This is a genomic window from Alteromonas sp. 76-1, assembly GCF_900654235.1.
In the GTDB taxonomy this organism is placed as follows: Bacteria; Pseudomonadota; Gammaproteobacteria; order Enterobacterales; family Alteromonadaceae; genus Alteromonas; species Alteromonas naphthalenivorans.
Window position 1 is genome coordinate 3,229,024 of sequence record NZ_LR136958.1, and the last position, 57,671, is coordinate 3,286,694.

At 41.6% G+C, this 57,671-nt stretch carries 52 protein-coding genes and 1 pseudogene (2 of these 53 only partly in view); 28 read left to right on the plus strand and 25 right to left on the minus strand.

Annotated features, from left to right (window positions below):
- Both cysE and trmJ read right to left on the minus strand, forming a co-directional pair.
- On the minus strand, nucleotides 1–748 hold the 5' portion of the coding sequence (cysE, locus tag ALT761_RS13965) for a serine O-acetyltransferase (protein ID WP_129739542.1). The gene continues 77 nt to the left of window position 1, outside the view; only the first 748 of its 825 coding nucleotides appear in the window; the start codon lies at nucleotides 746–748; its stop codon lies off the left edge, out of view.
- Nucleotides 749–778: 30 nt separating this feature from the next.
- Nucleotides 779–1,546: a tRNA (cytosine(32)/uridine(32)-2'-O)-methyltransferase TrmJ gene (gene trmJ, locus ALT761_RS13970; protein WP_129739544.1), complete on the minus strand. Its 768-nt coding sequence runs from the start codon at nucleotides 1,544–1,546 to the stop codon at nucleotides 779–781.
- Between the two features lie 275 nt (nucleotides 1,547–1,821).
- On the opposite strand from trmJ, the gene suhB reads away from it, so the two are divergent.
- Nucleotides 1,822–2,598, plus strand: a complete 777-nt coding sequence (suhB, locus tag ALT761_RS13975) for an inositol-1-monophosphatase (RefSeq protein WP_129739546.1) — start codon at nucleotides 1,822–1,824, stop codon at nucleotides 2,596–2,598.
- Between the two features lie 175 nt (nucleotides 2,599–2,773).
- On the opposite strand, the gene ALT761_RS13980 is transcribed toward suhB, so the two are convergent.
- A complete protein-coding gene (locus tag ALT761_RS13980) occupies nucleotides 2,774–4,060 on the minus strand; it encodes an acyltransferase family protein (RefSeq protein WP_129739548.1) in 1,287 nt (428 codons plus the stop codon).
- Between the two features lie 107 nt (nucleotides 4,061–4,167).
- Between ALT761_RS13980 and ALT761_RS13985 the strand changes: the two genes are divergently transcribed.
- A complete protein-coding gene (locus ALT761_RS13985) occupies nucleotides 4,168–5,076 on the plus strand; it encodes a LytR/AlgR family response regulator transcription factor (protein ID WP_129739550.1) in 909 nt (302 codons plus the stop codon).
- 43 nt (nucleotides 5,077–5,119) lie between these two features.
- Here ALT761_RS13985 and ALT761_RS13990 read toward each other — a convergent pair whose 3' ends face one another.
- From ALT761_RS13990 to ALT761_RS14035, 10 genes and pseudogenes are all read right to left on the minus strand, one after another.
- Nucleotides 5,120–6,034, minus strand: coding sequence for a putative bifunctional diguanylate cyclase/phosphodiesterase (locus tag ALT761_RS13990; RefSeq protein WP_442858151.1), 915 nt, complete (start codon nucleotides 6,032–6,034; stop codon nucleotides 5,120–5,122).
- Nucleotides 6,035–7,194 (minus strand): annotated as a pseudogene (locus ALT761_RS13995) (diguanylate cyclase domain-containing protein); the annotation flags it as partial.
- Nucleotides 7,188–7,727, minus strand: a complete 540-nt coding sequence (locus tag ALT761_RS14000; protein WP_129739556.1) for a YfiR family protein — start codon at nucleotides 7,725–7,727, stop codon at nucleotides 7,188–7,190. The pseudogene ALT761_RS13995 and the gene ALT761_RS14000, both read right to left, overlap by 7 nt.
- A 6-nt stretch (nucleotides 7,728–7,733) precedes the next feature.
- Nucleotides 7,734–9,686 carry a TonB-dependent receptor plug domain-containing protein gene (locus ALT761_RS14005; protein WP_129739558.1) on the minus strand — a complete coding sequence of 651 codons (1,953 nt, stop codon included), beginning with the start codon at nucleotides 9,684–9,686 and terminating at the stop codon, nucleotides 7,734–7,736.
- Nucleotides 9,687–9,993: 307 nt separating this feature from the next.
- The gene (secF, locus tag ALT761_RS14010) at nucleotides 9,994–10,935 is read right to left on the minus strand and encodes a protein translocase subunit SecF (protein ID WP_129739560.1); all 942 of its coding nucleotides are present in this window, start codon (nucleotides 10,933–10,935) and stop codon (nucleotides 9,994–9,996) included.
- A 9-nt stretch (nucleotides 10,936–10,944) separates the two neighbouring features.
- Complete coding sequence (gene secD, locus ALT761_RS14015; protein ID WP_129739562.1) at nucleotides 10,945–12,789, minus strand: protein translocase subunit SecD; 1,845 nt, start codon at nucleotides 12,787–12,789, stop codon at nucleotides 10,945–10,947.
- 55 nt (nucleotides 12,790–12,844) lie between these two features.
- Nucleotides 12,845–13,183: a preprotein translocase subunit YajC gene (gene yajC / locus ALT761_RS14020; protein ID WP_013783253.1), complete on the minus strand. Its 339-nt coding sequence runs from the start codon at nucleotides 13,181–13,183 to the stop codon at nucleotides 12,845–12,847.
- A gap of 24 nt (nucleotides 13,184–13,207) precedes the next feature.
- Nucleotides 13,208–14,320, minus strand: a complete 1,113-nt coding sequence (tgt, locus tag ALT761_RS14025) for a tRNA guanosine(34) transglycosylase Tgt (RefSeq protein WP_013783252.1) — start codon at nucleotides 14,318–14,320, stop codon at nucleotides 13,208–13,210.
- A 178-nt stretch (nucleotides 14,321–14,498) separates the two neighbouring features.
- A complete protein-coding gene (queA, locus tag ALT761_RS14030; RefSeq protein WP_129739564.1) occupies nucleotides 14,499–15,563 on the minus strand; it encodes a tRNA preQ1(34) S-adenosylmethionine ribosyltransferase-isomerase QueA in 1,065 nt (354 codons plus the stop codon).
- Nucleotides 15,564–15,941: 378 nt separating this feature from the next.
- The gene (locus ALT761_RS14035) at nucleotides 15,942–16,208 is read right to left on the minus strand and encodes a DUF6471 domain-containing protein (protein WP_013783250.1); all 267 of its coding nucleotides are present in this window, start codon (nucleotides 16,206–16,208) and stop codon (nucleotides 15,942–15,944) included.
- A 183-nt stretch (nucleotides 16,209–16,391) separates the two neighbouring features.
- On the opposite strand from ALT761_RS14035, the gene ALT761_RS14040 reads away from it, so the two are divergent.
- The 9 genes from ALT761_RS14040 to ALT761_RS14080 all read left to right on the plus strand — a co-directional run bounded on the left by ALT761_RS14040 (nucleotide 16,392) and on the right by ALT761_RS14080 (nucleotide 23,026).
- A complete protein-coding gene (locus ALT761_RS14040; protein ID WP_013783249.1) occupies nucleotides 16,392–16,781 on the plus strand; it encodes a DUF2170 family protein in 390 nt (129 codons plus the stop codon).
- 23 nt (nucleotides 16,782–16,804) lie between these two features.
- Nucleotides 16,805–17,485, plus strand: coding sequence for a PspA/IM30 family protein (locus tag ALT761_RS14045; RefSeq protein WP_129739566.1), 681 nt, complete (start codon nucleotides 16,805–16,807; stop codon nucleotides 17,483–17,485).
- 103 nt (nucleotides 17,486–17,588) lie between these two features.
- Complete coding sequence (locus tag ALT761_RS14050) at nucleotides 17,589–18,644, plus strand: potassium channel family protein (RefSeq protein ID WP_172602896.1); 1,056 nt, start codon at nucleotides 17,589–17,591, stop codon at nucleotides 18,642–18,644.
- 14 nt (nucleotides 18,645–18,658) lie between these two features.
- Entirely contained in the window at nucleotides 18,659–19,303 is a 645-nt protein-coding gene (locus tag ALT761_RS14055) for a YjfK family protein (protein WP_129739568.1), read from the plus strand.
- Nucleotides 19,304–19,329: 26 nt separating this feature from the next.
- A complete protein-coding gene (locus tag ALT761_RS14060; protein WP_057790539.1) occupies nucleotides 19,330–19,746 on the plus strand; it encodes a DUF350 domain-containing protein in 417 nt (138 codons plus the stop codon).
- A gap of 48 nt (nucleotides 19,747–19,794) precedes the next feature.
- On the plus strand, nucleotides 19,795–20,436 hold the full coding sequence (locus ALT761_RS14065; RefSeq protein WP_041452750.1) for a DUF1190 family protein: 642 nt from the start codon (nucleotides 19,795–19,797) through the stop codon (nucleotides 20,434–20,436).
- A gap of 3 nt (nucleotides 20,437–20,439) precedes the next feature.
- Nucleotides 20,440–21,621, plus strand: coding sequence for a glutathionylspermidine synthase family protein (locus ALT761_RS14070; RefSeq protein WP_129739570.1), 1,182 nt, complete (start codon nucleotides 20,440–20,442; stop codon nucleotides 21,619–21,621).
- A gap of 103 nt (nucleotides 21,622–21,724) precedes the next feature.
- Complete coding sequence (locus ALT761_RS14075) at nucleotides 21,725–22,264, plus strand: rhomboid family intramembrane serine protease (RefSeq protein WP_129739572.1); 540 nt, start codon at nucleotides 21,725–21,727, stop codon at nucleotides 22,262–22,264.
- A 63-nt stretch (nucleotides 22,265–22,327) separates the two neighbouring features.
- The gene (locus ALT761_RS14080; protein ID WP_129739574.1) at nucleotides 22,328–23,026 is read left to right on the plus strand and encodes a VC0807 family protein; all 699 of its coding nucleotides are present in this window, start codon (nucleotides 22,328–22,330) and stop codon (nucleotides 23,024–23,026) included.
- On the opposite strand, the gene glsB is transcribed toward ALT761_RS14080, so the two are convergent.
- From glsB to ALT761_RS14095, 3 genes are all read right to left on the minus strand, one after another.
- On the minus strand, nucleotides 23,020–23,928 hold the full coding sequence (glsB, locus tag ALT761_RS14085; RefSeq protein ID WP_013783240.1) for a glutaminase B: 909 nt from the start codon (nucleotides 23,926–23,928) through the stop codon (nucleotides 23,020–23,022). The genes ALT761_RS14080 and glsB overlap by 7 nt on opposite strands.
- A 21-nt stretch (nucleotides 23,929–23,949) precedes the next feature.
- Nucleotides 23,950–25,410, minus strand: coding sequence for an alkaline phosphatase (locus ALT761_RS14090; protein WP_129739577.1), 1,461 nt, complete (start codon nucleotides 25,408–25,410; stop codon nucleotides 23,950–23,952).
- Between the two features lie 244 nt (nucleotides 25,411–25,654).
- The gene (locus ALT761_RS14095; protein WP_129739579.1) at nucleotides 25,655–26,608 is read right to left on the minus strand and encodes a chemotaxis protein CheV; all 954 of its coding nucleotides are present in this window, start codon (nucleotides 26,606–26,608) and stop codon (nucleotides 25,655–25,657) included.
- Nucleotides 26,609–26,978: 370 nt separating this feature from the next.
- Between ALT761_RS14095 and ALT761_RS14100 the strand changes: the two genes are divergently transcribed.
- From ALT761_RS14100 to ALT761_RS14115, 4 genes are all read left to right on the plus strand, one after another.
- Nucleotides 26,979–28,574 (plus strand): isocitrate lyase, encoded by a 1,596-nt coding sequence (locus tag ALT761_RS14100; protein WP_013783237.1) that lies wholly within the window; start codon nucleotides 26,979–26,981, stop codon nucleotides 28,572–28,574.
- Nucleotides 28,575–28,831: 257 nt separating this feature from the next.
- Nucleotides 28,832–29,776 (plus strand): LysR family transcriptional regulator, encoded by a 945-nt coding sequence (locus ALT761_RS14105; protein ID WP_129739581.1) that lies wholly within the window; start codon nucleotides 28,832–28,834, stop codon nucleotides 29,774–29,776.
- A gap of 153 nt (nucleotides 29,777–29,929) precedes the next feature.
- A complete protein-coding gene (locus ALT761_RS14110; protein ID WP_129739583.1) occupies nucleotides 29,930–32,116 on the plus strand; it encodes a malate synthase G in 2,187 nt (728 codons plus the stop codon).
- A gap of 253 nt (nucleotides 32,117–32,369) precedes the next feature.
- Nucleotides 32,370–33,251 carry a patatin-like phospholipase family protein gene (locus ALT761_RS14115; protein ID WP_129739585.1) on the plus strand — a complete coding sequence of 294 codons (882 nt, stop codon included), beginning with the start codon at nucleotides 32,370–32,372 and terminating at the stop codon, nucleotides 33,249–33,251.
- A gap of 21 nt (nucleotides 33,252–33,272) precedes the next feature.
- On the opposite strand, the gene ALT761_RS14120 is transcribed toward ALT761_RS14115, so the two are convergent.
- Together ALT761_RS14120 and ALT761_RS14125 are read right to left on the minus strand one after the other, a co-directional pair.
- Nucleotides 33,273–34,289, minus strand: a complete 1,017-nt coding sequence (locus tag ALT761_RS14120) for an NAD-dependent epimerase (RefSeq protein WP_013783233.1) — start codon at nucleotides 34,287–34,289, stop codon at nucleotides 33,273–33,275.
- Between the two features lie 14 nt (nucleotides 34,290–34,303).
- On the minus strand, nucleotides 34,304–35,083 hold the full coding sequence (locus tag ALT761_RS14125; protein ID WP_232043458.1) for a S1 family peptidase: 780 nt from the start codon (nucleotides 35,081–35,083) through the stop codon (nucleotides 34,304–34,306).
- A gap of 215 nt (nucleotides 35,084–35,298) precedes the next feature.
- Between ALT761_RS14125 and ALT761_RS14130 the strand changes: the two genes are divergently transcribed.
- The 13 genes from ALT761_RS14130 (at nucleotide 35,299) to ALT761_RS14190 (ending at nucleotide 50,585) form a co-directional block, all read left to right on the plus strand.
- Entirely contained in the window at nucleotides 35,299–36,219 is a 921-nt protein-coding gene (locus tag ALT761_RS14130) for a PEP-CTERM/exosortase system-associated acyltransferase (RefSeq protein ID WP_129739587.1), read from the plus strand.
- Between the two features lie 64 nt (nucleotides 36,220–36,283).
- A complete protein-coding gene (locus ALT761_RS14135) occupies nucleotides 36,284–37,186 on the plus strand; it encodes a PEP-CTERM sorting domain-containing protein (RefSeq protein WP_129739589.1) in 903 nt (300 codons plus the stop codon).
- Nucleotides 37,187–37,353: 167 nt separating this feature from the next.
- Nucleotides 37,354–40,101, plus strand: coding sequence for an XrtA/PEP-CTERM system TPR-repeat protein PrsT (prsT, locus tag ALT761_RS14140; protein WP_172602897.1), 2,748 nt, complete (start codon nucleotides 37,354–37,356; stop codon nucleotides 40,099–40,101).
- Nucleotides 40,102–40,124: 23 nt separating this feature from the next.
- On the plus strand, nucleotides 40,125–41,021 hold the full coding sequence (locus ALT761_RS14145; RefSeq protein ID WP_129739593.1) for a ThiF family adenylyltransferase: 897 nt from the start codon (nucleotides 40,125–40,127) through the stop codon (nucleotides 41,019–41,021).
- Nucleotides 41,022–41,023: 2 nt separating this feature from the next.
- On the plus strand, nucleotides 41,024–41,536 hold the full coding sequence (locus ALT761_RS14150) for a serine O-acetyltransferase (RefSeq protein WP_129739595.1): 513 nt from the start codon (nucleotides 41,024–41,026) through the stop codon (nucleotides 41,534–41,536).
- Between the two features lie 6 nt (nucleotides 41,537–41,542).
- Entirely contained in the window at nucleotides 41,543–42,730 is a 1,188-nt protein-coding gene (locus ALT761_RS14155; protein WP_129739597.1) for a glycosyltransferase family 2 protein, read from the plus strand.
- On the plus strand, nucleotides 42,727–43,890 hold the full coding sequence (locus tag ALT761_RS14160; protein WP_129739599.1) for a hypothetical protein: 1,164 nt from the start codon (nucleotides 42,727–42,729) through the stop codon (nucleotides 43,888–43,890). The genes ALT761_RS14155 and ALT761_RS14160 overlap by 4 nt, the downstream gene beginning before the upstream one ends.
- A gap of 215 nt (nucleotides 43,891–44,105) precedes the next feature.
- A complete protein-coding gene (locus ALT761_RS14165; protein WP_232043459.1) occupies nucleotides 44,106–44,876 on the plus strand; it encodes a polysaccharide deacetylase family protein in 771 nt (256 codons plus the stop codon).
- Nucleotides 44,877–44,878: 2 nt separating this feature from the next.
- The gene (locus ALT761_RS14170) at nucleotides 44,879–45,922 is read left to right on the plus strand and encodes a glycosyltransferase family 4 protein (protein WP_129739603.1); all 1,044 of its coding nucleotides are present in this window, start codon (nucleotides 44,879–44,881) and stop codon (nucleotides 45,920–45,922) included.
- Nucleotides 45,919–47,052 (plus strand): glycosyltransferase, encoded by a 1,134-nt coding sequence (locus tag ALT761_RS14175; RefSeq protein ID WP_129739606.1) that lies wholly within the window; start codon nucleotides 45,919–45,921, stop codon nucleotides 47,050–47,052. Before ALT761_RS14170 ends, ALT761_RS14175 begins: the two co-directional genes overlap by 4 nt.
- Nucleotides 47,049–48,008: a GT-D fold domain-containing protein gene (locus ALT761_RS14180; RefSeq protein WP_129739608.1), complete on the plus strand. Its 960-nt coding sequence runs from the start codon at nucleotides 47,049–47,051 to the stop codon at nucleotides 48,006–48,008. Before ALT761_RS14175 ends, ALT761_RS14180 begins: the two co-directional genes overlap by 4 nt.
- A 41-nt stretch (nucleotides 48,009–48,049) precedes the next feature.
- Nucleotides 48,050–49,546 (plus strand): oligosaccharide flippase family protein, encoded by a 1,497-nt coding sequence (locus ALT761_RS14185; protein ID WP_129739610.1) that lies wholly within the window; start codon nucleotides 48,050–48,052, stop codon nucleotides 49,544–49,546.
- A gap of 163 nt (nucleotides 49,547–49,709) precedes the next feature.
- A complete protein-coding gene (locus ALT761_RS14190) occupies nucleotides 49,710–50,585 on the plus strand; it encodes a sulfotransferase (RefSeq protein ID WP_129739612.1) in 876 nt (291 codons plus the stop codon).
- Between the two features lie 58 nt (nucleotides 50,586–50,643).
- On the opposite strand, the gene ALT761_RS14195 is transcribed toward ALT761_RS14190, so the two are convergent.
- The 7 genes from ALT761_RS14195 to ALT761_RS14225 all read right to left on the minus strand — a co-directional run.
- Nucleotides 50,644–51,777: an acyltransferase family protein gene (locus ALT761_RS14195; protein WP_129739614.1), complete on the minus strand. Its 1,134-nt coding sequence runs from the start codon at nucleotides 51,775–51,777 to the stop codon at nucleotides 50,644–50,646.
- Nucleotides 51,778–51,869: 92 nt separating this feature from the next.
- Entirely contained in the window at nucleotides 51,870–52,928 is a 1,059-nt protein-coding gene (locus ALT761_RS14200) for a hypothetical protein (protein ID WP_129739616.1), read from the minus strand.
- Entirely contained in the window at nucleotides 52,921–53,907 is a 987-nt protein-coding gene (locus tag ALT761_RS14205; protein WP_129739618.1) for an endonuclease/exonuclease/phosphatase family protein, read from the minus strand. Before ALT761_RS14205 ends, ALT761_RS14200 begins: the two co-directional genes overlap by 8 nt.
- Before the next feature lie 87 nt (nucleotides 53,908–53,994).
- Nucleotides 53,995–54,936 carry a glycosyltransferase family 2 protein gene (locus ALT761_RS14210; RefSeq protein ID WP_232043460.1) on the minus strand — a complete coding sequence of 314 codons (942 nt, stop codon included), beginning with the start codon at nucleotides 54,934–54,936 and terminating at the stop codon, nucleotides 53,995–53,997.
- Entirely contained in the window at nucleotides 54,930–55,871 is a 942-nt protein-coding gene (locus tag ALT761_RS14215) for a sulfotransferase family protein (protein ID WP_129739620.1), read from the minus strand. The genes ALT761_RS14210 and ALT761_RS14215 overlap by 7 nt, the downstream gene beginning before the upstream one ends.
- Nucleotides 55,868–56,803: a glycosyltransferase family 2 protein gene (locus ALT761_RS14220; RefSeq protein WP_129739622.1), complete on the minus strand. Its 936-nt coding sequence runs from the start codon at nucleotides 56,801–56,803 to the stop codon at nucleotides 55,868–55,870. Before ALT761_RS14220 ends, ALT761_RS14215 begins: the two co-directional genes overlap by 4 nt.
- A gap of 20 nt (nucleotides 56,804–56,823) precedes the next feature.
- On the minus strand, nucleotides 56,824–57,671 hold the 3' portion of the coding sequence (locus tag ALT761_RS14225) for an O-antigen ligase family protein (RefSeq protein ID WP_232043461.1). The gene runs 481 nt beyond the window's last position; only the last 848 of its 1,329 coding nucleotides appear in the window; the start codon falls outside the window, past its right edge; its stop codon occupies nucleotides 56,824–56,826.

The window sequence follows — 57,671 nt, forward strand, 5'->3', positions numbered from 1 at the left end:
AATCTTGCGCAGATATGTTATGTAAGTTATCAGTACAAACATCCCCACCGAGTGATTGAATTACCTTGCACATCTCTTCCACCTTGGTATCCATTTGATGCATATGCTCTAGCATAATGCCCATGGCATTAGCTACTGGGTCTGGATTATCTGGTGCAACAGCGTAAGCATCGAACCCGTATTTTTCGGCAATTTTATTGCGGTTGGGGTTCAGTTGGACGGCGTCGCTTTGTTGTTTAGAGATAATAATTCGTCCAGGAATACCCACTGCAGTAGCCCCCGCAGGTATGTCTTTCACCACCACGGAGTTTGAACCTACTTTGGCATTTTCACCTATGGTAATAGGGCCAAGCACTTTAGCGCCCGCGCCCACTACCGCGCCTTTTTCTAACGTAGGATGACGTTTCCCCGGCGTCCAACTTGTACCGCCCAATGTCACCCCGTGATACAAGGTAACATCGTCGCCCACTTCTGCAGTTTCACCAATCACTACGCCCATGCCATGGTCGATAAATACACGGCGCCCTAAGGTAGCGCCTGGGTGAATTTCAATCCCAGTCAGCCAACGGTTAAATGTGGAGAGACTGCGTGCCAACCATTTCCAATTAGCTTTCCACAATTTGTGACTAACACGATGCAGCCACACCGCATGTAAACCTGGGTAGTTGGTTAAAACTTCAAAGGTATTTCGTGCCGCAGGGTCACGATGAAATACCCCTTGAATGTCATCTTTAATTCTGGAGAACACAAGTGCCTCGCCTAGTTACGTTATTAGCTATTAGTTATTTTCTTTATCTACTTTTGACTCAGGGTCAGACGCTGGAGCGTTATCTCCTTTCACCGATTTATCAATAGATGCCAAAATACCACGTAAAATATTAAGTTCTTGTGACTCAGGACGGGCACGGTTGAACAAACGTCGAAGTTTAGTCATCACTACACCAGGATGGCTTTTACGAATGAAAGAGGTGCTTTCCAAAGTCGTTTCCAGATGAGTATAGAAACGCTCTAAATCTTCGTTTAGTGGGTACTCTTCTTCAACGCTGGGGTAGGTTTCACGATTTAGATAAGCCATACGAATTTCATAACATAAGGTTTGTACCGCGGCGGCTAAGTTAAGCGAGCTGTATTCAGGATTTGCTGGAATACACATATGGAAGTGACACTGCTGCAACTCTTCGTTGCTTAATCCACTATTTTCACGGCCAAATACCAGTGCTACGGGGAAATTACTGACTTCTTGCACTAATTTTTCGCCGCATTCACGTGGCCCAAGCATAGGCCATGAATGGGTTCGAGAACGAGCCGAAGTACCGACCACCAAGCCACAATCAGACACGGCTTCTTCTAACGTATTCACTATTTTAGCATTGGCGAGAACGTCTCCAGCACCTGCAGCCAAGGCACTTGCTTGGCCATCAGGCTCATGAACAGGATTAACTAAATAAAGGCTACTCAAGCCCATGGTTTTCATGGCTCTGGCCGTGGAGCCAATGTTACCAGTGTGTGATGTACTCACCAAAATAATACGGATGTTCTCGAGCATGCTTTTTATTACCTGTAGCCTCGTCAATATTGAGCGAATTGTAGCACAATGGCGGTATAGATGGCTATCTGAAGACCTACTTCGATACCTCAAACCACTCGCCATCATCCGTAGTTGTGCAACCTACCCACATTTCATTTGCATCACACGGCCATTCTGGTTAAGATGCGCGCGTTTTGAACACCTTACCTTGTAGGTCACTTGCGGAAAGCGCTCGTTGGGCTAACCTATGGTCAAGGTCTGTTCTTTGGTCTTTTACAATTGGTGGTTTATCTATGCATCCTATGCTGAATATTGCGGTGCGCGCAGCGCGTGCGGCTGGCACAATTATTGTTCGTGGTTTCGAAAAACACAACGAAGTAGCAACTGAATCAAAAGGCGCTAACGACTACGTTACGCAAATTGATAAAGAAGCTGAGCAAGCTATTATTGCTAAAATTCAGCAATCATTCCCAAATCACTGCTTTATGGGCGAAGAGTCTGGCGAAACTGCCGGCGCAGACACTGATTTTCAGTGGATTATTGACCCATTAGATGGCACCACCAATTTCATTAAAGGCATTCCTCACTTTGCCGTTTCTATTGCATTACTTCACAAAGGTCGTCTAGACCAAGCTGTTGTATTCGATCCTATCCGTAGCGAATTATTCACTGCTAGCCGTGGACAAGGCGCCCAGTTAAATGGTTATCGTATTCGTGCGTCTAAGCCTCGTGATTTAAATGAGACTATTCTCGCTACTGGCATGCCGTTTAAAAACAAAGCTAAGTTTGGCGAGTATGCGCTAAGCCTAAACAAAATTTTCCATGAGTGTGGCGACATTCGCCGTGCAGGTAGTGCAGCGTTAGATTTAGCCTACGTTGCTGCAGGCCGTCATGATGGCTACTGGGAACGTGGTATTAAAACGTGGGATATCGCAGCAGGCGAACTTATTGTTCGTGAAGCTGGCGGCCTAGTCACCGACTTTAAAGGCGGTAACGATCCACTTTATAGCGGTGAAATTGTTGCTGGTAGCGCCAAGGTAGTTCAAGGCTTAGTTAAGCATTTAAAATAGCCTTTGCATTTTAGAAGGCAGCTCATTGATTTAGCGTCTTGTATAAAATGAAAAAAAAGCGGTGTTCATACACCGCTTTTTTGTGCCTGTTTATAAGCTGGCTATTTTTGCTAACTTATAAACAGGCTTTGCTGCTCGCTTAGTAGCTGGTCTTATTGCTAAATTTGTAACCGCTTTAGTAGCTGGCTTTAGTAGGCGCTTTAATCGCGGTCTTTGAATAAACCGATGCAGAAGATGGCGTAATGGTTGTATCAGTATCTCGGTTAGTTTCTTGCGACTTTCCCTTCAAGCCAAATAGTAGTCGTGTAACCATGTTTCTTTTGGCAAGTTCATAAGTTAGCGCACAACCAACTAACGTAAATAGTAAAATGAGCACAAACTGAATGCCTACTGGAAAGCCTATTGAATGAAGGCTATACGCGGCCACTACAATCAGTGTTTGGTGCATCATGTAGTAAGGAAGCACACCGCCATTAAGGTATTTTACCCAGCCCATGGGTTTATTTAAGTAACGCTTACCAAAGCCTAGTATCGCCGCTAACCAAGCCCAATGATTCAGCACTACAATATAACCTACCATCACTCTGAACCACCAGAACTCAGTGAGCCAATCGCCAACAGGCCCAAACACGTCATGCCTATCGGCAATAATAAGTGAATACATGCACAACGCCACCACCGCGCTTACATAACGAGTACGCTCTAGTGCTTCCCATAATTTGGGCTGCAAGATGATAACGGCACCTACCACCATAACAAGGCAGTATTTAGCATGGCTGTACCAGTCATTAAGCAAATCGTGTGTAGTGGGGTACGTATTTCGCAGCATTAGCCATATTGCGACCATTGCTGTAGAGGATGCAAAAGAAAAGCTTATTATTCCAATCTGGAGCTTTGCTAACTGAGCCATTATCGGAAACAGCAAAATTAACAGCAACGAATACACCCACAAGTAAGGTAAAAACCAAAGGTGATTCCACGTGAGTAAGCCAATGTCAGAATGACGCTCGGCAAGCCACTGAGTATTAGGGTTAATGTATTCTAAATAGAACTGCGTAAAAGTGGTGTCTATCACCCCATTAACCGTCCATTCAATATAAACTTGTGGGGCAACTATCACAAACATGCCAAATAATAACGGAATCATTAATCGTTGAGTTCGCTGAGTTATCAACTCCCCTGCCCGTTTTAAGAATAAAAGCGGTTTAGGCTCTACGCGCGTCAACAATACCGTCAGTACCATCGAAGAAATTAGAAATAACAGCGACATTCGCCACTGATTAGTTAAAATCATCACGTCTTGCAGCCACGCTTGAGGCTGTTCACTTTTGATATGCCATCCCCATTCCAACACGTAGTACATACCAATGTGATAGAGAATTAACACACCAAACGCAATAACTCTTAATGCATCGAGTGCATAAAATCGGGTTGATTCACTGCGATTTATTGCTTGTGTCATTTCTGTCTGTCCTATTCAATAACGTAGTAATAGGGTTTGATATAACGTACATTTTCTTACTTGCACTAGCATAGAGTGACGAGGGAATGAGTAATTGGGGGTAAGCGGTGGGTAGCAGTGACGAAAAACTCAGTCAGTTTTTTCGCAATACAGAGCGATATCACAAATGGGCAGCGTTTTTACTGCTAGTGATATATTTATTTTTAAATAACTCGATTAATGCTGCATCAGATTGGACAGAGCTATCGAGGGATTCAAATAACAGTACGGCTTTGTGGGAGCCTTATCTGTGGGAATATAGCAGTGCATTGGCCACTGCATTATTAGTCGTCCCCCTTATTTATTTCATTCGTAAACTTGATACTCATTCATTTAGGGCAAGGACATGGCTACTTTGGCATTTTGCGTTTGCGAGCCTTTTTTCAATTGCACATGTCACTTTGATGGTAGCCTTTAGAGAGCTGTGCTATTTACTATCGGACAAAGAATATAATTTCGGGCCTATAGCCAGCGAATTTTTCTATGAGTACCGTAAGGATTTATGGGGTTATATCACCCTTATCACCTTTTATTACATCATAATGTTCAGTTATAGAAGACTTATAGGAGAGGCTTCCGTTATTCGGGAGCATGATGAGCCTGTGGAAGTTAATGGCGCTAGAGGGGATACCCCCACCTCGGGCATGCCTGACAATTTGTTGGTAAAAAAGCTAAACAGAGAATTTTTAGTAAAACTTAGTGACGTCTATTGGGTAGAAGCATCGGGCAATTATATCAACCTTCACACCTCAAAATCGACGTTTCCATTGCGATGTACCATGAAGCACTTTTGTGAAAGCGCAAGTGAAAAAGGCTTTATTCGCGTTCACCGTTCCTTTGCTATTCAATACACATTCATAAACAATATTGCATTTGAAGAGAGTGGAGACGGGACCGCCATTTTACTGGATGGAACAGAGGTACCTATATCACGGCGATACAAAGAAAGTTTGAAGTCGCGATTAACCCCTAGCTAAACGGGAATCATTGTAAGAGAAAATACACTTAACGATAGGTGTATTATAATAGCGCGTCCTCTTTAAGCGCATTTCTCGGTGTTATATGGGCGGGTTTAAATGAATGGAAAAACGTTTCGAATTTTTTTGCCTGCGCTGGTTTAGCAATAAAATACCCTTGACCAAAATGACAACCAAACTCTGTTAACATCTCAAGTTGAATCTCGTCCTCAATCCCTTCAGCAACCACTTTAATATTTAGGTTTTTTGCCATCTGAACGATAGTCTTGCATAGTGTGGTACCCGCTGAATCGATACCTAGCTGTTGGACGAAACTTTTATCAATCTTGATAATATCAATTTTTAACTGTTGCAAATAAGATAGCGAAGAGTAACCCACTCCAAAGTCATCAATAGCGATCTCAACGCCTTTCTCTTTCAGTAAGCGTAGGTCTTCAACCACTTTCTTCCTGTCAGTCATCAATGCCGTCTCGGTGATTTCTATCGCTATTGCATTTGCGCCTAAATTAGCGGTATCGAGACTGAGGATCAATTCAGATAACCAGTTGTCTTCTGGCTTTAATTGCGCGGCGGAAACATTAATATTTACGCAAAATTCAGGGCATAAATTCTGTCTGAACACGCGGACATTGGCAATAGCATTTTGAAGAACCCAATTTCCCAGCTCAACAATTAAGCCATTTTCTTCCGCAATAGGAATAAAGTCCTGAGGTGAAATAACGCCCTTCGCAGGATGATGCCAACGGATTAAGGCCTCAGCCTTATCAATTTTTCGTGTTTCAATGTTATAAATCGGTTGATAGAAAAGTTCTAGTTCGTCATTTTTTAACGCCTGGCGTAAATCGCTTATCACCAGTTTTTTGGCTTCTAGTTTTTCTAACATTGAAGCGTGAAAGAAACGATAGCAATTCCTTCCTGACGACTTTGCATCGTACATTGCTAAGTCAGCTTTTTTCATTATCTCTTCTGCAGACTTACCACACTCTGGATACGAACTCGCGCCAATGCTAGCGGTAATATGAACACTTTCATCTCGAATCAGGAAGGGTTTGTTAAACTCATATCTAATTCGATTAGCAATACTTTCAATAACGCAGGGTTCTACCACATTCTCTAGGAATATAGTGAATTCATCCCCCCTAGTCGCGCAAGGGTATCCCCTTTGTTAATAATGGCCTGTATACGCTTTGCTGCATCAACAATTAACAAATCACCATAATCATGGCCTAAGGTATCGTTTACTTCCTTAAAACCATCCAAGTCGAGAAATAACAAACTAAAGGTATGAGTCTCTGAATTTTTACTTACCTCGTTGATTAATTCATAAATATAACGCCGATTTGGCAAACCCGATAAACTATCTTTATAAGCTTGATCACGTAATTCAATATTGGCCTTTTTCAACTCACCGGTTCGTTGTTGTACCGTGCTCTCTAGTAAGTTATCCCGAAGGGAGATAGTTTCTAACATTGAGTTAAATCCCTTCGTTAAATCCCCTATTTCATCAAAAGAACTGAATGTCGCTCTTATTGAGTAATCATGGCTGTGAGTCACCTTATTCACCACTGCTGCCAAGCGCAAAATAGGATAGATAAAACGCTTGCTGGCAAAGAGTGAGAGAAAAAAGCCAAGAATGATTATGGTGATAAAGATAGCGCCTAGAAATATTAGGTAAAATGACACGTGTTTTCTTATTGAGCTATCATCCGTATAAATAATAAGTGAACCATAATATGAGTCATATGCTTCTAACGAAGCCTCAGTTTTAGTGAGGGCTTGCTTATCTAATCGTGCTGCATTCTCAGCGATATCAATTGACGTAAACTCATCACCCTGCTCATCAATCACACTCACCATGACCACACTGTCTTGATGGGCTAGTGGCTCTATAAGTTCATGGATAGTTTCTTTGTCATTAAAAATGAGTGATGCAGTTACATTTGGCGCCAGTATTTGTGCCAGTGAGTTTACCCGCCTAATCTCAGCACTGCTTAAGATATTGATTTGATACACAGACATGACTAACAACGTAATAAGTGTAGAAAACGAAGCCACAGCCATGAACATAGCCGTCAATCTAAATAATAGTGAACGCTTTTTCAGGAACATGCTCACCATGGCTCTCGCGGCGTGTCAACAACTCGCCCCAATCTCATTACCTTCGAACTTAAGACGATATTTGACCTATTAAGCCTTTGTGGCGCTATTTCAAAACGTATTTTTCCGCCCGTTTTGAATAAGTTTATATGTCCCGACCACTGAGCAATATTCTTTGACTCTGAAATAATCATAGTACTGACGAACTCAACACTATCAAGAGAAACTGGCTGATGTTCGTTTCTTTCTACGATAAACAGTGAGTGACAACCCGCCTCGGCATGATCAATGTAAGTAGCCACTACAGGCTTTCCTTTTACCCTCTGATTCGCAAGTGTAATTTGCGCTGCCTTTACAAAATCAGAATCGTTGCTGCATATCCTATAGAAATCACTGGTATTGGGATCGAACCACTCACCAGTACTGTAAAGCGCAAAGTTGTAGATAAACCCCGCTTTTATTGCATTTTCTCTGTTGCTAGAGCGAGCATGAGACTCACTCAGTGACAGAGCGCTTAAAGAGATGATTAGTACTATTTTGATGTAATTCTTCATAGATATTTACTCAAAAAAGTAGCTGAAGTTGATTACAAAAGAAGGTTCAATAAACGAAGGAACAACAAAAAGTTGCCGTGTATTTGTATACTCAACCCTATCGCTAATAAACAAATTATTTCCGGTCGCACTGAACTGAAGGTTCTCCGATAATTGCCATTGCCATGACACGTCTAACGCATAGTAGTCATCAGTACTGTACGCTTCTCCCTTCTCCCAGCGAGTAGTAGTAAATAGTGAGTGAACATCATTAAGCTGCAAACTTGTTTTAAACAGCCACTGTTCGACTTTTGAATTTTCGCCCGTCGGTGATTGTAAATTTTCTGAGAGATCGTAGTCGATTTTCGCAAAACTATAAGTCAGTTCTGTATTGAGCCAAGAAGCGACTTGCCAATCTACAAATACCTCTCCCCCATAGGTATCAAGGCTACCGTCAGAGACAAATGTCTGAATAAATGACGCAGGCGGAATTATCGCAACGTCTGTGGTAAGGACATTATCAGCATCAGTTTTAAACAACGATAAATCGATATTAAGTTGCCTCGCGTTGTAGCGGTAACCTACCTCCTTTGAAACTGACTGTTCAGCTTGTATATCTCTATTTCCTTGGATGATTTGCGCCAATATAATATTGCCGAATGGGATACCGGCAGCCCGGAAGGATAGATCCATTTCAGTAAACGATGGAAAGCGACTGCCTTTTGATATTGAAGCCCAGAGCTTAGACATCTCACTCACTTCCCAGATCACCTTAACTGAGGGTTGATGCTCCCATCCTATGGCACTATTTCGTTCAACTTTAGTTCCTACGCTAACGCTAATTTGACTAGGAAGGTGTTCATACTGAGCCTGTAGAAAAGCACTGTAATACTGCAAGCTATCAAGGTCATTCAGTGAGGTGAGATAGTCATTGCTTGTCAGCTTCAAATCGATATGTCGATAATTTAATCCAAAGTCGAACTGAAACGTGTTGATTTGCGAACTAATTAAATAATCGATACTGACATCGTCTTGTTTGTCTTCAAAATAAAACGAATCGTACTCTTCGTTGTTATAGGTTAACTGGAAAACTTGGCTGGTATTGGTATCGATAATATGGTCAAGACGAACCGCAAAATTAAATAAGTCTCTTGTTTCTGTATCTTCGTTAAATTGGGTAATATTTGTTACTAAATCAGGTGTTAACACGACATTTCTAATGTCTATATTTTGATATTCCCCCTGTACTAGCATGAACACAGTATCACTTAAATTGAGATCGAAGCGTGTACCGACCCCTTGAGTATGATTGCTATCGTTGGGAGAAATGGTGAAATAGGCATTGTTTGATTCACGTAGGTTTTTGCTAAAAGCGTGAACCCTAAACGACCCCAAAGAATCGAGATCTTTGCCAAAGCGAATTGAGGCATTTGTCAGTTCGCTTCCCACCTCTAGGTTGCTCAACAAGCCACGGGTATCTTCACTGTGTTTTGTAATAATATTGACCACGCCGTTGGTGGCATTATTTCCCCACGATAATCCTCCATTGCTTCTAACCACTTCAATTCGTTCAATATCATATAACGGAATATTAAGTGCTTCCCAGTTGACTCCACCATCAACGGCATCGTATATGCTCTGTCCGTTCACGAGCACTAGCATTCGGCTAGAAAAACGCCCAGCAACCCCTCGTAACGTAATAGCCCAGTTGTTGTTATCGATTTTCCGCACCTGTACTCCAGGTACAAGTGACAGTGCTTGGGGAATAGAAGTCACACCTGAACGTTTTATTTCATCGCCAGGGAGAACATAAATGGAAGCAGCATTTTCCTCTGCATCACGTAAGCGACGGGTAACAGTAGAAAGTTGGACATCTAAATCCATTAACGCATCTAACGCTAGATGGTTACTATCTATCGTCTGCGAAACCGCCCAAAGGGGGGTGAGCAAAGCAAGCAATAGTCCGGTTAAAACTTTCATCCATTAATCACCCAGAAGAGACTATATGCATTTTTCTGATTAGCATTTATAGACTAAGAAAAGAGTACGTACTAACCCAAACCCTGTTATTGATAAATCATAGAAGTCTTTCCACAACAGGTTAGGACGCTTAAATTATAATCTAAGGGTGTATATATGGATGTAATACTTAATGATAATTTTTAAGTTGAAAAGATATAGAGGGAAGCTAACCTAACTTGTATGTAAGGTGACAAGGGTGATGACAAAAAAAAAGCTAGTCAATTGCTGACTAGCTTTTTGTATCTTGTGAACCTAGCGTCAAAAATTAGGGCATTGGATCTAAATCAGCGCCTTCTTTTTCTACCTGAGGTGGCATTAAATCTTCTTTACTGATACCCAGTGCTAGTGCAACTGAGCTTGCAATATAAACGGAAGAATACGTACCAACAACAACACCAAACAACAATGCAGTAGCAAAACCATGAATGAGTGCACCGCCTTTATAGAACAAGGCAATCAACACTAATACCGTGGTGAGTGATGTAATGATTGTACGATTCAAAGTTTGCGTAAGCGAAATATTGATAATATCAACTGGCTCGCCCTTACGAATCTTGCGGAAATTCTCACGAATACGGTCACACACAACAATAGTATCGTTTAGCGAGTAACCTATTACGGCGAGTACCGCTGCCAGTACCGTTAAATCGAACTCTAGTTGTAATACTGAGAACAAGCCTAGTGTTAGGATAACGTCGTGAGCAAGAGCCGAAACAGAGCCTAATGCAAAGCGCCATTCAAAACGCATTGCTACGTAAATCAAAATACAGATAAGTGCTACCAGCATGGCCAAACCGCCCTGCTCAGTAAGCTCTTCACCCACATTTGGCCCCACGAATTCAATACGGCGCATATCAACAACGGTACCATCAGCGCGAAGCGCTTCTAGTACTTGCTCGCCAATAGTAGCGGCTTTTACGCCGTCACGAGGGGCAATACGAATAAGTACTTCATGGCTACTTCCGAAGTTTTGCACAATAGCATCTTCGAATTCAGCATTGTTCAGTAACTTACGGATAGACTCCAAGTTCGCTGCATCTTCGTAACCCACTTCAATAAGGGTTCCGCCAGTGAAGTCTAACCCCCAATTTAAGCTATTTACGCCTAACGACACAAAAGAACCCAAAATAAGAAGCGTTGATAACACCATGGCAGGCATGCGTAGACGCATGAAATTAACGGTTTCGGATAAGTTTAATAGCTGCATAATTTGCTCCTAAATCGCCAATTTCTCTATGCGTCTACCGCCCCACACTGCATTAACAATAACGCGTGTAACCAAAATGGCAGTAAACATAGATGTTGCAATACCAATCATCAGCGTAATAGAGAAGCCTTTAATTGGACCGGTTCCCACTGCAAACAAAATAAGTCCAGCAAGGAAGGTAGTAATATTGGCATCAAGGATGGTAGAAAACGCACTGTCGTACCCCTGATGAATAGCTTGTTGTGGACTACGTCCATCTCGCAATTCTTCTCGGATACGCTCGAATATCAGCACGTTGGCATCTACCGCCATACCTACGGTAAGTACGATACCCGCCATTCCTGGTAAAGTTAACGTAGCACCTGGGATCATCGACATAATGCCTACTATCATCACCAAGTTAGTAATTAGTGCCACATTAGCGACTATGCCAAACGCTTTGTAGTAAATAAGCATGAAAACAAGCACGGCAATCACACCGTAAACAATGGCTTGTGTTCCTAGCTCAATATTTTCTTTACCTAAACTTGGCCCTACTGTGCGCTCTTCAACAATTTGAATAGGCGCAATCAATGCACCGGCACGGAGTAACAGGGCTAAGTCACGGGCTTCTTTCGGTGAATCTAGACCCGTAATTTGAAACTTACTGCCCAACTGTGCACGAATAGTGGCTACGGAAATAACCTGTTCGTGCTTTTCGAAGATTAGCTTGTCGTCTTTATTACGCTCGCCGTTCGACTTGTATTCAATAAATACCGTAGCCATTGGTTTGCCAATGTTGCCACGGGTCGAGCGAGACATTTTATTGCCGCCCTCTGAATCAAGTGAAATATTAACGTTAGGTAAACCGTACTCATCAACGCCGCTGTTCGCATCAATGATGTGGCTTCCGGTAAGCATAATGCGTTTTTCAAGAAGCTGAGGAATGCCTTGCTGGTCTTCAATAACTTGAGAACCGGCTGGTACGCGGCCATTTAATGCATCACGTACATCGTTTTTCTGGTCAACCATTCTAAATTCTAGCGTTGCCGTTGCATTTAGAATTTCTTTTGCACGAGCGGTGTCTTGAATACCTGGGAGTTGCACAACAATACGGTCAGCACCTTGCTTTTGAACCAAAGGCTCAGCAACACCTAACTGGTTAACACGATTACGAATAATAGTAATGTTTTGCTTAACCGCATTCTCGCGAATCTCTTGAAGTTTAGCTTCTGAGAAAACCGCGCGAAGAACTAAATCATCAGTTTGGTTTAACGTAAGGTCACGATTTTGATTGCGTAGGAAAAACTCTGCTTTATCAAGCGTTTCTTCATCGCGGAAGGTAATTTCTACGTAGTCGTCTTTTTGCGTAACACCGCGATAGCGAATGCCTTCTTCACGAAGAGAAGTACGAAAACCGCTTTCAGCATCTTCCAATGACTTGGTGATCACTTCGGTCATATCCACTTCCATTAAGAAATGAACGCCGCCGCGTAAATCCAAACCAAGTTTCATTGGCGTGCCACCTAACCCTTCAAGCCATTCTGGCGTATCAGGTGCAAGGTTCATTGCCACGAAATAATCGTCGCCAAGAGCATCTTCTAACACTTCACGGGCAACTAATTGAGTGTCTGAATCTGAAATTCGAACAAGAATTTGTTCATCTTCAAATTCGATGCGTTTGGGGGTAATGCCTTTAGCCGATAATGCAGACTCAACTTGGCCTACCATCGACTCGGTAACGACAGCATCACGACCTGCAGAGATCTGCACCGCGTGATCTTCACCGTAAATGTTGGGAAGTGCATAAAGTGCGCATAGTCCAATGACGATAAGCGTACTTAGCACTTTCCAGATTGAATTTTTATTTAGCACTGGATAGTTCCTTTCGTGCCAGTACCGGGAAGGTCCCGGCCCCGGCGTTTGTCAATTACAGCGACTTCATAGTGCCTTTTGGCAACACAGCTGTTACAGACGACTTCTGCACAACAATGTTGTTCGTGTCGTTAAGAGAAATTTCGATAAAATCTTTGTCGTCAGACACTTTCGTAATACGACCAACAATACCACCTTGCGTTAGCACTTCATCGCCTTTACCTAATGAAGTAACTAAGTTTTTATGCTCTTTTACACGCTTCGCTTGAGGGCGATAAAGTAGGAAGTAAAAAATTAAACCGAATACGGCCAACATGATGATCATTTCCATGCCACCGCCTTGTGCAGCGCCGCCAGAAGCTTGCGCATGTGCGCTTGAGATAAATAGGCTCATAAAATTCCCCAAATATTTTCGTTGTTATAGTGCCGGAACCGGCATATTTTTTTGTTCATAGAAAGTGTGTACGAATTCGTCCAACGAATCTGCTTCAATAGCATCGCGAAGGCCTTGCATAACACGTTGGTAGTAACGAAGGTTATGGATGGTGTTTAAACGCGCACCCAAAATCTCATTACACTTATCTAAATGATGTAGATAAGAGCGAGAATAGTTTTTACAAGTGTAACAGTCACAATTTTCATCAAGGGGCGAGGTATCGTTGCGGTGGACCGCATTACGAATTTTCACTACGCCATCGGTAACAAACAAATGACCGTTTCTTGCATTACGGGTTGGCATAACACAATCGAACATATCGATACCACGGCGCACCGCTTCTACAATATCTTCTGGTTTACCTACACCCATTAGGTAGCGTGGTTTGTCTTCTGGAATTTGCGGCGCAGTATGGTCGATAATGCGGATCATATCTTCTTTAGGCTCACCAACCGATAAGCCACCAATAGCATAACCATCGAAGCCAATAGCTTCTAGCCCAGCTAGCGATACATCACGCAGACCTTCATACATGCCACCTTGGATGATACCAAACAAAGCAGCAGGACTGTCTCCATGAGATTCCTTGCTTCGCTTCGCCCAGCGTAATGACATTTCCATAGAAACGCGCGCTTCTTGCTCAGTGGCAGGAAAAGGCGTGCACTCATCGAAAATCATCACGATGTCGGAACCCAGATCGCGCTGCACTTCCATTGATTTTTCTGGCGTAAGTAAAATCTTTTCGCCGTTAATTGGCGAACGGAAGGTTACCCCTTCTTCAGTGATTTTACGCAAATCACCTAGACTGAATACTTGGAAGCCGCCTGAATCGGTAAGGATAGGCTTATCCCAATGCATAAAATCATGCAGGTCGCCATGCTGACGTATAACGCCTGTGCCCGGGCGCAGCATCAAGTGGAATGTATTGCCAAGGCAAATATGTGCACCACTGTCTTCTAATTCTTCAGGGGTCATCCCTTTTACTGTGCCGTAAGTTCCCACTGGCATAAATGCTGGGGTTTCTACCACACCACGATCAAAAACCAGACGTCCGCGTCTGGCTTTACCATCGGTTTTCAACAACTCAAATTGCATGTAAAGCGTTCCCAATCAGGTGCGCGCTCTGGCGCTGGGTCAAACGAAATTGTGGGCGATTATACCAGTTATTCTTCTGAGATCATGCCCAATACGCATGTTTATCGTTGAGATAAAGAAATAGGGCGGTCATCCTCTGCCCTATTCCCTAAAATATCGCTGAAGCTTTATCTTTCAATTAGGCTTTTTCGATAAACATGCTGTCGCCATAACTGAAGAACCTGTACTCGTTCTCGATGGCTTCTTGATAAGCATTCATCACATTTTCTCTACCAGCAAAAGCACTTATCAGCATCATTAGTGTCGATTCGGGCAAATGAAAATTAGTGAACATGGCGTCGACTACTTTGAAGGTAAAGCCCGGATAAATAAAAATTTCAGTATCTGAGTAAAACGGCGCAATCACAGGGTTTTCACCTGTATTACTTTCGATTGATTGCTCTGCACTGGCTTTTGCCGCAGATTCTAACGAACGTACCGATGTAGTGCCTACCGCAATCACCCGCTTACCTTTTGCTTTGGTTGCCAATACGGCATCTACCACTTCTTGAGATACCTCGGCATACTCAGCATGCATTTTATGCTCTTCGATATTTTCCACCCTTACAGGTTGGAAAGTACCTGCACCAACGTGCAAAGTAACAAAAGCCAAGTTCACGCCTTTTGCTTTTAACGCCGCAAGCATATTGTCATCGAAGTGTAAGCCCGCCGTTGGCGCAGCAACTGCGCCTGGCGTTTCATTGTAAACCGTTTGATAGCGTTCTTTGTCGGTAGATTCATCAGGGCGGTCAATATAGGGTGGCAATGGCATATGGCCATACTGCTCTAACAATGAAAGTGCCGTTTCTTCATGGTCGAAGCGCAACAAGAACAAAGCATCATCACGCCCTTCAACCGTGATATTCACATGCTCTTCTAGCAAAAGGCGGGTACCTGGCTTTGGCGCTTTACTAGCGCGCACATGTGCAAGAGCGGTGTTCTCGGTTAAAATACGTTCAATAAGCACCTCAACGTGGCCACCGGTTTCTTTCTTGCCTAACAGCCGCGCAGGTATAACCCGCGTGTTATTAAATACCAGAAGGTCACCCTCTTCTACTAACGACAGCATATCGTTAAACATAGCGTGAGTAACTGCGCCCGACTTACCATTCAACTGAAGTAGACGGCTTGCCGTTCTATTTTCTGTTGGGTACTTCGCAATCAGGTTTTCTGGTAGTGTGAAGCGATAATCTGATAATTTCATATTTACTATTTAAAACGCTAAAATTGAACTAAAGAATTAAGACAAAAGTTGAATATTAAGTAAATTTAAGTTTTATGCACATTGGTTAATTCAACCGAAATACACCTTCAACCACTCATTCAACCTGTTATTTTTATTAGCCTAAAGTAGCCATGTATAATTTACTATACCTACTTATGGAACCCAATACGGTCGAATATCAAACAAAGATAGAAGAAAAAACCTTAAACGGTTAAGATTTATCCCAGATAGTGATGATGTTCTCCCTTAACATTCCTTATCTTAGACCCGACACTTGTCGGGTTTTTTTTCGCTTGTCGATTGCTATCGACTTCTTAAGCGAGCTTTTCACTTCATATCCTTTTGCAATGAAGCATTTTACCTGTTTGTATCGTCAAGATCAGTTAAGATTTCTTCTATTAATGCCGCATCTACTGCTCTCGCTTTAAGGACGTATAATATTTGTACTAACAAATCTGCGCCCATGATGCCTTTATTCACCTTGTTTCTTAAATTATCAGCACTTTGTTCTACACCAATGTCGGCTAAACGCTGACTGAGCGCTTGATATTTCACTCCACGCACAGACATTTCAGACTTAACGAGTCGCGCTACGGTTTGTCGCCATGCATTTTTAGCACTCAATTAAACACCTCATTTGTGACGTATATTTTACAAAAACATACTTTTTTACACATTAAAAGCATATTCGTTATTGACGATTATGGCATAATACGTCTACACTGCAAGTCAAGAATATTGGCGAGTGCGTAAATTGTGGTTACAGTGGCACTCGACATTATCGCTTCAATCGAAAAGGAGAACTGTATGAGTTGGGATCTAGAAAGCATCGAATCTTTGTTTAAAGAGCACGATGACTTTGTGGTGACGCGTGAGGAAAACTGTTTACTCATTGCGAATCAAGACGGTATAGACGCGTGGCTGGCTATTAGCGGCGAGCAAATTTTAGTGGAAACCTTATTGTTTGCTTCATCAGAAGTTAAAGACAAAGCGGCTTTAGATCACGAAATTTTATCTACCCATATGTTGTTCCCGTTAACTACGGTTGGTATTTCAACTGTTGGCGATGAGGAATACTACGTTGCCTTTGGTGCGCTTAGTGCCCAATCGAAATCAGAAAGTATTGTGATTGAAGTAGAAACACTGTTTCAGAACGTTGCATCTTTTTTAGATGCCTACGAAACACACCTTAGTTAATATTTACTTCGAAGGAGAAGCGAATGTCAGTTTGGAAAAAATTAGTTACTGCAGTAAAGGGTGGTGCCAACGAAGCGGCACAGTCGGTAGTAGATAGCCAGGCTATCCGTATTCTGGAGCAGGAAATTAGAGAAGCTAAAGAAGAATTACGTAAATCTGATCATGCAAGAACGCAGATTTTAGCGAAATGTAAGTTGTCTCAGCAAAAAGTAGATAGCTTTAATTCTTCCATTGAAGAATATGAAGCGCATGCACGCAAAGCGATTGATAACGATCGTCAGCTAGCCCTTGATTGTGCCCAAAAGGTATCTGAATTGAAAGAAGAGCAAGCGCAAGAACAAGCGTATCTTGATCAGTTCCAACAATCAGAAAAGCAATTAGCACAGAATATCCAGCAAGCAAAAGCGAACTTGCGCCGTTTAGAGCAGCAAGTGGATATGGTGAAAGCCACTGAAAGTGTACAAAAAGCCCAAGTTGCTGTTTCATCTCGCCACATGGGCGCGAACAGCAAAATGAAAACTGCAACGGAATCGCTTTCACGCATTCAAGATAAGCAGAAGATGCGCAACGCTGAACTTCAAGCGGCGGAAGAACTTGCCACTGAAGAGTCGAGCAGCGATTTAGAAAAGCGCCTTTCTGAAGCCGGTATAAAAGGGGGCAAAACCTCCGCCGATGATGAACTTGCTCGTATTTTAGGCAAATAAAGTAATATTTAACGGGAGCTTAGGCTCCCGCTTTGTCTTTTATAGACATATTCCCCGCTTAAAGGCACAGTTAAAGAAAGACAAACAAAGGTTGTTTCTCGCTATGTCGCAATGGATAAAACTGCGCAAAATTATGTTGCAGTATTTCGCCGAATCTCGTTGGTACACGATTCTAGGCGCCACCGCCTTCTATGGTGTGAGTAGTTATTGGCTACTTTACGCCGCCAACGAAAATGCATTAATTGCACAAGCCGATTTTATCTACTGGTTAGCCGTTACCGCATCGACGGTAGGTTATGGCGATTTATCACCCACGACCTCCGCCGGCAAGCTCATCGTAGCATTTTACGTTATTCCCTTAGGACTAAGTATTTTTGCCATGGTAATTGGCCGAATTGCAGCCTGGGTATCTGAACAATGGAAAAAAGGGGTAATGGGCATGACAAGCCTAAATGTTAGTAAACATATTTTGGTGATTGGTTGGAACGAGCAACGCACTATGTTGTTGTTAAATTTGTTATTGCAAGAACGCGAAGCCATGAGCGAACGGCCCGACATTGTTCTGTGTGTAAAAGCAGATATCACCAACCCCATGCCAGGTATTATCGAATTCGTTAAAGTAGACTCGTTTAACAAAGACGACGATATGGACCGGGCTTGTATTGACGCGGCTCAAACAATTCTCATCGATAATCCACAAGATGATGTCACTATGACCACTGCGCTTTATTGTTCGAAACGAAATCCGCAAGCTCATCAAGTTGCTTATTTCAATGATGATAGCCTAGTGGGCTTGCTACAAGAACACTGCCCAAAAGTGGAATGTACGCCTAGTGTCGCCGTTGAAATGCTGGCTAAAGCGGCATTCGATCCCGGTTCCAGTATGCTGCACCACGACTTATTAAGCATTGGCGAAGGGCAAGCGCAGTTCTCTGTGAAGATACCTAACGACAGCCCTTCTATTTCCGTTGCCAAACTATTTATGAACTTAAAGCGTCGACACGATGCCATATTTATTGGTTATGCTCCACACGGACAAGTGAAAGACATGGTGGTGAACCCGCCGTTAGACTCAACCCTAGCACCAGGCGATACCTTATTTTACATTGCCGACAGGCGCATTAATGCCATCAATTGGCCATCGTTAGACGCCGAATAACACAGGAGTGTATTGTGTTTAGTAAATTATTTAAGAAAAAAGCGCCAGAAAAACCTAAAGCGCCTGAAGTGATGGGCTTGTATTTAGGTGGTTCATTCGAACTAGATAATTTAAAGCTGTCGTTACTTGAGCCATCGCTTACCATAGAAGGCGCTGCACGTTCACAACTGATTCAAGCCGTTGGCGAAGCGCCACTTGATACAGGCGGTACTTTGCTGCGCTTTTACACAGACGATGATGGCTTTTTACAAGTGGTGCTTGATGGTGGGCTTAGTGAAAATCACATTACTGACGTTAAGCTTTGGCATTTTTATAGCACTGAAACCATTGGCAGTGAACAGCAATGGAAATCGTGTGTAAATACGCTGATTAGCCAACCTACTTATACTCTTGATGGCAAAGTATTTAAGCGAGTCTGGGAGGCCGTAGGGGCAGAATCACCGCCCGTAGCAGTGACAGAAACCACCTACGAAGAAGATGAAGATATCAGCACGACTGATCAGTTTATGATGCTCTACGAACGAGAGATAGAAAATGATAGAGTGGAGTCACTACTGGTGGCGGGCGAAGAAAAGATAGTGGGTAGCAATTTCGACCGCTGCTTAGTTATTTCCACGGGGTTTGACGTAGAACCCGCAGACATTACGATAAACGGTTAATCGACATATAAAGGTAAGGACGTTCTATGGACACTATTATGGACTCATTGGCAGGATTAGATAACTTTGCGGTGTATTTCGGCCTCTCAATTGTTTTCTTATTCGTCTTCAAACTGGTATATGCCCTAGTGACCCCACATGATGAGTGGAAACTAGTTAAAGAAGAGAAAAACGTAGCAGCTGCAATTGGTTTTGGCGGCGCGATTGTTGGTTTTGCTATTGCACTTGCTAGCGCAGCGACGCACTCAGTGGCTATTGTCGATTTCATTATTTGGGCTGTTGTCGCTATTATCGCGCAATCGTTAGCCTTTGCGTTATTACGTTTTACCTTTATGCCTAAAATTGCTCAGCGTATTAACGAAAATGAAGTTTCTGCAGGCGTGATGCTAGCCAGTATGTCTATTGCAGTGGGTTTATTAAATGCGGCATGCATGACCTATTAAGGGGGACCCATGACAAACTCTAATAAATCACACGCAGCACAAGATGCTATGACAGATAATCAGTCAAGTGGTTCTGCCACCAGCCGAAAACGTAGCTCAGGTATTAACCTTTCTCGTATGCGCAAAAGCTACGCGTTAAAGCCTCTCGCTATTGGTATTGCCAGCGTTTTCCTAAGTGCTTGTGGTGAAGAGAAACAAGACGCACAAATTTACACTTCATTGGAAGACTGCAAGCGAGATTTCCCTGATGCAGTAGAGCGCTGTGATGCAGCTTATAAAACCGCTACAGAAGAAGCCATGCGTACCAGCCCTCGCTTTAATAGCGAATACGATTGTGAGTACGAATTTGGTGCCAACCAATGCCGCACGGTGAATACCAATTCAGGCAGTGTATTTATGCCCTTTATGGCAGGCTTCATGGTAAGTCAGTTGTTATCGCCAAATCGCTATTACTCACAGCCTCTCTATACCTCATATTCACCCTACTCTTCATATCGCTCTCGTTGGGTTACGGCTGATGGAAATGTGTTTAGCGGTGATATTCGCAAGCGCAATTACAAAGTGGGCTCAGATACACTGAAACCCAAACCTACGGTAAACCGCACAATGAAGCGCGGCGGTTTTGGTAGCAGTGTAAGGGCAAAATCATCGTGGGGAAGTAGCTCACGCAAAGGCAGTTGGGGCGGATAAGCCATGTTTAGAATGCCATGCCAGCCTCGCAAAGGTTGGCAGCAATTGGCCGGCGAATTTGGGTTTCATTTTCATACCATGTATGGCGAACCCTACTGGGATGAAAGTGCGTACTACCAATTCACCTTAGCGCAAATTGAAAAAGACATAGAAGATCCCACCGCCGAGCTTCACCAAATGTGCTTAGCTGTGGTTGATGATGTGGTTAATAGTGAGCAGTTACTCACCCGCTTTTCTATTCCTGAAGCACACTGGGGGTTAGTTAAAGACAGTTGGCGCAACCGTGACCCTAGTTTGTATTCCCGCTTAGATTTAGTTTATTCCGGCAAAGGCCCCGCCAAATTGCTTGAAAACAATGCAGATACGCCCACCAGCTTGTACGAATCAGGTTTTTGGCAATGGCTATGGTTAGAACAACAAGTGAATGCGGGTGTATTAGCTCGAAATGCGGATCAATTTAATAGCCTGCAAGAAAAGCTAGTGTTTCGCTTCGGTGAAATAGCCCAGCACTATCAATTAAATCAAATGCACTTCTCTTGTTGCAAAGATACCGAAGAAGACCGGGGGACGGTGCAATACCTTCAAGACTGTGCAAGAGAAGCTGGTATTCAAAGCGACTTCGTTTTTATTGAAGACATTGGTTTGGCAGATACAGGGGTATTTACCGACCTTGCTGATGCCCCCATTACCGATTGTTTCAAGTTATATCCTTGGGAGTTTATCCTGCGCGAAGAGTTTGGTGACTCACTCGCTGATGCAAAGGTAAATTGGTTAGAACCTGCGTGGAAATCAATTATTTCAAACAAAGCACTACTGCCTTTGTTATGGCAGAAATTTAAAGGCCACCCTAATTTACTACCTGCCTATTTCGCCGACGATATTCCATATAAAACCCCTCATGATGCCACGCACGGCGGCAAGTGGGTGAAAAAGCCATTATTTTCAAGGGAAGGCGCGAATATTTCATTGATTGAAAATGGAAAGGAATCGGAATTAAGCCCAGGTCCGTATGGAGAAGAAGGGTTTATTGTACAAGCTTTTCACCCTCTTCCTGTGTTTGATGGAAACCATACACTCATTGGTAGCTGGTTGGTAGATGACATGCCAGCAGGTATTTCGGTGCGAGAAGATAGCAATGCGATTACGCAAGACTTGTCTCGATACTTACCCCACATCATCTTGTAGCTGATTGTAGTTGAACACCAAAACGCTGTAGTTTAATGAGCATAGCCGCCCAACAATACTTCCTTGCTAGACAAGCGTTATAACGAAGGAATAAAAACTATTTATGAAGCCATTGTCTTTTCAACTTCGCGTGTTACTTACCTTGGGCGCATTTCTTATCGTCATTGAGATAGTGAACCTGGTAACGGGAAATAGCTTGAATCAGTTTGGCGTATATCCACGCTCTTTGTCTCATTTGCCCTATATCTTCACAGCCCCATTTTTACACGGTACGCCGTCGCACTTAATGGCTAACTTTATCCCCTTGTTACTGTTTATCTGGCTTACTATGCAGTGGGGAAAGCGCACCTTTCTCATCGCCACCGCAAGTGCGTTGATTATTGGCGGACTGGGGGTGTGGATTTTTGGTCGTAGTGCTATGCATATTGGCGCAAGCGGTATGGTTTACGGCTACTTCGGCTTCCTAGTATTAGCTGGTTTTAAAAGTAAAAAAGTGAAATACCTGCTTATTTCTATCATTGTTGCCATCCTTTACGGCGGAATGCTGGTAGGTATATTGCCAACCTCTAGATTTATTTCATTTGAATATCATCTATTTGGCTTTTTAGGTGGGTTATTTGCCGCTTGGCACTGGGCACGATGAATGGATGCCGTATAATTGTGCTCAATTAAACAGTGCGGCAAATAAGAGAAAGATAAAGGCGTTATGGCAGAAGTACAATCGCAGCAAAAAAATCAGGGCTTTTTCGGCAACCTTGCTTTCAACATTATTATTCCCGTGGTGCTAATGAGCTATGCAAGCTCTGAAGATTACTTAGGCCCCGAATGGAGTATCGTCGCCGCACTCGCTTTCCCCATAGGTTACGGACTATGGGATTTAAAAGCATCAGGTAAAGTAAACGGATTTTCAGTATTAGGGATTATCAGTGTATTGCTGACCGGGGGGTTTAGTCTGTTAAAATTACCTGCCGAGTATATTGCCATTAAAGAGGCCGCAATTCCTGCTGTTATTGGTTTAGCGGTATTAATAACACAATATACCGAAAAGCCACTGGTTAAGATGCTGATCTTAAACGACCAAATTATAAACTGGCCTCACTTGAATCGCGTACTTGATGAACAAAACAAACAGGCTTTATTCAAACGCAAAGTCGCAGTAAGTTCATACATTGTGGCAAGCTCGTTCTTTTTATCTTCTGCCTTAAACTACATTTTAGCCAAGGTGATTTTGGTTAGCGAGCCAGGCACTACGGCTTATACCGAAGAACTAGGCCGAATGACAGCCTTAAGCTACCCAGTCATTGTTATACCCAGCATGATATTGCTTATTACCGCACTATGGTATTTATTCAGCCAGATTAAGAAGATAACTGGCGAAGAGTTAGATGATTTTATTAATCAGTAGACCGACCAATTAATGCGCTTGCTCAATGACGTAAGCGCAGCTACTCCTAAATGAGAGTTCCCCACTGCGTTTAGCGCGGGAGAAAAAACACATATAGAAAAGCGACCCGGTACCACGGCAATTACTCCACCGCCAACACCGCTTTTCCCTGGTAAGCCAACCTTAAAAGCAAAGCTACCCGCCTCGTCGTACATACCACTAGTGGCTAACAACGCATTCACTTGACGATTTTGGTCTGGGCTTAGTACCTGTTCGTCGGCACATTTAGAGTAACCTCTATTTGCTAAGAAGTTTGTGGCTCGCGCTAAATCAACACAACTCATTTCCAAGGCACAGTTGTTAAAATAGCTATGCAATACATCCTCAACTTCATTTTCAAAGTTGTTATAGGCTTTCATTAAATACGCCATTGCAGCATTTCTAGCACGATGCTCAAATTCAGAGTCAGCAACCACTTTATTAGCAAAAATATTATCGTTGCAGGACAAGCGCCTAACAAAATCTCGCATACCAATATGAGGTGAGGCGAAACGAGACTGTGTCATGTCACTCACCACTAATGCCCCCGCATTAATAAACGGGTTCCGTGGTATACCGTCTTCGTATTCCAACTGTACTAGCGAGTTAAATGGCAGACCCGACGGTTCGCAGCCTACCCGTTCCCACATGCCCTCGCCATAGTGATTCATGGCAAGCACTAAGTTGAAGACTTTAGATATACTTTGAATAGAAAAAGGCACATCAGCGTCACCAATTGACGTAATGTGCCCTTCAATATCACAGATAGCGATACCAAATTGATGAGGATCGACACTGGCAAGCGCAGGAATATAGTCTGCGACTTTACCCTCCCCTAGCATAGGTTTTACTTCATCAAAAATGGCTTCTAACAATTCCAGCATTAGCGCAGTATTCCTATACGTTTAGTTACAACGCCAATTTTCTTTAAAGTCGCAGCTTGCGTTAGTACCGTCTTTTTTATCCGTTGCTTTTATCAACTCAACGTTTGTTGAAATACCTTGGGTAGTGGTATTGCGATTATCAATGAAGTTAAAAATCTTCTTAGCGATATCCGTATTATCAATTTGGCCCATAAAGTCGTCGTGACCAGCGCCAAATGCGAATACTTCTACGTCTACACCGGTATGGCCCGATGTTGTCCAGCCTGTGTTGGTTTTGTTGTCTAAAAATACCTTCAGGGCATTAAAGCGCGCTTTAACATCTTGCTGTGCAATACTATCGAGCGTGGCGATTTCTTCATCGGTAACATCAAAACCAAAAGTCGTGGCAACATAGTCACCAGGATTATCGTGTTCAACCATATTCTTCGCTATGGTACCCAGTGACGCTTTCAGGTTATGTAAATACTCTGGGCTCCAGCTATAGTCACCTCGAGCACCTATGGTTAAACCGCCAGTGCTGTGATCGGCCGTTAGAATAACCAAGGTATCTGGGTGCGCTTGCACGTAGGTCTTTAAGAATTCTATGGTGTAGGCAAGGTCTTGCATTTCAGCCATCGCCGACGCGATATCATTGGCATGCCCCGCCCAGTCTACTTGACTGGCTTCAACCAGTAAGAAATACCCGTTGTCGTTTTCTAAGTGCTTAATAGCATGTTCTGTTAGGTATTTAAGGCGATTATCGCGGCTGTCGTCTAGCACGGCAGGTAAGGCTACAGGTGCAAATAACCCCAGTACGTTGCTGCCTTTAGGCACTGTCGCTAAACGGTTGTAAGTGTCGGTATATTCATAACCGGCATCAATAAATTCACCAATGATGTTACGATCTTCCCGCTCAAAAAAATCAGTACCACCACCTAACATCACATCGGCGACAAGCTCACCATTTACGCGAACATCGAAAAAATCGTCGGCGATAGTATTGTAGTTCTGGCGACTTTCGTTGTGAGCAATATAAGCCGCTGGGGTAGCGTGAACAATTTGTGAGGTGACCGCTAGGCCTGTTCGCATGCCTTTCAATTTGGCGTAATGCATCACAGATTTAACAGGTTGCTTATCTACATCAACACCAATAGCACCATTATAAGATTTCACACCAGACGCTAGTGCAGTAGCTGCGGCAGCTGAATCAGTTACATAACCAGAAACTGGTGCTGGATAAGTAGATGCATTCCCCATCAAAATATCATCGAATACGACCGCATCAACTTCAGGGGTGTTTTTATCATCAACATAATTACGGTACGCCGTAGTGAAAGCAGGCCCCATTCCATCAGCTACCACCATGATAATATTGTTAGGTGCTGAGTTTTGCGCAACAGTCTTTTGCGCACTTTCATTTGAGGTAGAGCCACACCCAGACAGTACTAAAAGCGAGCCGCATAGCGTTAAGGTGGTTAATAGTTTGCGTTTACTATAAATCATGAAACTTCCCTGAGAATTGAAAAAGCGCCATATCAAAAAAACGGGGCGCGGACGACCCTCATCCTAAATGGGTCGCATTTAAGAATTGTGTCATTTCACACATTGCACAAAATATTCACCAGATGATGGCGAGAATGTTGAACATGCTTATTATTGAAGGCGTTAGTGTAAGGCAGACCTACCCATTTCTCAAAGTATTAAGGGTAAATAGCATCGTCAGAAGGGTTAGTGACAAGGAAAGTTGCTAACTTTCTGAGAGGTACTGACGAAGTCGCTGTTGAGCAACCTCTACAAGCATGTCGGGTTGGAATTTGGATATAAAACGGTCGCATCCCACTTTTTCGACCATAGCATCATTAAAACTACCACTTAGAGACGTGTTTAATGTAATGAAGAGATCTTGCATTCTAGGATCATTTCGTACTTCTGAAGTCAGCATATAACCATCCATTTCCGGCATTTCAGCATCGGTAAACATCATCAATATCTCATCGCTGGGTCGTTTTCCAGCATCCGCCCACTCCTTGAGTAACGCTAATGCCTCAGCCCCATTTTTTCTCTCAATGATGGTTATTCCTAATTGCTCTAGCGTGTCTCTAACTTGTTTTCTTGCAGTGCTTGAATCATCGACAATCAATACTTTTTTATCTTTAAAGTGATTAACGATATCTTCATCAAGTACTTCCTCAGAAATGGAGATGTCATAGTCTATGATTTCGGCAAGTACTTTTTCCACATCGATAATTTCGACAATTTCGCTTTTACCTTGCACATCAACTTGCGTGATGGCAGTAAGATAATTCGTCTTCCCCATTCCACTAGGTGGCGGTTGAATGGTATCCCACGAGGTGTTCACGATATTCATCACTTTACCAATAATGAATCCTTGGACGCTTCGGTTATACTCAGTAATGATAACGTTATGTGCATCACTACCTATTGAGCCGCCTCGCATTTTAATCGCTTGGCGTATATCAATGATAGGAATAGCGCTGCCTCGATAATTCATTACGCCTTTAAGGTTCTGGTGAGAACCAGGCATGCTATTGAATTTAGGAATGTTGATAACTTCTTTAATTTTGAAGACATTCATGGCAAAGATATGACGAGAACCCAACTGAAACATCAGCAATTCAAGCCTGTTTTCACCCACTAGCTTAGTGCGCTGGTCAACTGAGGAAAGGACGCCGTTACTCATCGTTACTCACTTTAATTCTCAAAATCAATTACTCGGAATACCTACTGCCAATTACTGAATTGCAGCGAAGTGTCAAAAGAATTTACACGTCATGCAAACAGAAACCCATTAGCAATTATGCTAATAATTCGCCTAATTTTTACTCTCTAAAGTAAAAGCTAGCCTACAAATCACTTTCTTACGAATATTGATGGAAACTACTCGCTGTTTAAATCCCCCCAAAACATTCACAACATGAATGATGGCAATCAAAAATATACGCTTTTATTATTACGGCTGCCACACTAGGATGAAATGGAAGCTTAAGAGAACGCACCAATGCGAAATCTCAAAACAACATTGAAACTAATTATAGTAGGGAGAAACGCTCATGTCGCAGTATCAACAAGATATTGATAACTTCGCCACGTTAAAAGCAGCACAAAAAGGTGCTTGGGAAGGCATTAGCCCTGAGTACGCTGCTAGAATGAAAATCCAAAATCGGTTCAAGACTGGTTTAGACATTGCGCGCTACACTGCTGCAATCATGCGAAAAGACATGGCAGATTATGATGCTGACACAGCGCAATACACTCAGTCTTTAGGTTGCTGGCACGGTTTTGTCGGTCAACAGAAAATGTTGGCAGTGAAGAAACACCAAGGTACCACCGATAAAAGCTACTTATACCTTTCAGGCTGGATGGTAGCCGCGCTTCGCTCTGAATTCGGACCACTTCCAGACCAATCAATGCATGAAAAGACAACCGTTTCTTCACTCATTGAAGAGCTATACACTTTCTTGCGCCAAGCGGACGCTCGTGAATTAGGCGATTTGTTCCATCAGCTAGACGACGCGAAAGCTAAAGGCGGCGACACTGCTGCTATTCAAAGTCAAATTGATAACTACGAAACCCATGTAGTACCTATCATTGCAGATATCGACGCTGGTTTTGGGAACGAAGAAGCAACATATTTACTTGCTAAGCAAATGATTGAAGCCGGTGCATGTTGTATCCAGATTGAAAACCAAGTTTCTGATGCAAAGCAATGTGGTCACCAAGATGGAAAAGTAACGGTTCCACATGAAGATTTCCTAGCTAAAATTAATGCGGTTCGTTATGCATTCTTAGAGCTTGGCGTAGATGACGGCGTTATTGTTGCTCGTACCGATTCACTAGGTGCCGGCCTAACGCAGAAAATCCCTGTATCAACTTCTGAAAGCGACCTGGCAGCTCAGTACAATGCATTCTTAAAAACAACACCTGTTAACGGTGCTGACGATTTATCTGAAGGCGACCTTGTATTGAAGCAAGGTGGACAACTAGTGAAGCCTGAGCGCTTACCTAATGGCTTATTCCGCTTTAAGGACAATTCTGGTTTCGACCGCGTAGTACTAGATTGTATAACATCACTTAAACACGGCGCAGACTTGTTGTGGATTGAAACTGAAAAACCTCACGTTGGTCAGATTGCTGAAATGGTTAACGCCATTCGAAAAGAAGTACCAAATGCGAAGTTAGTTTATAACAACTCTCCATCTTTCAACTGGACACTTAACTTCCGCCAGCAAGTATTTGATACTTGGACTGAAGAAGGCAAAGATGTTTCTGCATACGACCGCGCTAAGTTGATGAGCGAAGAGTACGATGCGACTGAGTTAGCCACTACCGCTGATGAAAAAATTAAGAGCTTCCAAGCAGACGCTGCTCGCGAAGCCGGTATTTTCCATCACCTTATTACACTACCCACTTACCATACTACGGCATTGTCTACTGACAACTTGGCCAAAGGGTACTTTGGTGAAGAAGGTATGCTGGCTTATGTTCGCGGTGTTCAGCGCCAAGAAATTCGCCAAGGCCTAGCATGTGTTAAACACCAAGCTATGGCAGGTTCAGATTTAGGTGATACCCACAAAGAGTACTTCTCTGGTGAGGGTGCACTTAAAGCTTCTGGTGATGATAACACCATGAACCAGTTCGACGTTTAAACACAAAGTATCCCAACTTTGTTCAAAGGCACCTTAGGGTGCCTTTTTTTATTATTCAGGGAATTTATCTGAATTTGCTTCGTATCCAAATTCACAAATCAATGTAATTATCAGCAATAGAAAACAAATAGATATATTTTTCAGCCACTTGAAATTTTCATTCTTTTTAAGAGTAAGACCAAAAGCGTATCTGACAGCGGATTAAAAAGGCTTTATAATAGCCCTGTCTAATTGAGTTTATTAAGAGCATTACAATAATGAATATAGCGAAGGTCGACTTAAATTTACTGGTATATTTAGATGTTTTACTGCGAGAAGGCAGTGTAACAAAAGCGGCCAATCAGCTTAGCATCACGCAACCTGCGATGAGCAATGGGCTAAAGCGTTTACGTGATTTGTTCAAAGACCCTTTATTGGTGCGCACCAGCGATGGAATGACGCCTACAAAACGGGCACTTGAACTTCAACCCACTATTCGTGATGTGCTCAGCCGACTTGAAAGCTCAATTCAGCCGGAAACCGATTTTGATCCACTTACCAGCGAACGCACCTTTCGCATCATGACCAGTGACTATGCAGAAAGTACGTTACTGCTTGAGTTAGTAGGCCGGTTAGCAGACCTTGCGCCGAATATCACATTAGATTTAATTACCCCTAGTGACGTTACCTTCCACGATGTAGAGCAAGGCAAGGTCGACATGGCCATTAACCGCTTTGAAGAGCTGCCGCTGTCTTTTCATCAAAAAGTGATTTGGTACGATACCTTCAGTTGTGTAATGAGTTCAGATCACCCGCTTGTTGCTAAGTGTGACTTAGACAGCTACTTAAGCGCTCAACATATTTGGGTGAGTAAAACTGGCTTTGGTGTTGGCGTGGGTATTGACCCAACAGAAGTACAGAAACTTGGTTGGGTGGACGCAGAGCTAACTAAAATAGGTAAGCAACGAGCTATTCGCGTATTTACACGACATTACCACGCTGCATTACAGATAGCTAAAACGCAAAAGCTTATCGCCACCTTGCCAAGCAAAGCGGCAAAGTTATTTAAAGATGACCCGAGCGTTGTAGTAAAAGAACCACCGTTCGATATTCCTCCAATTGCGTTGAAAATGGCATGGAGTGCACTACTCCACCACGATGCGGGGCATATCTGGTTACGTCGATTAATTAGCGATGTAGCGAACGAAATGAGTGACAGCTAAGCATCCTATTGCGTCTCGCTATTAAGATTTCACATGTGAATACTAAATGCACACAAACATTCACTGTGAAAATGGCAAAGATAGGAACCATAAATTAAAAAACTGCCTCTATACTCTCTACACTAGAGCTACAGAAAATGTATAGAGGTAGTTATGCAAAATTATATTACACGAGGCCGTTTACAGGTTGCTGAGCAACTCGATGATTTCATCAACCAACAGGCAATGCCAGGCACTGGTGTTCAATCAGACGCTTTTTGGCAAGGTGCAGAAACCCTCTTTTCAGAATTCGTTCCTCAAAATCGTGCCCTGCTAGAAAAAAGAGAACAACTCCAACTCGCTATCGATGACTATCACAAAGCTGGAAACCCCGCTTTCGGTGAGCAATATATAACTTTCTTAAAAGAAATTGGTTATTTAGTAGAGCAGCCTGAAAAGGTGCAAGCCGATACCACGAACGTGGATGCAGAAATTGCTACCATGGCTGGCCCTCAACTTGTTGTACCAATTAACAACGCTCGCTATGCATTGAATGCTGTTAATGCACGCTGGGGGAGTTTGTACGATGCTTTATACGGCACTGATGTTATTAGCAATGAGAACGGAGCAGAACCCGGCAAAAGCTATAACCCTATCCGTGGCGAGAAAGTGGTAGCGAAAGCGAAAAGCTATTTAGATAGTATGCTTCCACTTGCAAAAGGAAGTCACGCAGATGTTGTCGGTTATAAAATAGAAACAGGCAAATTGGCGATTTCCTTAACTGATGGCGACATCACTACACTTGCGAACACCGAGCAATGGCAAGGTTACCAGGGTGATATAACAACTCCTACCGCGCTGTTATTCGTTCACAACGGCCTGCATTTCGAAATTCAAATAGATGCCACCAGCCCTATCGGTAAAACTGACGCCGCTGGTGTTAAAGATGTGCTGATTGAGGCTGCATTGACTACCATCATGGATTGCGAAGACTCAGTCGCCGCTGTTGATGCCGAAGATAAAACCTTGGTTTATAGCAACTGGTTAGGGCTAATGAAAGGCTCGCTAAGCATTGAAATGAGTAAAGGTGGCAAAACTATCGTTCGGGCTATGCATGAAGATAGAGTGTATTCGCCTTCCAAACATGTAACGAATCAAGAGCAACTATCTTTATCTGCGCGCAGCCTGATGTTTGTACGTAACGTAGGTCATTTAATGACAAACGACGCGATGCTATTCGATGGTGAGCCAGTACCAGAAGGTATTATGGATGGATTGATTACTTCGCTTATCGCCAAGCATGACTTACTGAATAACAGTCCGTTCCAAAACTCTCGTCATGGCAGCATTTATATTGTTAAACCCAAAATGCATGGCCCTGAAGAAGTCGCTTTTTCCGATGCCTTATTCGCAAAAATAGAAACCGTCATCAATGTGCCTAAAAATACGTTGAAAATGGGTATTATGGATGAAGAACGCCGCACCAGCGTGAATTTAGACGCCTGCATCAATGCTGCGAAGTCTCGCGTTGTATTTATTAATACAGGCTTTTTAGACAGAACAGGCGATGAAATTCATACGTCTATGCTTGCAGGCCCTTTCGCTGAAAAAGCGACCCTCAAGACGATGCCGTGGATTAAAGCCTATGAAACCGCAAATGTCGCCGTCGGCCTTCGGTGTGGCCTTTCAGGTAAGGCTCAAATTGGCAAGGGCATGTGGCCTATTCCCGATGAAATGCAAAATATGATGGATGCTAAAATTGGACATCCAAAGTCTGGGGCAAATACCGCATGGGTACCCTCACCTACCGCTGCCACTTTGCATGCGCTGCATTATCATGATGTTAATGTCTTCGACATTCAGAAGGGATTAGATCAAAATTTCTCAGGCCTTAACGATATTTTGACTATTCCACTGCTAGAAAGTAGAGACTCTCTATCAGCCGACACGATACAGCGCGAAATAGATAATAATGTTCAAGGTATCTTAGGTTACGTGGTTCGTTGGGTACATCAGGGAGTAGGCTGCTCTAAAGTACCAGATATTAATAATGTTGGGCTGATGGAAGACAGAGCCACGCTCCGTATTTCATCGCAGCACATTGCTAATTGGCTTGAGCACGGCATTGTAAGTGCCGCGCAAGTTGATGAATCTCTTCGCAGAATGGCAAAGTTAGTTGATGAGCAAAATGCTGGCGACGCAGAATATATCCCTATGATGCCTGATTTAGATAGCTCAATTGGTTTCTTAGCCGCTAGCGATCTTATCTTTAAAGGGAAAGAACAGCCGAGTGGTTATACCGAGCCTTTATTACACGCAAGACGCCGCGAAATGAAAGCGAAGTTAGCCGCTGTAAATTAGCCTAACGAGATTAACCTGGCTAAATCAACGGCGTATTCGTTTTTGCTATTTCTATGGCTACGCCAGTAAATAAACGCCATGCCGAGCTTATCTAATCTAGTATTAATAATTAGATAAGTTCGGCATTTTTGCTTCTTTAACACTGCCAACACTCGTGCTTAGTTTATTAATAAGTCACCTACCAGCACGCCAATAAAGTGGCAGGCTCGGCTAACTCTACTACGCTTTTACTATAATCACTGGAGTTAAAAACATGCAGGTAACTTCATCGGTACCCGTTGCTAAGGTACCCGCTACTATCGTGCCTATTTTGTCTGGCGGGGGCACTCGGCTTAGTGCGCATATTGGTATTTTAAAAGCACTTAAAGATTTAAATGTGGAAATTAAAACCCTTGTAGGGGTATCTGGAGGTTCAATCATTGCGGCGATGTACGCCAAAGGCCATAGTATTGAAGATATGCGAGAGTTAGTAATTGCCACCGACTTTAAACAATTTACCGCTTTTTCCGTGTGGCGATTATTGCGAGAAGGCGGGCTGTCGTCGGGAGATCATTTCGAACGCTGGATTGATGATAAGCTTGAAGGCATCACTTTTGCCGAGCTTCCCATCGCACTCACTATATTAGCCACAGATGTAAACGGTGGCGGCCCGGTATTGTTTGGAAAAGACAATACGCCAGACATGAAGGTTTCACAAGCCGTGCGTTATTCTATGTCTATCCCTCTACTCTTTTCCTTTAAACCTTTCAAAGAACACTTGTTGGTAGACGGCGCAATCTTATCTGAAGATGCCTTGTTTGAAGATTGGCAACATGATGGCACGCCGACGGTATGCTTCCGGCTTCAAAGTGCCATTCAAAAACGTAAGATAATAAAGAAAGGTGTGCTATTGCTACCGCAGTATCTATCGATGTTGATACGCACCTTTATGACAGCCATATCAAGAGAATATATTAACGCGAAGTACTGGCATAACACTGTGGTCATTAATACGGGGGAAATTTCAGCGGTAGACTTTGCGTTAACCGCTGAAATGAAGAACCATTTATTTGAACTTGGTTACGAAACCACGAAAGAATTTCTTCCTAAAAAGTGCGCCGCTTTTCAATCTCTCAAAGTGGCTTCTACTGGCTAGGAGTTCTTTTAGTCTGGCTTTCTAGATGTTGTAAAAGTCTTTGTACCAATCTACAAAATTCTTAACACCAACATCGATAGACGTAGAAGGCTTGTAGCCTGTGTCATTAACCAATGATGATACATCTGCATAGGTATCTGGAACATCACCAGGTTGTAATGGTAAAAGCTCTTTTTTCGCCTCAACACCCAGTGACGCTTCTAAGGTTTCGATAAATTTAAGCAAATGCACTGGTGTTTGTGCACCAATGTTATAAACCTTGTAAGGCGCTTTACTAGAGCTAGGATCTGGCGCGCTTGCATCCCAACTTTCGTTTGGCTTAGCCACGTTATCTAATGAGCGAATAACCCCTTCAACGATATCATCAATGTAGGTGAAATCTCGTCTGTGGTTACCGAAGTTGTATACCTGAATGGTTTTGCCTTCCAGTATGGCTTTAGTAAATTTAAACAGCGCCATATCAGGGCGACCCCAAGGGCCATAAACCGTAAAGAAACGTAATCCAGTAGTAGGTAAGTTGTATAAATGGCTGTACGTATGCGCCATTAGCTCGTTCGCTTTTTTCGACGCTGCGTATAAGCTTACTTGGTGATCGACATTATGCTGCTCTGAGAACGGCATTGTTTCATTAGCACCATAAACAGAACTTGATGATGCATAAACCAAATGACCTACTTTATTATGGCGACATCCCTCAAGGATGTTCATAAAGCCAACTAAGTTGGCATCTACATAAGCATTAGGGTTTTCAATTGAATACCGTACCCCTGCCTGCGCCGCTAAGTGCACCACTTTATCGAACTTTTGGTCTTCGAATAAGGCTGCCATTTCAGGGCGATCTTCAACACCCATCTTAATAAATGTAAAGCGTTCACCTGCCGCTGAATTTTGAACTTGCTCAAGCCTGGCATGTTTAAGCGCGATATCGTAATAATCGTTAATGTTGTCAATCCCAACAACATCGTCACCGCGATTAATTAAATATTGAGAAACGGCTGCACCAATGAAGCCTGCAGCGCCGGTAACCAGAATTTTCATAAAAGTCCTATTTTCTATTTTTCCATTTCACGCTTTAACAGTGCATGAACGTGCTCAATTGGAATGGCATAAGAAATGCCTGAAGGATGCGATAACGCACTTTCTTTACTGTCTCTAACGTAAACTTTATTAATGACCGCAAACACCTCCCCTGTTTCAACGTTAACAACCGGGCTACCTGAATTACCTGGATAAGCGGTCACATCTAACTGATAAATTAAATCTGGACTCTTGAGTCTATCAAGACTTTTCGCGGTAAGCGATCTCGCATTATTAGAAGGCATATAATCAGGAGTAATGGTAGCAACTATGCCTTTATGTACAGCAGGGAACAACCCTAAAGCTCCCCCTAATGGATAACCAAAAATGGCTAGCTCCGTGCCTGCATCAACCAATGTGTTGCTGGCTAATTCAAACGAGGGGTAAGGATTATTCACCTTTAGCAAAGCTAAATCATGCTTGTCGTCAATGGCCAAAATTTCCACTTTATCGAAGCGTACTTGTTTGCCATCTGGCAACATTACAACGAAATGTTCGACTATAGTAGGGTCTAGCTCTTCGTCAACAACGTGGTAGTTTGTAACCACGTGTTTTCCATCGGCAACAACAAAGCCAGTCCCTTTTATTTGAGGTGTTGTGTGTTTCAAAGGGCTATGAAGTGCAATGGCTACCGTAGATTTTACCGAATTTTTAGTCAGCTCAACAAGGTTTTTCGCTAGCGCTTGTGTCGAGATTATACAAGCCACTATGAGTACGCATACCATTAAGCTTCTGCTTTTCGAGTCTGTTTTCACGATGCACCTTTGGGTTAATCGATATCAATGTAGACACCGAGAAAGATATAACTAATAGTTTCACTTATATTTACCAATAAATACAACTACAAAAATAATACGTTCATAATATTAGGAATACAATCTATACTGCTTAGTATGTTGCACTGCTTAGGTTGCAGATACCTTTATAGCCTTTCTGGATGTATGGTCTTTATAAATAGGTACGAATAAACATGCAAAAAAGGAAATTAATTTCTACGATCCAAACAATCTTTGGAAAAAAAAGTAGAATATCAAAAGCACTAGGCGGATATCAAAAGTTACAAGAGGTCAAAGAAATCTCTTCGCACTTTTCTGCTTATTTAACACCACTTGTTGCAAGCAATAAGGATCTAAAAGAACAATCATATGGCATTAGGCATCAAGTTTATTGCGTAGAAGAAGGCTTTGAACCGGAAAGAGAATCAAAACTAGAAATTGATGAATTTGATGCTTACTCTACGGCTTGCATGATTGAACATAAAAAGACTCAGCGGTTTGCTGGTACGGTTCGACTCGTTCGCCCGCAAAAAGAAGATGAGTTGTTGCCTATTGAAAAATATTGCCCCTCTTCAATAACCCATCCTGAACTTAACCCAGCAAATTTTAAGCGCCACGAAATTTGCGAAGTATCTAGGTTAGCGGTACCAGAAGAATTTCGCCGTCGTAAAAGCGATAAGTATGATGGTGCATCTACAGGTGTAATCAATACATCGACCTACTCGGAAACTGAGCTTCGATGCTTCCCCTTTATTGCTATCGGGTTGTACTTAGCAGCAGCATCTATATCAATTAATTCGGGGATTAAGCATACCTACGTAATGATGGAGCCACGATTGGCTCGTTCTATGCGGTTCATAGGGATAAAATTCGAACAAATCGGTCCTGTAGTTGATTATCATGGAAAGCGTGCCGCTTATTATATAACACCAGAGATGTTACATAAGAACCTACCTAAAGGCTTTGCCGCTATGTTTAAGCATATTCAAGCTTCACTAGGCCATGATGTTGCGAATAATGATATTTCCGCTAGAAACGCCGATACAATTGTCGAGTTTATTTACAGATCTTTTTCGACCAATTTTATTGACCAACAAAATCAACAACTTAAATAATGGCACGCTAACTGCTTTGTAGTAATGCAATATTTAGATCGCTGCATACTTACGGAGAGCAGAAATGAAAAAGTTACTACTTACAACGATTACAGCTGCGGGTTTAGTGCTTAGTGGACAAGCCGCAGCTACCCCTTTTTATCTTGATTTGTCTGACGATGCGACTGTTAATCCTTTAGGTCCTATCGAACAACTTGACCTTTCTTATAATTCTTACACTGAAGTAAACCTTGTAACCAACGAAGTTTCAACACGCGCTGGTACATCGTTAATCGGTTACGATTTCGGCGGTGTATTAACATCTCCGGTTTATGACGACTTCGCTGACATGGTTTTAGATGGTACATCAATCCAGAACAGTTTCACTTACACGCCTTCTCCAGGTGGCTTAGGTGTTGATTTCAGCACCTTCCCTTTTTCTCAAACACGTTTATCGTTTGACCTTGCCCTTGATGGTGACTTAGTTTCTGGTGTAGGTGTTGATTACACTGGCGGGTCACTTGATATTTATGCTTACGATGTTTCTGACCCATTCAACCAAGATGCAGGTACTTCGTTCCTAAGCGGTCCTGTTTTGTTAATGAGCACTATGTTTAGTTACAGCAGCATCAACATTGGTGAGCAAGTTGTAGAAAGTTTAGTGACAGACTCAAGCTTAACTGCTGCAGGCGAAGAAGTATTTTACTTTTCTAACCTTGCAGGCACAGTGTTCACTTCTTTCCAAGAGTACATTGAAGATACGATGACTGATATTGTGTTAAGCGCTGCGCAAACGGTTTCTATCGCAGAATTGGAAGCTAACATTCTTGCTCCTTTAGCAGTTAGCGCTGACGGCACTACTGTTTTAGTAACTGATGATCACACTGCCGCAGTTACTTTCCAAGTTGCTGAGCCATCAACAGTTGCTGTATTTGGTCTTGGTCTTATGAGCATGTTTGGTTTCGCTCGTAGACGTCGTCAAAAATAAAATTTTGATTAGATTGTAATCTATTAAAAAACCGCTCATTACTGAGCGGTTTTTTTTTAACATTCAATCCATATATACACGCTCTATAACGATTTAATTATTCATATTATCTTGTATATTTATTCTGATGCGTTAGTTTAGTGTAAAGAAATAATAAGGAAATTAATGTGGATACTTCAGTTAAATTAGCGGTTTTAACCTCCCTTCTACTCTTTAATCTTACTGCGTGCAGCCCTAAATCGACTAAAGAAGTACTTCTAGATGCTGAACAATTAAAACAAGAAGGCAAGTATCAAGAAGCGTCAATAGCCTTAAAAAACGTTATTAAAGAAGAACCAAATAACTTAACGGCTAGGGAGTCCTTAGGTTTAGTGTATTTGGAGCAAGGGCTTTATTCTGCGGCGAGAAAAGAGCTCGCGCGCGCTGGCACCTCCCTATCTCCTAATGGTGTCGTATCCCTCGCAGAAACATTCTTATGGCTTGAATCATTCGACGAACTACAAAAGTTATCTATCCCAAACACTGAAGAGAATACTGAAAGCTTTTTTGAATTAGAAATTTATAAGGCAATTGCAACGTACAATAGTGGCGGAAAGTTCAGAGCGTCAGCTAGCTTTTCTCGTCTTACAGACAATAAATTTTCAAAAATTTCCCAACTGGCAAAAGCCTACTTAGCCGTTCAAAACAATAGAATTGCTGATGCAATTGAATACACCAATAAAAGTGTAGAAGCTAAACCAGACTTTATCCCAGCACTTCAGTTGAAAGCTGTTTTGGAATCAGTCGATGGGAAGTGGGACCTTGCTATTGAAACCTTAACAGGCTTGCTTGAAAAAAGAGCTAATGACTACAAAATTAAGTTAAAGTTAGCAGACGCATTAATAAATAACAAAGAATATGATAGAGCTGAACCTTTGGTTAATCAGCTATTGTCACTTTCGGCGAATCACCCTTATTTTAATCAATTGAAAGGAACGATTGAGTTTTCTAAGAATGACTTCGAGAGTGCGCTGATTTACCTCGATACCGCAATAAAAAATGGCCGTTCAAACTCTGTTACACGACTTCTAGCCGCGCTAGCAAATTACTATGAGAATAATTTAGAACAGGCATATCAAAACTTAAAGGTAATAGTGGAAACCTTACCACCAGAGCATTTTTCTCATAAGCTTTATTCAATAGTTCAGGTTCAATTAGGCTATAGCAAAGACAACGATGAGTCTTTAGAGGATATTGCGACTATCCCCGTTGGCGAAGCGCTCTACTTAGCAAAGTCTTCTTCTTTACTTATTCAAGAAGGTGAAATTGCGCAAGCCAAAAGCATGATAGAACAAATAAACACAGATGATGTAAAAGACGCTGAGCTGTTAAGAAGTATTGGCCTTTTAAAAATACTTACTTCCGATACTGGAATAGATGAATTAGAGAACAGTTTTCAGCAGGACCCCGATTCCGAGAAATCTTTTCTTGTACTAGCGTTCGCCTATCTTAACGCAGGGCAATTCGATAGCGCAGAACAATTGGCAGTAGATTGGTTAGAGACTCACCCCGACACAGTATCGGCACTGCATATTAAAGCGCAAGCGAGCTCACATACCAGCAACACCAATAAGGTAGCTGGCATCTATAACAAAATTCTTGAATTGGAACCTGAACATATTTCTGCAAACTTGTTTTTCGTTGAAAAAGATGTGCGAAATAACGACTTGGCTTCAGCTAAAGCTAAAATTGAATCGTTAGTGGAATACCACCCTCTTGATATGGTTGTCCTCATGCGACACTTTCAAATTCAAAGCGAACTTGGAAACTATGACGCTGCACTCAAACCGTTTAAAAAAGCGAGCAACTCATCAGATGATATAAAGTATGCATTGCTTTACGCGGGTGCTCTGGCAGAGCTAAATAAGACAGATGAACAGCTTTCTGTATTAGCAAACATTCATAGCAAGGCGGAAAACGAACCAAAATATTGGATGATGCTAGCTGATGCTTATTGGGAAAAAAAGGACTTTGTGAATGCCGCACACGCGCTTGAAAAATGGCGAGGACTAGAGCAGAGCACTAAAGCCTTTTTAAAGTCTATTGAGTTGGCTGAAATCACTAGAGACTATAAAGGTGCTCTTGAACTTTTGGGAGAGGGAATTTCGCTATTCCCTGACCAAACACAACTTAGACTGATTAAGGCTCGGATTTTAATTTTGGATGGTGATATTGAACAAGCCACTACCGTTTTCGACTCACTTAGTCCAGCGATAAAAAGCTCGACACTAGGACTAACAGTTCAAAGCAAACTGCTGATCGCAAAGCGAAAGTATTCAGAAGCGGTCGATGTGATAGAAAGAGTTTATCAAAAAGTGAAAAGCCAGGAAGTCGCGTCTATCCTATACACTGGATTATTTAGAGCCAATAAAGAAGCAGAAGCGCTAGCATTTAGCGAAAAACATCTTACGATAGCGCCAAGCCACAATAAAATTCGTTTGCTTGCAGCCAATCAGCAGATTTATTCCGCCCCGGAAAAAGCAATTGTTCACTATAAATACCTTGTAGAAAATGAAACAGTACAAAGCCCACTTGTGCTAAACAATTTAGCTTGGCTTTTGAGTGAAGCAGAAAAATATAAAGACGCGTTAGTGTACGCTGATAAAGCTCAAGCTATACTTCCAGAGAACCCGTCTATAATGGCAACCCGTGGTAAGATTTTACTACAACTAGACCAAATAGATGAATCGTTAGCCTTACTTGAAAATGCGTTTAAAACTAGCGTAAATTCTCCTGATATTGGTATCGATTACGTTGATGCACTTTTGAAAGCAAATAATGTCAGTGAAGCAAAAAAGGTATTGACGCAATTAAAGCCAAAAACTCAAGAGCACGAGCGTAGGATTGACGAACTGAAGGTTCAGACAAATCTTTAATAATTAATAAAACGAGATATCTCATGTTCAATTATAACGAAGCGTTCTCGAGAAATATCGGCTGGGTAACAGAAGCTGAGCAAGAAAAAATTAAAAATACTAAAGTAGCCATCGGTGGATTGGGTGGTGTTGGAGGCGATCACGCCATTGTATGTGCCCGAATGGGCATTTCAAACTTTCACATTTCTGATTTAGACGAATATGATTACGCCAACTTCAATCGTCAGGCTGGTGCTTTTATATCTACAATTGGTGAAGAAAAATCAGTTGTGATGGAAAAAACGTTGAGAGACATAAACCCTGACGCGCAGATAAAGAATTTTGACAAAGGGATTTCGCTCGAAAATCTAGAAGCCTTCTTAGAGGGTGTTGATGTATACATAGATAGTTTGGATATCTTCGCATTAGAAATTAGAAGACAAGTCTTTCGCCGCTGCTATGAATTAGGTATACCAACCATAACAGCAGCTCCCATGGGCATGGGCACCGCAATGCTATGCTTCAAACCAGGCGGTATGTCGTTTGACGAATACTTTGCAATGGTTGATGCCCCCCATGGTGCTGACGATGCCACTAAAGAGCAATACTTCGAAGACAATATTGTTCGCTTTGTAATAGGTGTTTCTCCTTCAGTACAGCAAAGACACTACCTCGTTCAAAATTCGTCAGTAAACTTCATGAAAAAGAAGGTACCCTCAACATGTATGGGTATTTCGTTAGCGGCGGGTGTATTGTGTACGAATGTACTGAAACTTCTATTAGATAGAGGTGAAGTTGTCTGCGCTCCTAAAGGGCTACACTTCGATGCATACAGAAATAACTTGATAAAAACATGGCGACCATGGGGAAACAAAAACCCATTGCAAAAGTTTATGTTTAGAAAAGTAAAACAGATTCTAGAAGAAAGTAAAGACACGTAATCATGCCATCTACATTGCAACTTATAAAATCCGATTTAAAAAGAAAACAAGAAATTTTTCATCAAGATGGCGCTGAAATTTCATTACTCAGGACGTGCCTTACTGATGGAACTAGTGCTAATATCCTTTTCCGCTTGGCTGCAAGGTGCGCAAAGACGAAAGTTTTGGCTCCTATCGCGTTGATAATTCAACACGTAAATAGAGTTTATAATGGCTGTGTTATCGGTGTAAATGCGGATTTCGGCGAAGGTTTTGTCATCATGCATCCTATCGGCGTAGTCATAAACTCTAAAGTAAAAGGGGGTATCAATATCACCTTAGAAAGCGGTGTCGTCATGGGTGATGAAAAAGGAAAATCTCCCACCCTAGGCAGCCATATATTTATTGGTGCTGGCGCTAAAGTTTTTGGCCCAATCACTGTGGGTAATAATGTAAAAGTAGGCGCTAATGCAGTAGTAGTAAAAGACGTAGAGTCTAACAAGACTGCACTTGGCATTCCCGCGAAATCAAAGTAAGCATAAATGAAGTATATTGAAATTTTATTCTGGTTTGTCTCTTTAGCTATTATCTATAGCTATGTTATCTATCCTTTGATTTTAATTTTGGTCAGCGCCTTGGTTCAATGTGTTAGAGACACACAGTACACGCTGATTAAAAAAGAACGTCGTATTGACATTTCTGACAGCTCTTCAGTCACCATTGTTATCTCTGCATTCAACGAAGAGTCATGCATTAAAGAACGCATTGAAAACTTGCTCGCTTTAGATTATCCGGCAGAAAAGCTCAATATCTTCGTTGCGTCTGACGGAAGTACAGACAACACGAATTCCATATTGGCATCATTTGACGACCCCCGATTAAGTACTTTTTGCTTCGAGGAAAACAGAGGCAAAATTAATGTATTAAATGATTTGATGGAACGGGTTACTTCAGAAGTAACTGTTTTTTCAGACGCAAATACCGCCTTTGAAAAAGACGCGGTAACTCAACTTGTTATGTCTATAAACCAGAGAGGTGTTGGGGCGGTGTGCGGAGAATTGGTACTCGTTGATGCGCATTCCGGAGACAATAAAGACAACCTTTATTGGAAGTATGAACAAGTACTGAAATTCCATGAATCAAGATTAGATGCTCTATTAGGAGCGAATGGCGGTATCTATGCCATCAAAACTAAATTTTATGTTCCACTGCCAAGTAACACGATTATCGATGACTTTTGTATTGTAATGAATGTCGCACGCCAAAACCAATCCGTGGTTTACACGCCAGAAGCAAAAGCGATAGAAGAGATAGCGCCAAGCATGCGAGAAGAAGCTAATCGTCGTATACGTATTGGCGCAGGCAATTACCAAGCTTTTGCCAGACTCACTTGGTTACTCAACCCTAAATACAAATGGCGATGGTTTTCTTATATAAGTCATAAAGTCATGCGTTGGTTTGTACCGCATTTTATGATCATCTCTTTATCTACGAATTTCGCTTTGCTTTGGCATAGCCATTCGATTTACACTTACGTTTTTAGCGCGCAGGTTGCATTCTATTGCTTGTGGCTACTTGGAAGCCTTAAGCTTTTAAAAAACATACCTATTGTTAGTGGCTTAGTCTCATTAATAACATTTTTTGTATCGATGAATATTTCGCTTTTTCGCGGCTACATTAGATATTTAACAAGCAATTTATCTGCTACTTGGCAAAGGACATCTCGATGATTGCAGTTGTTGCAATAATTATACTCACACTCTTCATAGCAGCCTTTATTTTCATTATTAAAAAGAAGAAAATGCAAAGTTGGCTATGGAACTATACTAAGAGTCAATTTACATCATCGCCAGAGCCTTCAGGAACGAAGCATGTTATGTTTTGCTTCGTTGACCATTATGAGCCTCAATGGCTTAACAAAGATAATATTGAATTAGAAAGAAAACGTGTAGACCGTTGGATGACTGATTATCCTTTGATGGCGTCGAAATTTACTGATTCAGATGGTTGCCATCCCAAGCATAGTTTTTTTTACCCAGAAGAAGAATATAGAAAAGAACATTTAGATAAAATCTCAGACCTTTGTGCCAAAGGCTTTGGCGAGATTGAAATCCATCTACATCATGAGAATGATACCAGTGACAATTTAAGGAAAACCCTTTCCGGTTTTGCTCAATGCCTACACGAAGAGCACAATGCGTTGAGCATTGATCCCGAAACAGGAAAACCCACCTACGCATTCATCCACGGAAACTGGGTACTGGATAACTCACACCCTGAAGGTCATTGGTGTGGTGTCAATGACGAGCTAATTGTACTGAATGAAACAGGTTGCTACGCGGATTTTACTTTTCCGTCTCCCGATACATCTCAGCCTGCCATGCTTAATACTATTTATTACGCAAAAGATGACCCTGATAAGCCGAAATCGTACGAAACCGGCAAACCAATTGAAAAAGGCGGAAAAGCGTGGGGCCACCTACTTCTTATCCAAGGCATTTTAGGACTGAATTGGAAGGTTAGAAAAAAAGGAATTTTCCCGCAAATTGAAAATTCTGACGTCAGACATACCTTCCCCCCTACCCCAAACCGTGTCGATTTATGGGTTGACCAAGGCATACATGTTAAGGGCAAGCCTGAGTGGGTATTTATAAAAATTCATACTCACGGTGCGCAAGATGGTGATATGGATACGCTTTTAGGGAAACCAGTAGAAGCAATGCATCGCCACCTGAATGAGAAATACAACGATGGAGAAAATTACTTGCTTCATTATGTTTCGGCTCGAGAAATGTACAATATAATCAAAGCTGCAGAAGCAGGCGAAGAGGGTAACCCCAATGCTTATAGAGATTATATTTTACCTTCCCCATCATTTAAGCGGCTTTAAGTTTGACGATGTCTCGTATTAAGAAGAAATTCGGAAACTTATTAGGGCTGGACAAGTATTTTTGGTCATCCAGACCAAATGGCTTATACAGTGTGAATTTCCATCGGATTGGAGATAGTGCAGATACGCAATTCGACCCTTGTGTTTACTCCTGTTCCACGAAGGAGTTAGAGCAGCATCTCACATTTTTTAAAAAACACTTTCGAATAATTAGTTTGAGCGCACTTAGCGAATACCTTCGTACTAACGAAGCCATTAATGAAAGAGTGATGTGTATAACGTTTGACGATGGTTATATAGATAATTACAGCAATGCACTCCCAATACTCAAAAGCCTTAATGTCACTGCTAGCTTTTTCATAGCAACAGGGTTAATAGGAAATACCGTTGTTCCTTGGTGGGACAAAGTAGCCTATTTACTTAAAACGTATGACCCAAAAGCAATCAAACTCTCGGAATGGTCTGAAAAGGTCATTAACCAGCACGATGGTGATCACTTTATCCGTGCTGTGTTGGCATCTATTAAGCACTGTAAAAGCACCGCACAAGAACAAATCAAGGAATTAGAAGCATATCTTAACCATTCAGGTCTATACCCTACGGCAGAGTTTATGGACTGGAGTCACTTACAAGCACTCATTGATAATGGTATGGAGCTAGGCGCTCACTCCCACAACCATGATATTCTTACCAAGCTGACCACTGATGAGCTATTTTACGAACTTAGTCATTCAAAAGCGCTTTTAGAATCTAATTTGCAATGCAAAATTTCAGCGTTTTCATACCCCGTAGGAAACCGCTCTACGTATGACGATAATGTTGTCGACGGCCTTAAAAATAATGGTTATGAACTAGCTTTTAATTTTCAATCAGGCATAAATCAACTCCCCTCTTCTTCACCTTATGATTTACATCGTTTCCCAATTGCACCTGGAATGAGTGAAGCCGATTTGATGCAGATGTTCGGTTATGCCAGGAAATTTTAATAATGAGAATTATCCATTGCGTAAGTAGCCTGCAAGTTGGCGGTGCTGAAAAATGCGTGAAAAATTTAGTGTCGAGACAAAAAGATAAAGGGCTGGACGTTTCAGTATTATCATTTGGAAACAAAAATGATGCATTCCAGCAAAGTATCGAAACTGAAAACGTTGATGTGGTCAATGTGAATGGAAATATCATCCTACGTCTATTCAAACTGATAATCGTTTTATTAAAATATTCATCAATACATATACATTCACCAGCTGTTATTAAAGCATTCGCCCCTATTTTTCCTTTACTACTCTTTAAAAATGTTATTTACACTATTCATGGAGAGGTCGAGCCTCCAATAAGCTTTTTACGTGGTTCTCACAAAATTGCATCTACATATCTAAGTAAAATCTTTGCGGTTTCTGAGCCTATAAAGGCGGGGATTTATCAACGCTATGGCTGGCACTCAAGCATTGTCGAGGTTGTTAAAAATGGTGTAGAAGTGGCAGAAGCCCCTCATAGGGTAGGACACAGTGACAAACTTAATCTTTGTACTGTTTCTCGCCTAGTGCCATTAAAAAACATTGAACAACTTATCGTGAACTTTGCTGCCAAAAAGGTACACAAATTTAGCCATTTACATGTCTACGGAAATGGTCCAGAGCTTGAAAAGCTAACCACACTTACAGAGAGGTTGGCAATGTCGCCATTTGTGACATTCCATGGCGCAGTCTTGGACGAAAAATCAATTTACGAAGATAAGGACTTATTGCTAATTAACTCGACTACAGAAGGTCTGCCCATGTCCTTACTCGAGGCAATGGCTAGAGGGATACCCGCGTTATCTACCGATGTAGGTGATATTGGTGCTGTTATTAATAGTGGAGAGAATGGATATATTTATGACAGGAATGATATGAACACCTGGCTTAAACATTTGAACAATTTAAATGTTGAACGAAAAGAACTGAAAGAAATGGGCGAAAAAGCTTACCGCTTTATCGCAAATAACTACTCGATTGACAGTGTATCTATGCTATATGAGAGCTACTACTCATGAGCAAAAAGAAACCTCTACTTTTCTTCACCAATTTGCACCCTCTCCCTTGGCAAGAGACAAGAGCAACTTACAACCTGGAAGAAACTAAACATCTAAGCGAGCATTACGACATAAAAAAACTCATCCCTGTACCTTGGTTTATATGGTTAAAGCAAGTATTGGTTAATGGATATCGCACTGATAAAAACACATGCTTATTCCCCTTTTTTTACGTTCCAAAGGTGATGACCTCGCTACACCCCCTCTTTCTTGGAATCTCCATAGTTATCTCTGTTAAGCCATTACTTTGGATATTAAGAGCTAATCGAGTGATAGCAAGTTGGGCTTATGCCGAAGGTGTTTGTGCGGCTTTCTTTAAAGGCTTGGTAGGTAATAAACTTATCATTGAGAGTTTAGGGAGCGACATTAATGCGTTGATGACAAAACCGCTTCATAAACGTCAGATGAAATGGGCGTTTAAAAAAGCCACCTTTGTAACGGGTAAAAGCCAGGCTTTGGTCACCGCCATTCACAGCCATACATCGCGAGTAAATGCAGAAGTCGTCTACAATGGCGTCGATTTCGAGTCATTTACCTTAAGATCCTCCCCCGTCTTCATATCAGCTGAAATTAAACTCGTATTTATAGGTTCAGTCATAAAGACAAAAGGCATTTTTGAATTGATTGACGCCATCGCATTATTGAAAAAACAGAACTGCACCATAAATTTGAACTTATTGGGCGCCGGCGCACAGATGAAGGATCTTGAAGAAAGAATAAGCCAGTTAGGTGTTGCCGACAGCGTAAACCTAGTCGGCCCTATCCCCCACGATAGCTTAATGAGTTTCATACATGATTCAGACGCTTTAATTCTGCCAAGCTATCGAGAAGGAGTCCCGAATGTCGTTATGGAGTCTCTATCAACTGGAACACCTGTGATTGTTACCAAGGTGGGAGGAATACCAGAGGTTGTACAAGAAAACACGAACGGAGTCTTCATTAACGCTCTCAGTGGTGAAGGGGTTAAGGAAGCCATCTTGAAGGCAAAGAATACCGAATGGCAGAGCGATGCTATACGCGCTTCCATTTCTCACCTTACTTGGGCGAACACAGCGCAACATATCCAATCTTTATTAGAAATAAAACAATGACAGTATACAACTCTTTGGTTCAAGTACCTTACTCTGACTTTGAATTTGCGGTTAACGAAGCTTTCGAAAGCAAGCAACCTTTCAGCTTTATTCGTCTCGGTGATGGAGAAGGTGCTTTATTAGATTTTGATGAGCAGAGCTCACTCGAAGATATTGAATATTTGTCAGAACACGTGGGCAAAAAAGCGACCATCGAACAGCTTTCCACATTGAAAAATAACTTGGAAAAAGCCATCGATAATACGAATATAGTTGGTATTAGAGATGATGTACTGGGCGTCTCATTTGAAGAAGGTTTACTTAAACAAAACAATGAGCAAGTTTTCTTAGCGGCGTTTAAACAAGCTTTTACGCTACGCGCCACCGAGTTAAATATTTGCTATTCAGACGCTAGGCGTATTGCCAAACTGTATAAAGCAGTTAAATACAATGCTTACTCTCACCAGAAGCTATGTACGCAGTGGATCCCTTTCGACTACTTTCTTTCAGGCGCGCTGACTAACTTGCTTGAACGAGCAGGTGAAATTGGTGTGGTTACTGCTCGTGTCAATATTCCTGAAAAACTCAGAAAAGCACTAAACATCAACGTTATTGAACACATCACTCCCGATAAATCAGCTAGGCAAGTAGGCACTCTCATTCCACATTACCCAGATCACTTCAATAGAATAAAAAATGAGATAAACGTAAAATATCCTGGAATGCCCTATTTAGTTGCAGCAGGTTTGATTGGAAAAGGTTATTGTGCCGAGATACAAAAGCAAGGTGGTATTGCTTTGGATATCGGCGCATTGATTGACTGCTGGGATGGCCGATATAGCCGCCCCAAAGTTATTGAATCAAAATTCAATGTTAAAAAAACCTTACTAGGAAAGAAAAAGCTACCCGAAGAGCTGAAAATGACACCTGAAAACGCTGAAAGGCTTCGTGGACTATTCCGCAATACGAGAAACTAATTCACACCGAACTGTATTTCAATCGATAGGTACTGACTACATTGAGTAAAAAACGTCTTCTTTCTTCTGGCTTCTTTTCATTTTTTGAAAAAGTCGTCACCGTGGCCGCCATGTTAATACTGACTCCGAGTATTATCCAAAGTATTGGTAGCGACGGTTATGGACTTTGGCTATTGATACTGTCAGTTTTAGCATTTTTTAATATTATTGAACTCGGCTTTCCCGCAGCGGTTCAAAGGTTTGTCACCCTACACCTTGAAAATGACGATAAAACATCGGCTAATAGATTCTTAACCGTCTCGTTGTTACTGTTCGCAGCCTTAGGACTAATTTCGTCTAGTCTGGCGTATTTAATGTTTAATACTCCTGCGCTTCTTGGGCTCGACGAAAGTATGGAATCATTACTTATTAATGTTGCGCTAGTATTTATTTTCAAAATCGTTATGGATTTTGCGATGAACCCGATTAATGCTATATATGCTGCCTATTTACGGGTCGATATTGATGCTATTCTCGCTATTATTAACGTTTTCATAAAATCGTTACTGATTTATTATATCGGTAGGCACGAAGGAATTGCAGCAATGGCTATTTGTGCTGTTTCAACCGACGTTGTTGTAAATGCTGTAAAAATTTTTATATCAAGAAAGATATATCCACACTGGAAAATTCATCTTTCAGATATTGACGTAAATACCTTCAAAGAACTGTTTAACTTTTCCAAATACATCATCATTATGTCAATTGCAAAAGTGATAAATCAACGTTCTGCCCCCATTATTATTAGCAACTTAATGTCAGTGAAATCGGTTGCCATATTTGGTGTCGCACAAAACCTAATTAATCATGCGGATACGTTAACCCACTCTATTTTTAATGCCTTTTCAGCTTTTTTTACGCAGTTAGTTGCGAGAGGGAGTGAAATGACTGAATATATTGTTCGGACAGCGAAGATGTGTTTTTTGGTCAGTACCCTGCTAGCTGTGAACATTCTGCTATTCAGCCAATCTTTTATTACTGTATGGCTTGGGGAGGATTTTGCACAAGCTGCAACAGTCGTTTCAATAATGTCTTTTGCGCTCTTAACACGCCCATACGCCATGGTATTTAGAAAGATACTCATCGCTCAGGCAAATCATAAAAACCTTATGTACGTGTCGTTGATTGGCTCTGTGGCAACTCTATTATTAATTTTCGTTCTAGGGAGTAAATATGGGATCGTCGGCGTTGCTTTGACATTCACTTTAGTCTCATATTTAGTTCAGTTCTTTCTATTTCGTATAGTATTCAACCAATTCAATTCAGTACCACTGTATAGAGTAGATATTTGCTTTTTAATTTCGCTTGTCCTTTGCCTTGTAGCATTTTTCGCATCACACTTTTATCCCCTTTTCTGGATTAATAGCTGGAGCTCTCTCGTAATGTCCGGCATCCTATTCAACATTGTGTTTTTGCCTTGCTTAGCTTATTTAACATTGCCAAAAGTGTTTATAGTTCAAATTATTACGTTACTAAAGAAAAAGGCCCTTCGAACTTAATAAAGAGTAATAAGGTTTTTGCGAATAACAAGAGAATAATCAAACTTACTGTTTGGTTGTATCTGGATCTGGCACTAGCCCTTTCAATATGCTGATATGCTAGCGTGTAACCCGAACAAATTGTAAATGAGATACTTTTAAGAAGGTATATAGAGGAAATCAAATGCCGACCGAACTTAATCCGATAGAAGTGAGCCAAAAAGAGCTGAGTAAATACTCAGAACTTATTCGTACCAACAAATACAAATACCCACTTCGTCGTATAGTACAGAAAAGAAAATTTCATGCATTTTGCTTAGGTACACCTAAGTCTGGAACTCACTCGGTGGCGAATATCCTCTCCAATTTTCGCTCTTATCATGAAATCAACGATACATTCATCATTGCCATGATTTATTTATCGAAAGCAGGCTTGCTATCAGATGCAGATATAAAAAGAGAGCTTTCTGTGCGAGACCGCTACAACTGGCTCGAAATGGATTCATCACACTATTATGGTCAATTCCCACAACAACTCATTGAAACCTTTGCAGATGCCAAATTTGTGTTGACCATTCGAGACTGCGTATCGTGGATTGACTCATGGTTTAATCATCAGTTAGCAAGAGATATTCAAGAAAAAAATTCACTCTATGATTTAGGCAGGACAAACTATTACAATAGAGGCTTTGAGTACACCAAGCACGATGAACCACTTCGCCAACGTGGATTGTTTCCACTGGCTTCTTATTTCCAATTCTGGGCTGAACATAACAACAATGTACTCACCAGTATCCCAAAAGAACAACTGCTAATAATTAAAACTAAAGAGCTAGGCAGCGCTAGCGCTAAGCTTGCAGACTTCTTGGATATAGAGCCCAAAGAGCTAGTTACTGAAAAATCACATAGTTTTAAAGCGAAAGAAAAATTAAATATTTTACAATTGCTAGATAAAGATTTTGTTATTGATACCGCTACCCAGTATTGTGAACGCATCAACAATGATGTTTTCCCAGAAGCTAAAATTGTTGATGCTATTGATAAGATATTTCAAAAATAACCCTCTGATTTTGAAATAACCAGTTTACTGAGCCCCCTAAAGAAAAGAGTAGTCCTAGTTACACTGCATTGTCTTTGGACTGGGGCTCTTTATTCCGAGAAAGAACCTCAATAAACCAATCCCTTTTATTACGAAGAGGCTTTTCGAGCAAGATTAAGCTCAGGCTAGATACAGTGATTGTTGCGCAGAGGAAAGTGAGCAATCTTGCCAACCAATTATCGTCAAATATCCCCAAGTACATAATTGTATTCAACATCACCATTTGGTAAACGAATAAACCGAATGAAATATCGTTCTTCGCAATAAACTTCTCTACTCGATTGAACCAAGATAGGTTTGACGGCACTTTAAAAGCAATACTGATAATCAAAAAGGCCAAAACCGTAAACAAAATGGGGTTAATGTCGTTTCTACCCCATTTAAACCCCAGAGCCCCTAAAGAACAAAAGAGCGCTATATGTAATACAAGCCATGGGGTTGCATGAGTAGTTAGGCGCTTTAATTTTCCGTAGTCACGGCTAAATATGTAACCTAACAAGAAAAAGAACAGCCATGGTAAAAGCGTGAGAAAGTGTATGATTTTCGTGTAAACATTCGGCGTGAAGTTATTAAAGTAATGAAACACCATATTGAACAGTGCACATACTATTAGCAGTACATAAATATAATAAGATTTGCCTTTTCCTATCCAATAGTTATCTAGTTTTCTAAGTAACGGCAGACCCAAATAAAATTGCAGTATCACGGGTATAACCCACAAACTGCCATTCAATACTCCAGTGCCAACATGGCTAAGAAAGTCAGGGTGATAAAAGAACACTACAGTAACCTGCCCTAAACTCCACATTAGGAACTTGAGCCACTCATCGCCTTGCAAATCGACCATACCTAGCGAAAACAATAAAACAATACTTACACTAAAAGAGGCCCACAAAGGTGGATAAACACGGAGTATTCTTTTTACGAAAAAAGCGGTTAATGATTGACTGTTCGATGAACTGAGTGATATTAAAAAACCACTGATAAAGAAAAGAATTGGGACACCTGGCACAAACCACGTCAGGGTAGCTACTACGTCGATGTAAGACTGCGGCGCAGTATCAAACTGCTTAGAATGTGAGAATACAATTGAGAAAGCAGCAAGATATCGTATCCAAATAAAATGGTTAGTTCTTGGAATAATATTGTTCACGCACCAATTCCTTGGAGATTCAGTATTTACAAACGCAGGAGTCTACTGGCGTTTGTCAAGTTTATAAAGCCTTAGATTTACGCTAAACCTAACTAAAGCACTTGTTCAAAGCATTTCATTAAAAGGGCATCTGGTCTCAAATTAGACTCATAGTAGCGGTGATTCTCTTTCATCATAGAAAACCTAGTGTCTGTACTTTCATCTAACCTAATAGCTTGGTCTACGCACTCTTGTGCTGTTGTAAACGCCAGGTAGTGACTTCCTTCAGCTAAATCAGGAACATAATTTAAGTTTTTTTCTGCAACAATTGATTTAGACATAGCGATATACTCACCAAATTTCCATCCTATTGAGCCGTGAAGGCCCGTGGACGCAATACATATATCATGAGACTTCACGGTATGCAGGTAATTACTTTTTGTCGTTAGACCAGCGTTATCAACCACTAATTTAGGATGTTGCTTGACTGCGAAATCCGTCGCGATTAACCCTCCGGTAAATCGATTCCCAAATTCATCTCTTAAAAGCTCAATACACTTAGCACGCTGGACATTGATTTCTTCTCTTTGCGTTTTTTGCTGGTCGCTAATTTGAAAATAACTATCGCTCTCAGTGTCCCAAAGGCGAGCTAAAAAAAGTACTTTAGCCTGTTCTCTTAAAACAGGGCTAGAACTAATATTAGAAACTGATGCTTTAAAATGTAGTTTCCCTAGAAAGTCTGCTTGTTTTATTAACTCTTTTTTCCACTCTTTGGTACTGTAAAAAAGCGCACAACGCTTAAATCCAAATGGGTCAAACCCATCTGGATACACTAAGTAATTTAATCCATACGGATATACGTTCTTTTGATAATTTTCAGGCTCTAAAGAGGGGTTAAAACTACGCTTAAAATAATGGTCAGTCAGTGCGTACGCTTCAAGGTCAATGGCGGCACTGTCAGATGTATCAAAGCACAACTTTTTACCCCCCAGTTCGATATGCAGGATGTTGGGCTGAACGCTGAACGGCACATTACTTTTACGCGCTTCTTTTCCAACTCGCATAGATACATTAAGCCTACCCTGGCGATGCAGCATGGTTAAGCCCGTATAGATTTGCTGCAAATGATTTGAGTTATTATCTGCATAGACCGTACATTTTAGCTTATTCACTCTCGGCTCCCTTTAAGACTACAACCCCTTGGATTGGTAAGTGATCACTACCCATATCGTCTCCTACCTCGGAATGAATAGGCGTAAACGCATTGCTTACGAGTAGATGATCTATACGTGGGCTCACCAACCTATTTTTACGCGTTGAGCCATATCCATTACCGCCAACGGCGAAAAGGTTGTATAGATCCCCCCAATACTGTTCATATTGGTAGTTTCTATCAGTGATATTAAAATCTCCAGCGATGATTACAGCGTCGTTATTGGACCATTTATCTAATAGAGCTTGAGCTAGACCAAACTCGACAGCCTTTGCATCCTTAAATAAGGATACTTTTGATTCAAATCCTTTCAACGTGTTAAACCTATACCCGAAATTAGATATTGAGGCAAAATGGACATTAGCTAATAGGACTGACTTCCCCTTGATTTTTGCACTGTGCAATGACACAAACCGGCCCCATCCACCCAAGGGTTTTCTATCCAGACTATCTAACTCCTGAAGTTCAAAGCGCGATAAAATACATAGGCGCTGAACGCAATTAGTATAAACACCATCATATTCACCTACATTGAACTGACCGAGACGCGATGCCTCTTGAATGAAAAGAATATCTAAATTTTGTTCTATGAACCAATTGTATAATTGTGCTTTTTCGACACGTTGAGCGACATTGTATGAAGCGATTTTGATTTGGCTGTTTTTACCCGCAATTTCGCTAGGTGTTTCACTAAAAAAAGAGACTTTAAACGGAGAAGCTAAAAAAATAGCGAGAATGGCTAGGGGCACCAAGTATCGCTTTGACTTACCGAGGAAAAACACGCTTGGAACGCACATTAATAAAAGAACATAATCAGGAAGGAAGTCGAGAAAATAAAAAATATCAAAAAGCTCTTTATTAAAAATAAAGGCTCCACACACCACCAAGACCATACAAAGCAAGAGTAAACTAGCGGCGCGGCATAAAGCAAGAATCATTATTTACGGTTCCAATAAATTTAGGTTTACTATGTTTGAAGGTGCGTTAGTCCATAACCTAGCCACAAGGTATCGTGGTAGTTAGCGCTATTTCCCGTGAATTTTTTTGTATTCGTCGTGCTTGACGCCAAATAACCCCATGAAGGTTCCAAAGCCCGAGCAAACCCTGAATAACCCATCGACAAGCGTGCCTTTGTTTTGCCCAAATAACGATTTAAATATCAGTACGACGCCTCGCATTACTCGAACGAGCGAAAAAAAGAGACTTCTTAATATCGCTTTAAAAAGTGGTTCTTCGAACATATGAGAACGTGTAAAGCCAATACCAGAGCGGAACCCTCGGCGACAAAACCATTTGACATCTTTTCTACTTGAAGGCATTTCTTCAACCACTGGGGCATCGGTGTAAACACACTTCAGACCAGCTTGACTGCATTTAAGTGCAAAATGATAGTCACTGGCCCCAGTCATAGCAAAACGCTCGTCAAAACACGGTGACATTTTCCGCATTACGTGTTTACTCAGCAGTAGATTATTGGTGTAAAAAACCCTTAATGCTTGTCCTTTAGTATGCTCTGGGGCTGGGTAAAGAATTTCAGTAGCCCAGTTCTGTTTTCCAGCTTCGTCAACCGAGATAACATGGCTTGTTACGATATCTGCAGCGTACTTTTTGGCACTTAAAACCAAATCCGAAGCCCAAGTTTTTTCTTTAGGCCATTCGTCGTCATCAATAAATATTAAATAATCGCTATTCATGGATGTTGTAATAGAAACGCATTTATTGCGGGCGTATACAATGCCCGCCTGTTCTTCAACGTCATATTGAATTGGAATAAGGCCAGAACGACGCTTATCTACAATGTCCTTTGTTTCTTTATCACATGCGTTATCGACAACTAAAATAGAAAGCGTTAGATCTTCTGAAAATACTTGCTCCTGCAGAGCGTCGAGTAACCGAGCTAACCAGATAGGCCTTTTACAAGTGATAATAGCAATAGTGACTTTTTCCATGGCTGGCTTTCTCAACATTTGGTTCTTAAAAACGATTCAATTTTTTTGAGCGGCCAACTTAGCTTCCACCAAATAGATTCATAGGCATCTAAAAAGTGACGTTTGAAATAAACCTCTTCTGTTTTGACCGCATTCAAATGCTCGGAAAGCACACCCGACAAAGACGCTAAATAAACTTTATATTCATTAACTGACTCGGCTAGGCGGGCTTCATCCACCACGTCACTACTGAGTATTTCAAAGACTTCCATTGCAAGGTTAACAAGAGGCTTATTAGGTACCTCTACTGCCTTTTGATTCTTTAACTTTTTATCTATAAAACTTTGCTTTGGGGTATTTTGCCCGGTAGATATTTCGAAATGTTCAAATATTTTTCTCGCTGAATCATCTGGAGTATTTAACAAATCTTGATACTTCAGGATGAAAGGGTTCAGCCCTTTAGCTCCGATGTAACCAGAAAGCGTATAATTTAGCCAAAGATGCATTGATTTATTAATAGAAAACCCATCTCGCTTTTTAAGCGAACCATGTACTTCCATTGGTGAACGTAACATCAAAACAAAATTAATTTTGATTCCTTTACTGTCGAGTACCTCTTTCCAGAAAGGCAATAGCAAGGTAGTTCTTGGGTCTTTCATACCCCAAAGGGTAATTTTTGCATAATCTTTATCTAAAAGATGTTGAGCTTGAGCTTTATAACCTGCCAAAGAATCCGCGACATCAGAGTTGATGCAAAGCGCTAATGGGTGATCCCAAGATAATAATTGCTCGTCCAAAAGCCTGTCATTAAGATCCACAAGTAAGGAGTTTTCGAAGAAGCCTTTTTCGTTGACCCCTTTTTGGGGTGCAAACAAAGAACTTCCCATAAAAACACCCAGTTCGGAAAGAAGACCCGAAACGGCAGAAGTCCCACTTCTGTGCATGCCGATCACTACAATCGCATTTGGCTTCATGCCACCTCCCCTTTAATTCTTTTTCTCATTTTTTTAATCGACACTAATAGTGCACGAGGCGTCACTTTTAGAATCAAGGATGCGATTAATAAATCTATTCGGTGTTTTTTAATCTTCCATGCATTCGAATAGCAAGAGGAGCATTCCTTAAGCTCATTGATATAGAAAAAGTTGCTCGCATAATGAAGATAAACACGATACTCAGCTTCTTTACACCATGCCATTTCTTGCTCAGTTAAACTGCTAATTGAGGATATTTTACTTATGCAAATTAAATCTGCTGTAAGCATTTTTGCCTCATTTAGCGAGTAGTTAGCACCATGGATTACGTAAGTTGCCAAGGGTTCACTCACTACCCCGAAGCGCGTAATCCTTGCTAACCGAAGCCAGACATGCCGGTCGTCAACACCATGCAACTCTCGACTTTCGTCAAAGCCTCCTATTTCTAGAAGCAAATTACGCCTTGCCATACCAGTACAACATGAGATGAAATTCTGCATCAGCAGGGCTTCGAAACATTCTCCTTCATACGATGGCTTACTAATACTAAATTTACCGTTTCGATCAACTTCAATCCAGCTGTAAACCACGCCAACATCAGGGCGCTGCTCAAACGTTTCCATTTGCTTTTCAAGCTTGTTTGGCTTCCACAAATCGTCCTGATCACAAAAGCCAACGATATCGCCTTGCGCGTGCTGAATGCCTACATTTCTCGCGGCTGCTACTCCGCCATTCTCTTTGAAGACATATCGAACTTTGTGGCTATCAAGGTATTTTTCTACAACATGTTTGGATGAGTCTGTGGAGCCATCGTCTACTATAATAATTTCGTAGTTTTCATAGGTTTGAGCTAAGAGACTGTTAAGCGTCTTTTCTACTGTTGCTTCACCGTTGTACATAGCAACAATGACACTAGCTTTTAGTTGATTCAATTGATTGTTCTCATCTACAGTTACAGTGATAGCAATATTCTAATGACTAGGTAAAGCGCGCCTAAACTTAGGACTGCTAAACCACAAATTTTTTTAATTATGGCTCCGGTCATAGCAAGAGGTGTAATTTTTCCGACTCGGTAATACATCGCAGCTACCATTGCGACAAAAATGTACACGACCATTATATAACTGCGGCTGATGAAAAATGCAGTAACAGCGTACCCAATTAAAGCAACCAACAAGTACTGGCTCAAGACCTGCTCTTTTTTAAGCGCCTCTTCATGTCCAGGGCTAACATCATTGCATTTCATAACACTCAAAAGCATATAAAGGGCTGTAATCATAAACATTGCCCACATGACATATCCGAATATTCCAAGCTCCGCCATTACCGTGACATAGGTATTATGTGCAACCTTCGAATGATATTCTAAAAAGCGTTCTTTGCCGAAGCCAAATAAGGGTCGATGTTTAAGCATTTGTATACCTTCGTACCATGCGGTTAAACGTTGACTTGCGCTCTCGTCATCCTTACTGATTTTACGGAAAGTCCCCATCGCAACGAGTACACCTGGAATACTAATTGACGCTAAAATAATGGCTTTAACTTTACCGAATTTTATGTAGAACAGACAAAAGAAAACGCTCAACAGCCCTAAAAGTGAGCCTCTACTGCCACTCCAATATACTCCCATACATAGCATTAAGACGGAGGCCAGCGCCCCTGCTTTAGTCAATAGGCCTTTACCGGTTAAGAGGAAATACACTGCAACAGGAATATTCATGACAAGAAACATTCCCATATCATTGGGGTCGTTAAAACTCCCGACAAACCGGGCCTGAACCGACTCCCCACCACCATCAT

Coding starts and splice junctions, on each gene's coding strand:
- ALT761_RS14105 (WP_129739581.1), top strand. CDS start 28,832: ATGAATATAGCGAAGGTCGACTTAAATTTACTGGTATATTTAGATGTT.
- secF (WP_129739560.1), bottom strand. CDS start 10,935: ATGCAGCTATTAAACTTATCCGAAACCGTTAATTTCATGCGTCTACGC.
- ALT761_RS14170 (WP_129739603.1), top strand. CDS start 44,879: ATGAGAATTATCCATTGCGTAAGTAGCCTGCAAGTTGGCGGTGCTGAA.
- ALT761_RS14095 (WP_129739579.1), bottom strand. CDS start 26,608: ATGAGTAACGGCGTCCTTTCCTCAGTTGACCAGCGCACTAAGCTAGTG.
- ALT761_RS14090 (WP_129739577.1), bottom strand. CDS start 25,410: ATGATTTATAGTAAACGCAAACTATTAACCACCTTAACGCTATGCGGC.
- ALT761_RS13990 (WP_442858151.1), bottom strand. CDS start 6,034: ATGAAAAAAGCTGACTTAGCAATGTACGATGCAAAGTCGTCAGGAAGG.
- ALT761_RS14155 (WP_129739597.1), top strand. CDS start 41,543: ATGAAGTATATTGAAATTTTATTCTGGTTTGTCTCTTTAGCTATTATC.
- ALT761_RS14150 (WP_129739595.1), top strand. CDS start 41,024: ATGCCATCTACATTGCAACTTATAAAATCCGATTTAAAAAGAAAACAA.
- ALT761_RS14060 (WP_057790539.1), top strand. CDS start 19,330: ATGGACACTATTATGGACTCATTGGCAGGATTAGATAACTTTGCGGTG.
- ALT761_RS13980 (WP_129739548.1), bottom strand. CDS start 4,060: ATGACACAAGCAATAAATCGCAGTGAATCAACCCGATTTTATGCACTC.
- ALT761_RS14210 (WP_232043460.1), bottom strand. CDS start 54,936: ATGTTGAGAAAGCCAGCCATGGAAAAAGTCACTATTGCTATTATCACT.
- ALT761_RS14110 (WP_129739583.1), top strand. CDS start 29,930: ATGCAAAATTATATTACACGAGGCCGTTTACAGGTTGCTGAGCAACTC.
- ALT761_RS14115 (WP_129739585.1), top strand. CDS start 32,370: ATGCAGGTAACTTCATCGGTACCCGTTGCTAAGGTACCCGCTACTATC.
- ALT761_RS14075 (WP_129739572.1), top strand. CDS start 21,725: ATGAAGCCATTGTCTTTTCAACTTCGCGTGTTACTTACCTTGGGCGCA.
- glsB (WP_013783240.1), bottom strand. CDS start 23,928: ATGCTGGAATTGTTAGAAGCCATTTTTGATGAAGTAAAACCTATGCTA.
- ALT761_RS14120 (WP_013783233.1), bottom strand. CDS start 34,289: ATGAAAATTCTGGTTACCGGCGCTGCAGGCTTCATTGGTGCAGCCGTT.
- yajC (WP_013783253.1), bottom strand. CDS start 13,183: ATGAGCCTATTTATCTCAAGCGCACATGCGCAAGCTTCTGGCGGCGCT.
- suhB (WP_129739546.1), top strand. CDS start 1,822: ATGCATCCTATGCTGAATATTGCGGTGCGCGCAGCGCGTGCGGCTGGC.
- ALT761_RS14190 (WP_129739612.1), top strand. CDS start 49,710: ATGCCGACCGAACTTAATCCGATAGAAGTGAGCCAAAAAGAGCTGAGT.
- ALT761_RS14175 (WP_129739606.1), top strand. CDS start 45,919: ATGAGCAAAAAGAAACCTCTACTTTTCTTCACCAATTTGCACCCTCTC.
- ALT761_RS14080 (WP_129739574.1), top strand. CDS start 22,328: ATGGCAGAAGTACAATCGCAGCAAAAAAATCAGGGCTTTTTCGGCAAC.
- ALT761_RS14205 (WP_129739618.1), bottom strand. CDS start 53,907: ATGATTCTTGCTTTATGCCGCGCCGCTAGTTTACTCTTGCTTTGTATG.
- queA (WP_129739564.1), bottom strand. CDS start 15,563: ATGAAATTATCAGATTATCGCTTCACACTACCAGAAAACCTGATTGCG.
- ALT761_RS14180 (WP_129739608.1), top strand. CDS start 47,049: ATGACAGTATACAACTCTTTGGTTCAAGTACCTTACTCTGACTTTGAA.
- ALT761_RS14130 (WP_129739587.1), top strand. CDS start 35,299: ATGCAAAAAAGGAAATTAATTTCTACGATCCAAACAATCTTTGGAAAA.
- ALT761_RS14040 (WP_013783249.1), top strand. CDS start 16,392: ATGAGTTGGGATCTAGAAAGCATCGAATCTTTGTTTAAAGAGCACGAT.
- ALT761_RS14135 (WP_129739589.1), top strand. CDS start 36,284: ATGAAAAAGTTACTACTTACAACGATTACAGCTGCGGGTTTAGTGCTT.
- ALT761_RS14045 (WP_129739566.1), top strand. CDS start 16,805: ATGTCAGTTTGGAAAAAATTAGTTACTGCAGTAAAGGGTGGTGCCAAC.
- ALT761_RS14070 (WP_129739570.1), top strand. CDS start 20,440: ATGTTTAGAATGCCATGCCAGCCTCGCAAAGGTTGGCAGCAATTGGCC.
- ALT761_RS14100 (WP_013783237.1), top strand. CDS start 26,979: ATGTCGCAGTATCAACAAGATATTGATAACTTCGCCACGTTAAAAGCA.
- ALT761_RS14065 (WP_041452750.1), top strand. CDS start 19,795: ATGACAGATAATCAGTCAAGTGGTTCTGCCACCAGCCGAAAACGTAGC.
- trmJ (WP_129739544.1), bottom strand. CDS start 1,546: ATGCTCGAGAACATCCGTATTATTTTGGTGAGTACATCACACACTGGT.
- ALT761_RS14215 (WP_129739620.1), bottom strand. CDS start 55,871: ATGAAGCCAAATGCGATTGTAGTGATCGGCATGCACAGAAGTGGGACT.
- ALT761_RS14160 (WP_129739599.1), top strand. CDS start 42,727: ATGATTGCAGTTGTTGCAATAATTATACTCACACTCTTCATAGCAGCC.
- ALT761_RS14145 (WP_129739593.1), top strand. CDS start 40,125: ATGTTCAATTATAACGAAGCGTTCTCGAGAAATATCGGCTGGGTAACA.
- tgt (WP_013783252.1), bottom strand. CDS start 14,320: ATGCAATTTGAGTTGTTGAAAACCGATGGTAAAGCCAGACGCGGACGT.
- ALT761_RS14005 (WP_129739558.1), bottom strand. CDS start 9,686: ATGAAAGTTTTAACCGGACTATTGCTTGCTTTGCTCACCCCCCTTTGG.
- ALT761_RS14000 (WP_129739556.1), bottom strand. CDS start 7,727: ATGAAGAATTACATCAAAATAGTACTAATCATCTCTTTAAGCGCTCTG.
- ALT761_RS14050 (WP_172602896.1), top strand. CDS start 17,589: ATGTCGCAATGGATAAAACTGCGCAAAATTATGTTGCAGTATTTCGCC.